The organism is Vibrio sp. Vb0937 (genome assembly GCF_033338855.1).
In genome coordinates this window covers 1-57,671 of record NZ_JAWOTK010000012.1, presented here as the reverse complement: position 1 = coordinate 57,671, position 57,671 = coordinate 1, and the positions used below count along the sequence as shown (strand labels likewise).

Below are 57,671 nucleotides of genomic sequence, written 5' to 3'. Positions count from 1 at the left end.
CTGTATGTAGAGTCTGAGGAAATTACTTAATTAGACCCATTTCTTTGTAGTATTTTTCTGCACCTGGGTGAAGAGGAATAGAAAGACCAGCTTTCACCATGTCTTCTTTCTTCAAGTTTGCGAATGCAGGGTGTAGACGCTTGAAGGTATCAAAGTTTTCAAACACAGCTTTTGCCACGTTGTAAGCGACATCGTCTGAAACATCAGAGGTCGTTACCATTGTTGCTGCAACACCAAAGCTGTTTACGTCTTTGTCTGTACCGCGGTACATACCAGCCGGTACTGAGCTAAAGGCGTAGTATGGGTTGTCGGCAACAATTTTATCGATTTTAGGGCCTGTTGCTGAAACTAGCTTCGCATCACATGATGTGGTTGCTTCTTTGATTGAACCGTTCGGGTGGCCGACCATGTAAATGAAGGCGTCAATTTTGTTATCACAAAGTGCCTGAGAGCGTTCAGAGCCTTTTAGCTCAGACGCCAATTTGAAGCTGTCGTTTGTCCAACCCATCGCTTCCATGACAACGCCCATCGTTGCACGGTCACCAGAGCCTGGATTACCGATGTTTACGCGCTTACCTTTCAGGTCTTCAACGTTTTCAATACCTGAATCTGCACGCGCAATGATGTTGAAAGGTTCTGTATGAAGAGAGAACATTGCGCGTAGCTTCTTGTACGGGCCTTGTTCTTCAAACTTGCTCGTACCGTTGTAGCCGTGGTACTGCCAATCCGATTGCACGATACCAAAATCTAATTCGCCTGCACGGATAGTGTTAACGTTGTAAATTGAGCCACCAGTCGATTCTACTGAACAACGGATGTTGTGGTCTTTACGACCTTTATTTACCAACTTACAGATAGCACCACCAGTTGGGTAGTAAACACCTGTCACAGAGCCAGTACCGATGGTAATAAACTCTTGAGCGTTAACTGCGCCTGCGCCCATTACGGCTGCAGCGATAGCGCCTACTTTGAGAAGTTTGTTAAATGCCATGAATTTCCCTTCCTTATATTCATTATTTACCCGGAAATAACCATAAATCACTTCTGGAGTTTCCTATTTGGAAACGGCACCTTTTTCAATCCAATCGTTTGAAAAAGCGAGCGAATCATAACAAAAAATTGGCAGAAAATTATCCAATTGTTAAATGTTATAGTTGATAAGTCTGAATTTTGTATCAGGGGATAGGATTCAATTTGTGATTTAATTCTTTTTATAACAATTACTTAATTAACGTTTAGTGACTGAAATGAAAAAGATCAATTGCGTGATGTTAATCACAAAACGGATGGTTAAAGAATGAGCGGAGTAAGCAAAAAATTTACATAAATTATGGGCTACAAAATGAGACTTCTTTTATAACCCACAATGAGTTAGCTGATTGAAGCTTTATAGAACTTAACCAGTATATTCGAACAGCTCGCACACTGATTTGAAGAGTTGCTCAGTCGTAATTGCCATGGTTGGCGTAATGAAAATGGTATCGTCACCCGCGACAACACCAAGAATACCTTCGGATTTACCGAGTGAATCAAGCAAGCGAGCAATCAACTGCGCTGCACCTGGGCCGGTGTGAATTACTACTAACGCTGCGTTACGATCGATGTCTAGTACCAGTTCACGCAGAGAGCTGCTGACTGTTGGGACACCTAGCTCAGCAGGAAGACAGTAAACCATTTCCATTTTTGCATTGCGCGTACGGACGGCGCCAAATTTAGTCAGCATACGTGAGACTTTAGATTGGTTGATACTCTCAAACCCTTGCTGTTTGAGTGCGTCAACAATCTCGCCCTGTGAGCCAAAGCTTTCTTCTTTTAACAGGGCTTTAAAGGCGCGAACTAAGTTGTCTTGTTTTTCTGAATTGCGCATAGTCATTACAAATCTCTTATTACGGGTAAGCAATTTTGCATATTCTCGCATATATATTCAGGCGGTGCCAAAGAGTCCCAGGATTATGTTAGATGCGTCACTGTAAACTATATACCACATAGAATTCTTTAGCGCGCTGAAGTAGGGCTGTATCTGTTTTCTTGAATTCCTTGTCATTTCAACAGAATAAAAGAATAATCCAAGCCCCATTTGTAGCACGGTAACAGCGAGTTGCGCGAGGTCGCAAAGCTAGCGTTAATTGATTGTAATCAAGTTGTGATTCCGATAGCTTTATTTAAGTTGGTTACAAACTACCCTACGAATACGTTTATAAGAGAAATACTCTCAAGGAGAACTACATGAAAGTAGCCGTTATTGGTGCCGCTGGTGGCATCGGTCAAGCCCTGGCCCTTCTACTTAAGAACCGTCTTCCTGCTGGTTCTGATCTAGCCCTATATGATATTGCTCCAGTAACTCCTGGTGTGGCCGCTGATCTTAGCCACATCCCTACGCCAGTTTCTATCAAAGGTTACGCTGGTGAAGATCCTACTCCAGCACTAGAAGGCGCGGATGTTGTGCTAATTTCTGCTGGTGTTGCGCGTAAGCCAGGTATGGATCGTGCGGATCTATTTAATGTAAACGCTGGTATCGTTAAATCGCTAGCGGAGAAGATTGCGGTTGTTTGTCCGAAAGCTTGTGTTGGTATCATCACAAACCCTGTAAATACAACAGTGCCAATTGCTGCTGAAGTTCTTAAAAAAGCGGGTGTTTATGATAAGCGTCGTCTATTTGGTGTAACAACGTTGGATGTTATCCGTTCAGAAACGTTTGTTGCTGAGCTAAAAGACAAAGATCCAGGTGACGTTCGCGTGCCAGTAATTGGTGGTCACTCTGGCGTAACGATCTTACCTCTACTGTCTCAAGTAGAAGGTGTTGAGTTTACAGCTGAAGAAGTAGAAGCATTAACGAAACGTATTCAAAATGCAGGTACTGAAGTTGTAGAAGCGAAAGCGGGTGGTGGTAGTGCAACACTATCAATGGGCCAAGCTGCATGTCGCTTTGGTCTGTCTCTGGTTCGTGCTCTTCAAGGTGAAGAAGGCGTAGTTGAGTGCGCTTACGTTGAAGGCGACGGCGAACACGCGACTTACTTCGCGCAACCTGTGAAACTGGGTAAAGAAGGCGTTGAAGAAGTACTAAGCTACGGCAAACTCAGCGATTACGAAAAGTCTGCATTAGACGGTATGCTAGAAACACTAAATGGCGACATCAACATTGGTGTTGAATTCGCAAAGTAATCTAGAAAGCCTATATAAGAAGAAAGCCGATCATTTTGATCGGCTTTTTTGATCCTTGATTTCTCAACTTCGTAAAAATGGTCGAATAAAACCACGTAGTGAAGGAGAAGATGATGGAAGCGAGTCGAATCCGTAAAGGCATGGTTGTTGAGTGCCAACAAGGCGTCGGTACGATATTAGTGGTCGACCATGAAGCAGAGACGGTATTGTTGTCCAAACAAGGGACTGAACAGCAACTCGCCGTTAGCTTTGATGAAATAGAAGATGATCCACAACTGCATGGCGGTAGTGACAGATATTACTAGCGCCTCGGGCGTCGTCATTAGGTATCAAACGTAAAAAAGGAAGAGTATGCTCTTCCTTTTTGCTATAAGTCTTGCGTTATGGGTAGCTATTGATTACTTCGTGCGTTGTACTGCGACATGAGCCAGAGTAACAAGCGCTTGTTTGTATTCAGACTCTGGCAACACTGATAGTTCTGCGATTGCTTTGTCTGCTTCTTCTAGAGCTTTTTGCGTTGTGTATTCCAGAGAGCCTGCTTCTTTCATGACCGCAAGAATTTCTTCTAAGCGATCCATGCCATTCGCTTTCTCAATCGCTTCACGAATCATGATGGCGTTTTCTGGTGTGGTATTACGCATAGCATGGAGTAGAGGTAAAGTTGGCTTGCCTTCGGCCAAGTCATCACCCACATTTTTACCCATGTCTTCGCCATCAGAAGTGTAATCCATGACGTCATCAATGAGCTGAAACGCAGTGCCTAGATACTTACCGTAATTTTGCATTGCGATTTCCACATGCTCAGGAGCATCATTTAAGATTGCACCGATTTGAGTTGCGGATTCAAATAAGCGCGCAGTCTTAGAGTAGATGACTTGCATGTAGCTTTCTTCTGTCGTGTCAGGGTCGTTACAGTTCATCAACTGCTGTACTTCACCTTCGGCGATCACGTTTACGGCATTGCTCATTAGTTTAAGGATCTTCATGGATCCTAGTTCCGTCATCATCTGAAATGAGCGTGTATAGATAAAGTCCCCAACTAATACGCTAGCCGCATTGCCAAATGCTGCATTCGCAGTGGCTTTACCACGGCGCATGTCTGATTCATCTACCACGTCATCATGCAGCAAAGTCGCTGTATGGATGAACTCAATAAACGCAGCTGCCATTGTATGACCATTGCCTTGGTAACCAAGTGCACGGGCTGACAGTATCGCTAAAAGCGGTCTTAGACGTTTGCCTCCACCACTCACGATATAAAAACCGAGCTGGTTGATTAAAGAGACATCAGAATTAAGTTGGGCTTGAATTGTTTCATTCACTTTTGCCATGTCATCGGCAGTAAGCGCTTGGATAGTTTTAAAATCCATCGTATATCCGGCTGAAGTTAGACCCTGCAAGGCTTATTCGATTTATATAATTGTCGAATAATACACTAAAAAACGTTGATTAATACATTACTAAAGGGCATGATTGCCGCACTTTTCTTTGGCGATTAGCTTTTCGCCAATTTTTTCAAAATATGGCTTGTCATAGGAGCATCTATTCTGTAGAATCTGCGCCCTATTGATGATTAGTTTAGCGCACACCCTCAAGAAAGGCTGTGCGGAAAAAGCGGAGTAAAATATGTACGCTGTTTTCCAATCTGGTGGTAAACAACACCGTGTAAGCGAAGGTCAAACTCTTCGTTTAGAGAAATTAGACGTTGAAACTGGTGCAACTGTAGAATTTGATAAAGTTCTTCTTGTTGCTAACGGCGAAGACATCAAAGTTGGTGCTCCTCTTGTAGAGGGCGGCAAAATTGTTGCTGAAGTTGTACAACACGGTCGTGGCGATAAAGTTAAAATCGTTAAGTTCCGTCGTCGTAAGCACTCTCGTAAGCAACAGGGTCACCGTCAGTGGTTCACTGAAGTGAAGATCACTGGTATCAACGCTTAATCTATTAGGAGAGTTTAACAATGGCACACAAAAAAGCTGGTGGTTCTACTCGTAACGGCCGCGATTCAGAAAGCAAACGTCTAGGTGTTAAGCGTTTCGGTGGTGAATCTGTACTTGCAGGTAACATCATCGTTCGTCAACGTGGTACTAAGTTCCACGCTGGTAACAACGTAGGTATCGGTAAAGACCACACTCTATTCGCTCTTACTGAAGGTAAAGTGAAGTTCGAAGTGAAAGGTCCTAAGAACCGTAAGTTTGTAAGCATCGAAGCTGAGTAATTAGGTTTTTAACCAAGTTACTTAATAGCTTTAAGCTGAATTCAAAAGCCCTGCCGAATCGGCGGGGTTTTTTATTTGTGGCAGTCGACATATCGAAGTTTCTCGCTAAGATCCTAAGCGATTTGAATCTGGGAGCTTAGATCTGTCATCTGCTAAAATTGTCGGATGACATAGTAAGATTTAATCCACGCACGAAGTAGTCGGAGTAAAAGATGAAGTTCGTAGATGAAGCGGTAGTAAAAGTTCAGGCTGGTGATGGCGGTAGTGGCGTTGTCAGTTTCTGGCGTGAAAAATTCATCACTAAAGGTGGCCCTGATGGCGGTGATGGCGGTGACGGTGGTGATGTTTATATCCAAGCTGATGAAAACCTAAATACCCTGATTGATTACCGTTTCCAGCGCTTCTACGAAGCTGAGCGTGGTGAAAACGGTCGCGGTGGTAACTGTACAGGTAAGCGTGGTAAAGACATCGTTCTTCGTGTACCTGTGGGTACGCGCGCTGTGGATATCCACACAAATGAAATCGTGGCGGAAGTTGCTGAACACGGTAAGAAAGTGATGATCGCAAAAGGCGGTTGGCACGGTCTAGGTAACACGCGTTTCAAATCTTCAGTAAACCGCGCGCCTCGTCAGAGAACATTGGGTACAAAAGGTGAAGTACGCGAAATTCGCCTTGAGCTATTGCTTCTTGCTGATGTGGGTATGCTTGGTCTACCTAATGCTGGTAAATCAACCTTTATCCGCGCAGTATCAGCAGCAAAACCGAAAGTCGCTGATTACCCATTCACGACTTTGATCCCAAGCTTGGGTGTCGTAAGTGTCGTACCAGAGAAAAGTTTTGTTGTTGCAGACATCCCTGGTTTGATCGAGGGTGCAGCAGATGGCGCTGGCCTTGGTATTCGATTCTTGAAGCACTTAGAGCGTTGTCGAGTGTTGCTGCACATGATCGATATTATGCCAATTGATCAGTCCGATCCGGTGCAAAATGCATTGACGATCATTGATGAACTAGAACAATACAGCGAAAAACTGGCAAGTAAGCCGCGCTGGTTAGTGTTCAACAAAGTTGATCTAATGCCTGAAGAAGAAGCGAATGAGAAGATCCAAGAAATCTTAGACGCACTAGGTTGGGAAGACGAGTACTTTAAGATCTCGGCGATCAATCGTAACGGTACTAAAGAGCTTTGTTACAAACTGGCTGACTTTATGGATAACCTACCTCGCGAAGAGGAAGAAGTGGCTGAAGAAGATAAAGTTAACTTCATGTGGGATGATTACCATAAAGATGCGATGGCGGGTAAAGACGTTATCACTGAAGATGACGACGACGATTGGGATGACTGGGACGATGAAGAAGATGACGGTCACGTTGTCTACGTTCGTGACTAATCAGAACGGTCAAACAATGCCTGTTTGCCTATAATTCATTAAGCCGCAATTATTTATTGCGGCTTTTTTTGTATCTAAATCATATTTAGGTGATGTGATTTACGGCACAATAACCGATACGTCGTGTTTTTTGAGGGTTAGTTTGGCCCTCGCGCGTATGAATGAGTAACACCCTAAAAGGAATTAGACTTATTTATGACTCTAGAAACCATACCGCCTAGAGAGTTGGCGGTATCTACTCAACGATCGATTTCTCGTCTTGTCGCCCAAGCCGGACAAATGCTACTTGCTCATGGTGCTGAAAGTACTCTTGTGAGCGATATTATGCGTCGTATTGGCCTAGCTTGTGGGGTGAATGAAGTTGCGGTAGCACTATCAGCTAATGCATTGGTTGTGACGACGATAATGGATGGGCATTGCATCACCACCACCCGAAGCTGCGCTGATCGTGGCATCAATATGCGCGTTATTACGCAAATTCAACGAATCTGTATCATGATGGAGCGTGGTTTGCTCGATGCAACCATGGCGCAGAAAAAGCTGAACGCTATCAGTCCAGAGCGTTATAACCGCTGGTTGGTGGTGTTTATGATTGGCTTGTCTTGTGCGGCATTCAGTCATCTAGCTGGTGGTGATTGGGGAGTCTTCATCATGACCTTTTTAGCTTCAGCTGGTGGCATGATAGTTCGCCAAGAAATTGGTCATCGTCATTTCAACCCTCTATTGAACTTTGCTGCGACCGCTTTTGTGACTACCTTAATTTCAGCACAGGCGGAAATTTACCAAATCGGTAATCTACCTACCGTAGCAATGGCATCGTCAGTATTAATGCTTGTACCTGGTTTCCCACTCATTAACTCTGTCGCAGATATGTTGAAAGGCCACATTAATATGGGCATTGCTCGATTTGTGATGGCTAGTTTACTAACGTTGGCGACATGTTTGGGGATCGTTGCTGCGATGAGTGTAACTGGAATTTGGGGGTGGGCAATCTAATGAGTTTATTTGAATTGATGTTTGGCCTGTTGAATGACATGTTTTTTGCGGCGATTCCCGCCGTAGGATTTGCATTGGTTTTTAACGTGCCACAAAGAGCTTTAGTGTATTGCGCTGTTGGTGGTGCGATTGGTCATGGTAGCCGCTACTTGATGATGCAGTTTGGCATTCCTATTGAGTGGGCAACCTTTTTTGCCGCGACGTTAGTTGGGATGATTGGTGTGTACTGGTCTCACCGTTTTCTCGCGCATCCAAAAGTGTTTACTGTGGCTGCTTTGATCCCGATGGTGCCGGGTGTGTTTGCGTACAAAGCAATGATCGCTATGGTAGAAATCAATCATGTTGGCTACTCACCCGAGCTTGTCGCAACCTGTATGGAAAACTTTCTTAAGGCCATGTTTATTATTGCAGGTTTAGCTGTTGGTCTTGCGGTTCCAGGGCTGTTATTCTATCGCCGCAGACCAATTGTATAAGGACCTAACATGATCATTAGTATGATTGCCGCGATGGCCGACAATCGCATCATTGGCAAAGACAATCAAATGCCTTGGCATCTTCCCGCCGATTTCGCTTGGTTTAAGCGTTGTACCATGGGAAAACCGGTTGTGATGGGACGCAAAACCTATGAGTCTATTGGTCGCCCTTTACCTGGTCGCTTGAATATTGTTATCAGCCGTGATGAGACACTAAAGATCGAAGGCGTCACTACCGTAACATCGATTGAGCAAGCTTTGGACGTGGCTGGTGACGTGGAAGAAGTGATGATCATTGGTGGTGGTGCGATTTACGCATCTTGTCTGCCTATGGCCAATAAACTGTATGTAACACACATTGAAGCGGCCATTGATGGTGATACTCAGTTCCCAGATTGGGGAGACGAGTTTAAGGAAACTTACTCAGAAATATATCAAGCCGATGAGAAGAACGCCTACAACATGCGTTTTACGGTGTTAGAGAAGTAATTCGAGATTAAAACGGGGTAATGCCGTTCGTATAGCAGCGAGCGGTCATCCCAACCTACCGTCATCCTGAAAAGCGACGAACGAGCGAGGTTCAGGAGCCTCTATACGAGTACTTTGTTGTCAAAGGTATTTCTATCTGTTCGCAGCGCGAGGATATTAGATTCCTAGTCTCGTTAAGGCTCGTTGGAATGACCCTACAGGAGGTGTTAAGTGACAGGTATTCCTCCTACTATGGATTATCGACTGTTATTCAGTGTTTAACTTAACGCATCCTGAGTAAAAATTTTCTTATCTTCCCAACGGATCATGGTTAGGCTTCCGCCCCAAACACAGCCAGTATCTAGCCCGATGACTTCGTTGTTCATATAACCTTGCAGTGCAGCCCAGTGCCCAAAGAGCACCGCTTTGTTTAAGTGGATACGTTTAGGCACCTCAAACCATGGAATAAGTTCGTTACCGGAAACTTGTTGCGGTGGCAATTTACAATCCATATCCAAACGACCATCAGGGAAACAAAAGCGCATCCGCGTAAAAGCATTGATAATATAACGGTATCGGTCCAAACCCTGTAGAGAGTCATCCCAGGAATCAGGTTGATTGCTGTACATGTTTTTTAATAGCCAAGGCAGCTCTTCACTTTGGATGATGCGCTCAACTTCACGGGCACACTTTCTCGCTGTTTTTAGATTCCACTGCGGTGATATGCCAGCGTGACACATCACGAACTCGTCATGCTCGGCCAATAGAGGTTGCTGAGCTAGCCATGTCAGTAGTTCCTCTTTGTCAGGGGCCGTGAAAATAGGTGCGGTTCTATCTTTGTCTTTGACCTTTTTTATCCCGTGAGCCACTGCGAGAAGGTGAAGGTCGTGATTACCAAGCACCACGATTGCGCTTGCGCCAAGTGACTTCACAAAGCGTAACGTTTCTAGTGATTTAGGCCCTCTGGCGACCAAATCACCAGCAAGCCAAAGTTGGTCTTTTTTCGCAGAGAAAGATACTTTTTCTAGTAATCGCTGCAATTCATCAAAACAGCCTTGGATGTCACCAACAATATAGGTAGCCACTGAATCTCCAATTTACTAATTTAAAACATTTGGAACAGCCAAGCGAAATGGTTCGATTTCGGTGATGAACTCTTGCCCTTTCTCATCCAGCATTTTGTAGTGTCCTTGCATAACGCCGACAGGGGTTTCTAACGCGGTTCCGCTACTGTACGTGTATTCATCATTGCTTGGAATAAAGGGCTGCTGGCCTACCACTCCGTCACCTTCAACCGTCATTTGCTTGCCATTCGAGTCTGTGATTAGCCAGCGGCGGCTCACTAACTGTACGGTTTGTTGGCTAAGGTTTTTGATGGTGATGATATAAGCGAAAACGTAGCGTTGTAGCTCTGGGTTGGACTGTTCTTCGATGTATTTGGTGTGAACTTGAATTTTGATGCAAGGTTGAATGACGTCCATGTGCACTCCTCAGAAACGTAATATCCCAATAATAATAAGCCAAACCTACAAGGGTTTGGCTTATTGTTTGAGTTCTTAGTGCTGCGGGTTATCCGCAAGCCAGTTCGCCATTGCGACGAATTGTTCTAGCGTCAGGTTCTCTGGACGCATGCTTGGATTAACACCTAGCTCTTCTAGTACTTCTGTGCTTAACAACGATTTGTAGCAGTTACGAACTGTTTTACGACGTTGGTTAAAGCCTTCACGACAAACGCGATCGAGCAAACGCAGATCTTTCGCCGGGCATGGCAGCTCTTCGTAAGGCACTAAACGAACAACGGCAGAATCCACTTTCGGTGGTGGAACGAATGCCGTTGGCGGTACTTCCAGTACCGGTACTACTTTACAGTAGTACTGAGCCATTACCGTTAAACGGCCGTAAGCTTTGCTGCCAGGGCCGGCGGCTAAGCGGTTTACCACTTCTTTTTGCAGCATAAAGTGCATGTCTTGAATGTCTTTATGGAACTCAAAAAGGTGGAACATCAATGGTGTAGAGATGTTGTATGGCAAGTTACCAAAAATGCGCAGCTTGTTGTTTGGCTTCACTAATTGAGTGAAGTCAAAACGCATAGCGTCACCCTCATGGATGGTCAACTTATCCGCCAGTTCAGGGTGAGTACGTAGGCGTTCTGCCAGATCGCGGTCTAATTCGATAACTGTGAACTTATCCACTTCACGACCTACCGGCTCAGTGATTGCACCAAGACCAGGACCGATTTCAACCAGGTTTTGACCTGGTTTTGGGTTAATCGCTGATACGATTCCATCAATAATGTATGGATCGTTCAGGAAGTTTTGACCAAAACGTTTACGCGCTTTGTGTCCTAAATGGACATCATTTCTCATTGTTTCTTCTCTACCAAATCTATCGCATGCGTGAGCGCTGTTCGGAAACTCCCTGTATCCGCTTGACCTGTCCCTGCCAGATCTAATGCAGTACCGTGGTCCACCGATGTTCTAATAAAAGGTAGACCAAGAGTAATATTTACTGAACGACCAAAGCCTTTGTATTTTAATACTGGCAATACTTGATCATGGTACATGCCTAAAACAGCATCAGCATCATTTAAATATTTTTCATTGAAAATGGTATCAGCCGGCAGAGGGCCGATCAGGTTGATACCTTTTTCTTGTCGAATTTTTTCCAGTGTCGGAGTGATGGTTTCGATCTCTTCACGACCTAAGCAGCCATCTTCGCCAGCATGAGGGTTAAGCCCGCAAACGTAGATGTTTGGTTGTGCGATAGCAAACTTTTCTACAAGGTCTTTATGAAGAATATCTATGATTTTTTCTAATCGCTCTTCGGTGACTGCTTTGGACACATAAGCTAAAGGAATATGTGTTGTAACCAGAGCCACGCGTAGTCCTTCCGTTGCTAGCATCATTACGACTAGCGGCGTTTGTGACTTCTCGGCGAAAAATTCAGTATGACCACTGAATGCAACACCTGCGCGATTAATCACCCCCTTATGAACAGGGCCGGTGACAATAGCATCAAATTCATCATTCATACAGCCTAAAGCCGCTCTTTCTAGCGTTTTTAATACATAGTGGCCATTCGCTTCATTGAGCTCGCCTGCGACCGCAGGTTCCGATATTTGGATATGGTCAACGATAAGCGTGCCCGATTTTTGTGCTTTAGGTGTTTCTTCTGGATTGTAATCAGACAGTTGGACTTCGATGCCAAGCTGCTTGGCTCGCTCCGTCAGCATATTCTTATCGGCACAGACGACAATTTGGTGCGCCCAATCTTCTTTCGATAGGGCAAGCACTAAGTCTGGGCCGATACCCGCAGGTTCCCCTGCGGTTACGACAATTCTACGAATTGTATTAGTTGTCATTGTTGTCATCCACGATTTCAACAAACGCACTTGCGCGTAGCTCTTGCATCCATGCGCCCGCTTCTTCATTAAATTTACGGTTAAATAGAATACGGTAAGCTTTGTTCTTCATCGCTGAGTCAGTACGGTCAACTTGGCGACGATCCAACACTTCAACGATATGCCAGCCGTGAACGGTTTTGAACGGTTCGCTGATTGAGCCAACTGGCAGAGTTTCTACTTGGTGCTTGAATTCTGGCACGTAAAGATCTGGCGTTTGATAACCTAGTTCACCGTCTTGTGCTGCCGAGCCAGGATCTTGACTGTATTGTGTTGCCAATTGAGCGAACGTTGCTTCACCGGCTTTGATGCGGCGTACAAATTCATTCAGTTGCTTCTTCGCCCCTTCGTCGCTCAGAATCACGGTTGGTTTAATCAAAATATGACGCGCATTTACTTCCGTTACCGCAACCGTTTCTAGGCCTTTTACATCCTCTATTTTTAGGATGTGGAAACCAACGCCACTACGGAATGGACCAATAATGCTGCCTTTGTTTTGCATCTTGATCTGATCAGCAAAGATGGTCGGCATCTCTTCTTTACGCATCCAGCCCCAGTCACCACCTTGTAAAGCTTTAGGACCTTTTGAGTAGGTGTAGGCCATCTCCGTAAAGTCTGCACCTTCGTTTAGCTTTTTCGCGAGCGCTTTAGCTTCTGCTTCTACAGCAGATTTTTCTTTATCGTCAGAGAAGCGCAGTTGAATGTGTCCAATTTTGTATTGAACAGTCGCATTGGTTTCTTGTGATAGTTGCTCAGCAAGGCTATCGACCTCTGCTGGAAGGATATTAATACGGCGACGAACCAGTGCATTGCGGGCTTCTGATGCGGCGATTTCCTTACGAATTTGTTCGCGGAATTCTGGGTAACTTAAACCTTCACTTTCTACAGAAGCGGCGAGTTGTTCTACCGATTGCTCATTATTACGTGCGATCTCTGCAATCGCTTGGTTTAAACGGTTGTCGTCAATACGCACACCAATACGGTCTGCTTCTTGGCCTTGCAACGTGTCAATGATAAGTTTTTCAACGACTTGTTCTTTTAACACGCTTGTAGAAGGTAAGCTCTTTCCACTTTGACGAGCGTTGGCTTGCAGCGTTTTCATCGCTGTTTCGATGTCGCTTTGTAGAACTACACCGTCGTTCACGATGACCGCAACCTTATCGATCTCTACTGGTGCTGCAACCGCTCCGCAAGAGAGTAGGGTCGTGAATAAGATTGATTTCCAAATTTTCATTTAAAATTCCGTCAGTATTTTTGAATAGGCGTCTTATTCATTTAAGACGCCTATTTTGATTAATTGTTCAGATAGAATGGGCGGCCGTACTTAATCGCGTTGTCAGAACCATCCAGTTCTTTGACAGCAGTGTCTTCACGCTGGTTGGTCGCAAAGCCTTGAATACCGAAGTTAACGCTGAAGTTATTTTCGTATTCAGGTGATGCCCCGGTGCTGCCGATAGCTTGGTCTTCCCAACCAAGCAATTGGTTTGAGTAAGTGACGCCAATGTACCAACAGTCAGATTGGTAACGTAGGCTCGCTAACCATTCTAGGTCCGCATTTTCATTGAGGTCGTAGTAGTATTGACCACTCGCAGACCAGTTCGGGTTGAACTCGTAGGCCGCTACAATACCTGCTTGAGAAATACCTTTACGAGTAATTGTGTCTAGGTTTTCGAGAATGATCGTATCTTCGATGTATTCACGCGTAACGTAGCGATAGTTACCCTGAATAAAGCCGCCGTTGAATTGGTATTCCAAGGTACTGTTTGCCAACTGCATGGAGCTCAAATCAATATCGTATTGAATTCCACCGTGATAGAACAAGTAATCGTTGTAGTTGAAATCAGCTTCAATCGCCCATGATGAGTAATTGGTTGTCTCATCCGGAAGATTTGGGCTGTTGCTCAGTTTGGTCTTTTTATCGAAGTAGTAAATCTGACCAAATGAAACGTTAAGACGCTCTTTATAGTCATCATCAAAGAAGCGAGTACTCGCACCGTAGCTTAACTGGTTCGCCGAGGCGATTTTATCAATGCCACTGTACTTACGACTGCGGAATAGCCCGTAGTAGTCGGTTTGTAGCAAGGTGGTATCGTAGTTGTAGATGTTGGTTTGATCTTCTTCAGGTACGTACAAGTACTGCAGCTGAGGCTCCAGTGTTTGTGTGTAGCCCTTGATCCAGCTTGTATCTCGCTCTAAGTAAAGTTGCGCATGCGTACGGAACTCAGGAATAACACGAGAAACTTCATCATCCAACTGGTTTTGCAAGTTTACATCTGTCAAACCCGTTAAGTCTTGAGAGTAATACGTAGAGAGCACACGCGCTTCTGTTGTCCACGTTGCCCATGAGTTTGAGAGTGGTAATGTAAGCCCTGGTTCAATGTGAACACGGGTCGCATTTGGTCGCGCAGCATCGCTCGTATCGAAGCGGCTGACTTGGCTCTTCACGTCAAAGTTAAGGTAATCTCCCCACAACGGCGTGTAGTAGTTCAAGTCTAACTGAGGAAGCAGGCGATAAGGGCGGTTCTCTTCTTTCAATAAGATTTGGAAGTCACGAACGGTTAACGAGGCATCCCAGAAGTCAGAACGATATTGTACTTGTCCTTCTTGAACCAGTTGACCATCTTCACGGTTACCAATGTCGGAGTCGAGATCGAGGAAGTAATCAATATCACTCACTTTTGAGTAATCGACTTTGACTATCCACTGTTTATTGATGATACCGTCGTGTTTAACTTGGTAGCCCCAACGAGACTCGTCCTGGTATTTGCGATCACTATTGAGGTATTCGCCTTTGATTTCCCCATTTCCCCAACCATCTGTTAGGTAGCGGAAGTCAGTATCGAGTTTTGTACCACGTTGCTGCATATAGAGCGTGGTGAGTGTCATGTCATATTGAGGCGCGATGTTCCAATAGAATGGCACCTCGACTTCCATACCATCACTAGAACCGTACGATAAAGAAGGGAAGAGGAAACCCGTTTTACGCGTATCTCCAATTGGCATGGTTAGATACGGCACATAGAAAACAGGCACATCTAACACTTCAAATCGAGGATGGTGCAGCGTCGCTGTCTCTTCATCTTGGTCAACATCGATGCCTGACGCAACCAATCGCCATGAATTATCGCCTTGAGGGCACGATGTGATAGAGCCGTCTTCGAGTTCATAAACCGACTGACCTGTGCGAGCGATATAGGCTGCAGTGCCTCGGCCTTGTTGGCAAAGGAACTGATAATCAGTGTTCTCAAGTGAAAACGTATCTTGATTAATGTCGTTAGTAACACGATCAGATCGAGCTTTGACTTGGCCGTCATTGAAAGTCACGTTGCCTTCGGCAACCACGACGTTGTCTTGTTGGTGCAGCGTTACGCTATCTGCGGTAATTTTCTTCTGGCCTTGGGTGACTTGTACATTACCTGAGTACTGAGCTTTGTCACCATTGATGGCTTGCAGGGTGTCAGCTTCTACCACTACTGGGGTATTAAGAGCGTCCTCCTCGCCACTTGTATCGACCAAACATTGATCTGTGGCGGGCATTTCCTGCACACTATCATGGATATTCGCTTCAGCTTGAGTGGTGGGTACAAACAAGGCGGTGCTGATAGAGGCCGCTAAAAATGTGCGGGAGAAATGTTGCATTGAATTGAACTTTCCTGTGTCACTACTACTCGATGGCTATAGGGCTTGTTGTACCCTAGCGTAATAGCCAAATGAATCAACTATAGTCGCATTTATCCCAGCGTATTGATTCACTGTGGCATAATGACGACAAAATAGCTGCAAAGATAAGCAGGCGAAATGGCCTAGCCGAAATAAAACTAATTCCATTATCATAAAGGAAATCGTTGCATCCGGCACTATAAGACCGCCGTCGTCGATAAAAATTCATTGATAGAGAACACATAATGCATATTTTTGGCAAAATTCTGGGTGCCTTTTTTGGCTTGTTACTTGGCGGGCCGCTAGGTTTACTCTTTGGCTTATTTATTGGCCATCAATTCGATAAAGCACGTCGCTTGAGTCAAGCCGGGTTCTCTACTGGCGGCTTTGGAAAAGGGCCAAGTCAAGCTCAACGCCAAGAAGAGTTTTTTAAAGCGGCGTTTGCGGTAATGGGACATGTGGCAAAAGCGAAAGGCCAAGTCACCAAAGAGGAAATCCAACTGGCTTCTGCCATGATGGACCGCATGAATTTGCATGGCGAACAGCGTCGCGCAGCGCAAGACGCGTTTCGTGAAGGTAAAGACAGCGACTTTCCGTTAGAAGATGTTCTTGTTCGTGTGAAAATTTCGACAGCTGGTCGCTTTGACTTGTTGCAATTTTTCTTAGAGCTGCAAATCTCGGCGGCCTTTGCAGATGGCTCAATCCACCCGAGTGAACGAAATGTACTACACAAAATTGCACGTGGTTTGGGTTTCTCTTCTGAGCAATTAGAGCGTCGTTTGCAAATGCAAGAAGCCGCATTTCGTTTCCAAAGCCAGGGCGGTTTTCATGGTCAGCATCAAGGCCAATCTTCAGGTGGTAGCTGGCAACAAGCTTCACAAGCGGATCAGTTGGCCGACGCGTACAAAATTCTGGATGTGTCTTCAGATGCAGACAGTAAAACCGTTAAGCGTGCTTATCGTAAACTGATGAACGAGCATCACCCGGACAAATTGATGGCTAAAGGTTTACCACCAGAGATGATGAACGTCGCGAAAGAGAAATCTCAAGAGATTCAAAACGCTTACGATCTTATTAAGAAGGTTAAAGGCTTTAAGTAGCCGGACGTTTTCTATCAAACATTTGGATGTAAAAAAGGGCACTCAGTGCCCTTTTTTTCATGTCTTAGTCTTTGAGTTGCCGGTGTCTTTAGCTTTTGGCCTATTATGTCCCTAATGCTAATTGACCTCACATCCCCCCAGTTTAGTTGGCTTGATTCAAGTCCCAATCGTATTCGTATTTCACTTTGCCAGAGAAGTTTTTGTATTGCGGTGCGTACTTTGCGATGTGTTTGAAGATTTGTTTTTCTCCACCAAAGTCCGTTGCAAACCAATCATAAATAGAAGACAGCTGTGCCGTGTTACCTTGGATAGATACGCCTTTGCTGCTGTTGATAAATGTTTTGGCGGCACTATCCAGTAGAGCTTGCGTGTTGTCAGCAGTGAATGCTTGAGCTTGTAGGTTAGGGCATCCCAAACTTGCACAATTTACGGCGTAATGCGTTCTTGGGTCATTCCAAATTGGACGCAAAATTCGATGTTCAATATCGTTTAAAGTTAGATCCTTCCCATTGACCACGACCACATCGTCTCCCCAAGGACCAAAGCTAAATAAACCACCTAGCTTGGTGATTGATTCGACTGGATAGTTATCCAAAATAAGATCTACCGTGATGGCGTTGTAAAGGTTTACCCAATAGGCATATTGCTCTGCTTGGTTGTATTGTAGAGGGTCTAGTTTTGCCAAACGCTGGATGTATTGTTTCAGCTTAGTTTTATCGACAGAGGAGACTTGGCTATAACGAAACAAGGTATTCTCACCTTGTTCAACCAAATAAGCATCGAGCAATTGCTGCCAATCTTGATGAGAGATTTGACTTTGATTAGCCTGATTCGATTGTTTCCAATACGGCCATAAGTCGGATTTAGGTGCGGCAAATGTTGATAAAGAAACCAGAGCACACAACAGCAATAACAGATGCTTCATAGAGATACCTTTGAATGAGATATTGTTGATAGTGTAGACCAGTTTAGTGCTTGTTTTCTTTCAGTAATCAGTGGCCTTTATTCGCCGTCATTCTGAGGAGCATAAGCGATATCAGGAATCTAATACCCACAAACTCTTGAGTAAAGACAGTATGAATCTGCACAGTGCGCTCTGGCAGTAGATCCTGAATTACACTCCTTCGTCGCTGTTCAGGATGACGAATTTCAACAGAGGCGTTCGGTATTCTGTAAGCAAAGCGATATGAGAATGGTTACCCAAAACATTAAAAGGGCCGACAATTGCCAGCCCTTGATTTGTGTATTTACTAACGCGTCTTAACGCAAGAAGCTTGGAATATTCGCTTCGTACTCGGCAATCTTATCTTCGTGCTGAAGGGTTAGACCAATGTTGTCCAAACCGTTTAGCAAGCAATGACGACGGAACGAATCGATTTCAAAGCTGTACTCTTTGCCGTTGGCACGAACCACATTCGCTTCTAGGTCGACCTCGACTTCTGCACCTTCATTCGCCTCAACAAAATGGAAGATTTCATCCACTTCTTGCTCAGTCAAGCGAACTGGTACCATTTGGTTGTTGATCGAGTTGCCGTAAAAGATATCGGCAAAGCTTGGTGCGATCATCGCTTTTATGCCGTAATCCGCTAGTGCCCACGGTGCGTGCTCACGAGATGAGCCACAGCCGAAGTTTTCACGAGCCAGCAAGATAGAAGCGCCTTGGTAGCGAGGTGCGTTCATCACGAACTCTGGGTTCGGTTGTTCGCCAGCATCGTCTAGGAAGCGCCAGTCATGGAATAGGTGCTTACCGAAGCCTAGGCGAGAGACCTTTTGTAGGAACTGCTTTGGAATGATGGCATCAGTATCAACGTTCGCTGCATCTAGAGGAACAACTAAGCCTGTGTGTTGTTTAAAGCCTGACATTGGTTTGCTCCTTAGTCTAGTTCACGAATATCTACAAAGTGACCAGCAATTGCTGCTGCCGCTGCCATCGCAGGGCTCACTAGGTGGGTACGGCCATCACGACCTTGGCGGCCTTCAAAGTTACGGTTTGAAGTAGACGCACAACGTTCATGTGGACCCAAACGGTCATTGTTCATTGCTAGACACATCGAGCAACCTGGTAGGCGCCACTCAAAGCCCGCTTCTTTAAAGATAACGTCCAAGCCTTCCGCTTCTGCTTGCGCTTTTACTTGCTCAGAGCCAGGAACGATTAGCGCTTGAACGTGAGGCGCGACTTTGCGACCTTTCGCTACTTCAGCGGCTGCGCGCATGTCTTCGATACGTGAGTTAGTACAAGAACCAACGAAGACTTTATCGACGTTGTAGTCAGATAATGACTTGCCTGCCTCTAGGCCCATGTAAGCCAATGCTTTTTCTGCCGATGCTTTTTCTACTGGGTCGGCAAAGCTTTCTGGTGCTGGGATAGGTTGATCTACCGCGATCACTTGGCCTGGGTTAGTGCCCCAAGTGACTTGTGGTTTAATGTCTGCTGCGTTGAGTGTCACGACTGCATCAAACTGAGCATCATCGTCAGTTTTTAATGTCTTCCAGTACTCTACTGCTGCATCAAAATCTGCACCTTGAGGTGAGAATTTACGGCCTTTGATGTATTCGAACGTGGTTTCATCTGGTGCAATCAAACCGGCTTTCGCTCCTAGCTCAATCGCCATGTTACATACGGTCATGCGGCCTTCCATTGAAAGGTCTGTGATCGCTTCACCACAGAATTCAACCACGTAACCTGTACCGCCAGCAGCTGTGGTTTCACCGATGATGGCTAGCACGATATCTTTAGCCGTGATACCCGGAGCCACTTTGCCTTTTACTTCGATCCTCATCGTTTTAGCGCGCGCTTGTTTTAGCGTTTGAGTTGCTAATACGTGCTCAACTTCAGATGTTCCAATACCAAAAGCGAGAGAGCCGAACGCACCGTGTGTAGCAGTGTGCGAGTCACCACAAACAATGGTCATGCCTGGTAGGGTAATACCAAGCTCTGGGCCCATCACGTGCACAATACCTTGGTATTTATGGTTGATGTCGTAAAGCGTAACGCCAAATTCTTCACAGTTTTTCGATAGCGTTTCCATCTGGATACGTGCCATCTCACCGGATGCGTTGATGTCTTTGGTTGTTGTGGAGACGTTGTGGTCCATGGTGGCAAAAGTTTTGCTGACCTGACGCACTTTGCGACCTTTTTCACGCAAGCCGTCAAATGCTTGCGGAGACGTCACTTCATGTACCAAGTGACGGTCGATGTACAAGATTGGGTTTTCCCCTTCTGCTGCGACGGCAACGTGTGCGTCGTAGACTTTTTCGTATAATGTTTTGCCCATTGTTTGCTTCCTTTCCTCGTTATCCTTGTTGCTTTGTTTTAGCACCAATGACTTAGAGGTAAGTCATTGGTGGATAGAGGATTTAGTATTTATTATGAATCTGTTCTGTATTAAGAGTTTAAGATGTACTCAGCGATCTTATCGCCCATCTCAGACGTCGAAAGTGCTGGGTTGTCACCAGCAAGGTCACCCGTAAGCTCACCCGCTGATAGTGCTTTTGAAACTGCCGCTTCAATGTCTTGTGCCGCCGTTTCCTCACCCAGGCTATAACGTAGCATCAGTGCCGCAGACAGGATTTGTGCCACAGGGTTAGCGATGTTCTTACCTGCGATATCTGGTGCACTGCCACCTGCTGGCTCGTACAGGCCGAATTTGCTTTCGTTTAGACTTGCTGATGGCAACATACCCATAGAGCCTGTGATCATCGCGCATTCATCAGAAATGATGTCGCCGAAGATGTTTGAACACAGCATTACGTCGAACTGAGCAGGGTCTTTGATAAGCTGCATAGTCGCGTTATCAATGTACATATGTGACAACTCGACATCTGGGTAGTCTTTTGCGATTTCTTCGACTACTTCACGCCATAAGATAGAGCTTTGTAGAACGTTCGCTTTGTCGATAGAGCACACTTTCTTGCGACGTAGACGAGCAGATTCAAAAGCGATTTTTGCAATACGTTCGATCTCAAAGCGGTGGTACACCTCAGTATCAAATGCTTTTTCTGTTGCGCCTTCACCTTCACGACCTTTCGGTTGGCCGAAGTAGATACCACCCGTCAGTTCACGGACTACCACGATGTCAAAGCCGCGACCCGAGATGTCTGCACGTAGCGGTGAGAAAGCTTCAAGACCTGAGTGAATTTGCGCTGGACGTAAGTTACAGAACAGTTGGAAGTGTTTGCGTAGTGGCAGTAGGGCACCGCGTTCAGGTTGGTCATTTGGTGGTAAGTGCTCCCACTTAGGGCCGCCAACCGAGCCGAATAGGACTGCATCAGACTCTTCACATGCTTTTATTGTGCTCTCTGGAAGTGGGCAACCGTGATTGTCGATCGCGATACCACCGACATCATGCTCGTCACGCTCAAACGCAATACCATGTTTCTTTTCGATTGCATCCAATACTTTATGTGCCTGCGCCATTACTTCCGGGCCAATGCCGTCACCGGGTAGGACGGCAATTTTGTACGATTTGTCTGTCATGTTAATCCTTTAAGTTTTCTAATTTTGAGCTTAATTATTTCAACGAGCGTGTTCTTTCCTGAGCCGTGTAGCCCTGTTGTTATTACACAGTCGCAATCTTTTTCTGCTTCATTTCTTCGATTTTATCTGCACGATGAATGCTGTTAATAACGTGCAATAATGCTTGGCCGGAAGCCTCAACGATGTCGGTGGAAACACCCGTACCGTGGTATTTGCGACCTTTGTAGTTGGCAATGATGTCTGCTTGACCCAAACCATCTTCACCTTCACCTTTCGCGGTTAGGTCGAATTTATCCAGAACGATGTCGTAGCCTGTCACGCGGTAGATACATTGGTACAGCGCATCAACTGGGCCATTACCGACCGCTGCTTCACACATTTCTTCATCACCGCATTGCATTTTGATGCTGGTGGTAGCCATTACGCTGCCAGACTGCACGCTTAGGTAGCTCAATTTGTAGAAGTCATCTTCTTCACGCAAGTTCGAGAAGTGCATTAGGGCTTCTAGGTCGTAATCGAACACTTGGCCTTTGCGGTCAGCAAGTTTCAAGAAATCCGCATACAGTGCGTCTAGGTTGTACTCGTCTTCGTTGTAACCCATGGTGTCCATATGGCTCTTCACGGCAGCGCGACCGCTGCGGCTGGTTAGGTTCAGAGCTTGGTTTTTTAGGCCAATAGACTCAGGGGTCATGATTTCGTAGGTATTCTTATTCTTCAACATGCCATCTTGGTGGATGCCTGAAGAGTGGCTAAATGCATTTGCACCCACAATTGCTTTGTTGCTTTGAATCGGCATATTGCATAGCTGGCTAACCAACTTACTGGTGCGGTGAATTTCATCATGCTTAATGCCAGTGTGAACGCCCAAAAACTCTTGACGCGTCTTGATGATCATTGCGATCTCTTCAAGTGAACAGTTACCCGCTCGCTCTCCAATGCCATTGATCGTGCCTTCTATCTGACGTGCGCCAGCTTGAACGGCGGCAATAGAGTTGGCAACTGACATCCCCAAATCGTCGTGACAGTGAACGGAGATGATCGCTTTATCAATGTTCGGAACGCGGTTAAATAGGGTTTCAATAATCCCACCAAACTCACTTGGTACGGTGTAGCCAACGGTATCTGGAATGTTGATTGTACTCGCACCTGCATTGATGGCGGCTTCTACCATGCGACATAGGTTGTCGATTGGAGTACGACCTGCATCTTCACAAGAAAACTCGACATCATCAGTGTAGTTACGTGCATGTTTAACGGCGTTGACTGCCATTTCTAGTACATCGTCGTAGCTGCGGCGTAGTTTGTCTTCTACGTGAATGGTGGAAGTGGCTAAAAACGTGTGAATACGGAATTGGTCAGCCACTTTTAATGCTTCAGCGGCAGCATCAATGTCTTTCGCAACGGCACGCGAAAGGGCACAAACTCGACTGTTTTTTATGTTTTTTGCGATGGTTTGTACAGACTCGAAATCACCTGGTGAAGAGATTGGGAAGCCAGCTTCGATAACATCAACGCCGAGTCTTTCCAGCGCATAGGCAATCTGCAGTTTTTCTTTAACCGTCAAGCTTGCTGACAACGCTTGCTCGCCATCACGCAATGTGGTGTCGAATATAATGACCTGATCGTTCATGTTTGCTTCCTTCCTGATTTCTGCACTTTCGCGCAAGTGAATCGTTTACTTCCAGTATTTAGATATAAAAAAACCCGCATTCTCATGCGGGTTCTTAGAAATTGGTGTGGTTATTTTTCTTCCACAGCCTACCCGCGCGAACTGGTCACGATCAGGAGGAGGCTAAGCAGGATAGAAAAATGAGCTGACATAGTTGTTAAGCTTTCCACATAATTAAGTTAACAAATTAGTACCGCACTCCATGAAGCGCGTCAACCCTAAAGTCGATTTTTTATTCATATCGGATGAGTCTTTTCGTTTGCTTGAAAAAAATGATGCACTAAGTGAAACGACATGATGCGATAGAAACGTGCTAGAAGAAGTAAGTTCTCATCAAGTTTGCGACGTTTCATTACCAAAACAAGCATCGGGATTGCGACTTGTCACACAAAGGTCCGAATTGTTTGGCAAAAGTTTTGAATGACCATTTATAGTAGTGCAGTTGCACTAGGTAAAAGAAATAAGGGTTAGGGAAAGAATGAGGTTAACAAAACAATTTGGACGTTCAGCCATAGTATTTACTCTGGTCAGCTTGTCGGGTTGTCAGCTGTTTCAATCGCAGACCTATGTGGAAGTGGCTTCCCCCGTTGTTATGAATGATCACTCACAGAGCGTCATGGTCATCAATGATCAAATGGATCGATTTTTGAGTTATGAGGGACGCGAATCGTTCTTGAATCAGATGCTTGTTGCCCTTGAGTCTGACAGCCGAAATAAGTTTAAAGGTAAAGATCCGGAAACGTATTCTTGGTGGAAGATCCGTGTTCAACCTAGTGAGAAACAGCAAGCGGAAGTTTTCCGACCAACCACTGAAGGTGTCGATACTTCAAACCCAGTAGAGTTTATGGATGTCTCTTACCGCTCTAAGACCACATTAAACCTACGCTCCAAACCGAGTCTTGAAGGGGCAAAGCTTGGCGTATTATCGAAAGGGGAAGTCTTTAATGTGCTAGCAAAAGTGGTTGATCAACCTTGGTTTCTCGTTGAACAGAAAGGAGTGATAAAGGGTTATGTCCATAAGGATTATGCGCGCAGCAATGTGATAAATCGTGACATTTTATCTACTCAGCCTAACCCTCTACTAGAGCCTAAATCGAGTAAAACGGAGCAAACGAGTATAGAGCATGAACTGTCGGGAAACTATACTTGCCGCTCACTGAGCTATGAGCTTACAAAAGATGGCGACATGACGACGGGCTCTTTGCGCGCCTGCCGCAAGAAGAGAAAAGTCTGGTATATAGACACCCCTCAACCGCAACCAGCAAACCCTTCTTAATGTTCTATTTTTATGGTTATGCCCAATAGATAAATTGTTGGGCACACCTTAATTTGGCCTTTGTCATTAATTGTCCAAATTCCCGTCATGCTGTTGTCACCTAAACCTCCTACTTTTCACACAAAGGCGTTGTCAAAGTAAGGAAAGGTCACATGCGAACCATAGAGACAATTACACAGCCAATTGCAACCATTGCTAAGTTTGATTTAGCGCTCTCTAGTGTTTGTCTTAAGCACCGTTTTAATCAACAAGTCGCCAATATCAGTAAAGGAGTTTCCCACAGTGGTGACGGGCATCTTTACTTGGTGTTGGGGTTATTAGCTTGGTATTTAGATAAGGAGCAAGGAGTCTGGTTTTTACTGGCGGGTTTACTTGCTTTTGCTATCGAGCTACCAATTTATTGGACGCTGAAAAATAGTTTTAAGCGTCGTCGCCCTGAAGAGCTTAATGCACTCCTTCCTGCTTTTATTACCCCCTCTGATCGCTACAGTCTTCCTTCAGGACACACTGCCGCTGCGTTTGTCATGGCGACGCTGATTGACCATTTCTATCCGAGCCTAGGCGTTGCTGCATTCTTTTGGGCAAGTTTAATTGGAACCGCGCGAATCTTATTGGGTGTGCACTTTTTTACCGATGTCATCATTGGTGCACTGCTTGGCAGTCTTTGTGGTGGATTAGCGATTGCGATGTTAGGAGGCTAATTGATGAAAATCTTGTACGGTGTTCAAGGGACAGGAAACGGACATATTGCACGCGCAAGGGCGATGAGTCATGCGTTTAAAGAGCACGATGTTGAGGTCGACTTTTTGTTTTCTGGGCGAGCGCCGGAAAAATACTTTTCAATGGAAGCATTTGGCGATTACCAGACTCGCCGAGGCTTCACCTTTATTACCGAAAAAGGCTCTGTAAACTACGCGAAAACAGCATTGAATAACAATTTGGTGCAGTTTTTCAAAGAAGTTAAGCAACTCGATCTGTCGTCCTACGATCTTATCATTAATGATTTCGAACCTGTGACTGCGTGGGCAGCGAGACAACAAAATAAGCCTTCTATTGGTATCAGCCACCAAAATGCTTTCCGTTATCCGGTGCCACTAAAGGGAGCAAGTTGGTTAGATAAATCCGTCATTGAATACTTTGCGCCTTCTCAACATCACCTTGGTTTGCATTGGCATCATTTTGATCAACCTTTGTTACCACCAATAGTGCATACCGTCGATAGCCAAGCAGAAAACGACGACTTCGTGTTGGTGTATCTACCGTTCGAATCGATTGAAGATATCTCAGACTTATTGTTCCACTTTAATCAACAAGCGTTTATCTGTTATCACCCGGATGTGATCGAATGTGAGCAGGTAGAAAACATAGAACTGCGCCCTTTATGCCACAGCAACTTCCAGCATCATTTGCATCGCTGTAGTGGTGTCATTGCTAATGGTGGGTTTGAGCTTCCTTCAGAAGCCTTGTCTTTGGGGAAAAAATTGTTACTAAAGCCACTCGCGGGTCAATTCGAGCAGCAGAGCAATGTTGCGACCTTAGAAGATTTAGGGCTTGCGATGTCGATGGAGAGCTTAGACATTTCCGCAGTACGCCAGTGGCTAAAGGAGCAACAAGCCGAAAGTGTGAAATACCCAGATGTTGCTCAGGCTATTGTTCATTGGGTACTGCAAGGTGCATGGGATTCAAAAGCAGAGTTATCCAGACAACTGTGGGAGCAGGTTGATTTTCCAAGTTACGTGTCGAACATTTAAGTACGTTGTTCAGTACACTGTTCCTTCCATTTTTGACACGATTTTGTTGCAGCCTTTCTGTTTAGAAGGCTGCATTTTTATTCTTCCTCTCTCATTTCTATTCAGTGTGTATTTGCTGATAATTTGACTGATAAGTGCAAAATTCAATCAGAGATATAGCTGTCATCTGTTGTTCTTATTCCAACTAATAACTGAGCTAAATGCATGCTTGTGTTGACCGCCTGTCCTATCAATTTGCTAAATACGTCCTCAAAGAATGCATTTTTACGTGTTTTATAGTTTTTTATGTTTTTATCAAGTCTTTGTTATTTAATAAATAAATACCTAATTGGCTAAAATTTACTGATTAAATATCAATCTAGTTGCGAAACCGCAATCGATTAGTTGATAGTACAGTTCGAGCCGGAAGTATCCGGACGATAAATATAATAAAAAGTTAGGTTATCTATTCGTAAAATGATTCGAATCCAGCCGCCGTCTTTTGTGCGAGATGGGATTCTATTCGTTATGAATTTAATGAACAAAGTTGACGATTACAAAAGAGGCGCACTCAATGTTAGAGAAGAAAGACGCGATGAGCGCAATTGCTAGCTACCGTATGGAAAGCACTTTGCGTGGTGTAGATTTAAACCTACTGACTGTATTTGATGCTGTAATGCAAGAGCAAAATATTACTCGTGCAGCACATAACCTAGGCATGTCTCAACCGGCGGTAAGTAACGCCGTGGCACGCTTAAAAGTGATGTTTAACGACGAGCTATTCATGCGCCAAGGCCGTGGTATTCAGCCTACGCAACGAGCACGTCAACTGTTTGGTCCTATTCGCCAAGCACTGCAGCTGATTCGCAATGAACTTCCTAGCTCCGTATTCCAGCCAGAATCTTCGACTCGCTTATTCAAGCTTGCGATTTGCAGCCCTTGCGACATGCGTTTTGCTCCGAAGATCATGGCAAAAGTGAATCAACAAGCACCAAACGTTCAGCTTCACCTAGATGCAGAATTTGACCGTTTGTTGTCTGAGCGTATGCGCTACCAAGAAATTGATTTCGTGATCGACTACGCTCGTTTTGATGAGCAAGGTTTCTCAAGTACTGAAATCTTCAAAGATGAATTAGTGGTTATCGCATCAAAAACACACCCACGCATTCAAGGTGGTGTGACGGCTGAGCAACTGCTTAACGAAAAGCATGCGAAGTTATCGAAAGTGCATGGCCAACGTAGTTTCTCAGAGCAAGCGTACCGTGAACTGGATTGCCAAGCGGCGTATGAAGGTTCTAGTTTAAGCAACCTACTATACGTGGTGGGTCAATCTGAGCTTGTGACTATTGCACCACGTTGGATGGCGGAAAATGCGGTAAACAGCGATCAACTGCAAATTCTTGATTTCCCATTTGCGAACAAAGAAATCAGCGGCTTCTTAAGCTGGCATGAATCAAGCGAAAAAGATAAAGGCCACATTTGGCTGCGCGATCAACTGATGATCACTTGTGGTGAAGTCGTTGCCGCAAAATAAGATGACGTTTGGTCTTCTCGATTAGACCATATTGGTAATCATCAATTTTTACAATTCATTGGTCCCCGAGCGATTTTTGTCTCTCGGGGCTTTTTGTTTTCGTAATCAACAATCGAAACAGTAAGTTAAATAGAGTAATCATTCAGCAATTTGAGTTACGTTACGCGACGTATAAGTGATAGTTGTCTCTTATTAGTGATAAGTTTGATACTGGTCAGTTGCGTTTTAGCAAGCCGTGAGTACACTTGTTCGCTCAATTAGCTTACGCCTGTAAGCCAAAAGGTAAGTAAAAGAATGGCCAAGTTAGATTTTCATATCGTTAAACGTATTCGTGAACAAATTGCGAACGGTGGTACACGCGTTGCACTCAAGCATAAAGTGGGTGAGGAGTGGCAAGGTATTACGTGGACGCAATTTGGTCAGCAAGTTGATGCTTTATCACTTGCACTTTTGGCTCAGGGATTAGGAGTCCAAGATAAGATCGGCATTTTCTCGAACAACATGCCGCAATGGACGATCGCTGATATCGCAGCACTGCAATTACGCAGCGTGACAGTACCTATTTACCCAACCAATACTGCCGCTCAGTCGGCGTACATCATTAACAATGCAGACGTCAAAGTTCTGTTTGTTGGTGAACAGCCTCAATTTGATGCAGCCGTGAGCATTTTCGACCAGTGTGAACAGTTAGAGCTCATTGTTGCTATGTCTGATGATATAGAACTTGGCGATCATGATTTCGTTATCTCTTGGCAAGCATTTGTTGCCAAAGGCGACACTACATATCAAGTTGAATTGGATGCGCGTTTAGATCAGGCAAAAGAAGATGATCTACTCACGCTGATCTACACCTCGGGTACAACAGGCCAGCCAAAAGGCGTTATGTTGGACTACGCAAACATTGCGGCGCAATTGGAAGGGCACGATCAGCGCTTGAGCCTTTCTCAAAGTGACGTGTCATTATGTTTCCTTCCGTTGTCACACGTATTTGAGCGCGCTTGGACCTTTTATGTATTGTACAAAGGGGCGACCAACTGCTATTTGCAAGACACCATGCAAGTACGTGATGCACTGAGCCAGGTGCGACCTACCGTGATGTGTGCCGTACCGCGTTTCTATGAGAAGATCTTCTCTGCGATTCACGAGAAAGTGTCTCGCGCGCCGATTCACCGTAAGATTATGTTTACTTGGGCAGTCAACATGGGCGCAAAAATGGCCGCTTGTCATCAAGAAAAGCGTCAGCCATCGCTCTTGCTGCGTAAGTCATACGCTTTGGCGGATAAGTTGGTTCTGAGCAAACTGCGTGCGCTACTTGGCGGGCAAATCAACTTTATGCCTTGTGGTGGTGCAAAGCTGGATGAAACCATCGGTCGATTCTTCCATGCGATTGGTATCAACGTTAAGTTGGGCTATGGCATGACTGAAACCACGGCGACAGTATCGTGTTGGGATGATAAATGTTTTAACCCCGACTCTATTGGTATGTCGATGCCTGGCGCACAGGTTAAGATCGGCGAAAACAACGAGATTCTGGTTCGTGGTCCAATGGTGATGCGTGGCTATTACAAAATGCCAGAAGAGACGGAAAAGACCTTTGATGAGCACGGTTTCCTAAAAACGGGCGACGCTGGTTACATTGATGAAAATGGCAACTTGTTCATCACCGATCGTATCAAAGAGTTGATGAAAACTTCAGGTGGTAAATACATCGCTCCACAAATGATTGAAGGTGCGATTGGTAAAGACCACTTCATCGAGCAAATCGCAGTCATTGCGGATACTCGTAAGTTTGTTTCTGCGCTTATCGTGCCTTGTTATGACTCGCTAGAAGAGTACGCGAAAGAGCTGAATATCAAATATCACGATCGCGTTGAGTTGATTAAGCACCACCAGGTGGTCGAAATGCTTGAGAAGCGTGTGAACGATCTTCAAAAAGAGTTGGCAAAGTTTGAACAAGTGAAGAAGTTTAAATTGTTACCAAGAGCTTTCTCTATGGATGATGGTGAGTTAACGCCAACTCAAAAACTTCGTCGTAAAGTCATCAGTGACAAATACCAAGATGAAATTGAAGAAATGTATAAGGAAAAGTCGGATAAAAAGTAACTTAAGCTGACTTAGATTTTATATTGATGAAAAAATCCTCAGTGATGTGATCGCGCATTGCTGGGGATTTTTGTTTGTATTGATTTTTTCTGTTCTGCTCGTCAAATAACGCTATTTCGCACCCTGTAGCTAAAAGCTTATGAAATAATGTTCTTTTTTTAAGCGTTAATTTTTTAGGTTGTACTGTGAAATAGGAGATGTGTGGCTGCTATTCCTACTAACATTCTAATTACTAGTATCTTGTTTAAAAAGTAGACCAATCTCTCATTAGACCCTTTGATAATAAAACGTTACATTTGTTGGGTAACCTTGCGGGATGTTATGACGAACGCAAGACATAGCCGAAAACGTGGAAGTATTTCGATTAGGCTACGAATAAGACCTAGACTATGTAAAACCAGACCAATCCGTTGACCTTACGGTGAGGAAACTGGCTAAGGAGAGCAATTATGACAGCAATGTTGTCAGGCGCAGAGATGGTGGTTCAATCTCTGATAGAAGAGCACGTAGAGCAGATCTTTGGCTACCCAGGTGGCTCTGTTTTGGATATCTACGATGCACTGCATGCCAAAACCGATCAAATCAAACACGTACTTGTAAGGCATGAGCAAGCCGCCACTCATATGGCAGATGGTTACGCTCGAGCTACCGGTAAACCGGGTGTCGTACTTGTGTGCTCGGGGCCGGGCGCGACCAATACCATTACGGGTATTGCGACAGCGTATATGGACTCTATCCCAATGATCGTTATCTCGGGTAACGTACCGAATAGCCTAATTGGTAATGATGCTTTCCAAGAGTGTGACATCGTCGGTGTCTCCCGCCCAGTGGTCAAACACAGCTTTTTAGTAAAAAAAGCGGAAGATATTCCTGAAACAATCAAAAAAGCGTTTTATATCGCGACTACAGGTCGACCTGGTCCAGTTGTGATTGATTTGCCAAAAGATGTAATGAACCCGCAAATCAAACTGCCTTATCAATATCCAGAAACGCTTTCAATGCGCTCTTACAAGCCGACAACTTCGGGCCATAAAGGCCAGATTAAAAAAGCGCTTAAATCGCTATTAGAAGCGAAAAAACCAGTGCTTTATATCGGTGGTGGTGCGGTGATTTCTGGCGCCCATGAACATATTTTAGAGCTTTCCGACAAACTGAACCTACCCGTTGTGAGTACTTTGATGGGCTTGGGGGCATTCCCGGGTACACATAAAAACTCACTGGGCATGTTGGGTATGCACGGCACTTACGAAGCTAATATGGCAATGCATGAAGCGGATCTTATTTTTGGTATCGGTGTGCGTTTTGATGACCGTACAACCAACAACCTTGAAAAGTACTGCCCAAACGCAAAAGTGATGCATATTGATATCGATCCGTCATCGATCTCGAAAAACGTGAAAGTGGATTTGCCGATCGTAGGTTCTGCGGAAAAAGTGCTGACAACCATGCTCGGGCTGCTTGCAGAGCAAGGTAGTGGAAATGATCAAGATGCTATCACCGCATGGTGGGATGACATTCAAGTATGGCGTGACCGTAACTGCTTGTCTTATGAAACGTCTCCAGAACGAATCAAGCCACAGCAAGTAATTGAAACGCTGCACAAGCTAACTAATGGTGACGCATATGTGGCGTCTGATGTGGGCCAGCATCAGATGTTTGCGGCGTTGTACTACCCATTCAATAAGCCGCGCCGTTGGATAAACTCTGGTGGTCTTGGCACCATGGGATTTGGTCTTCCGGCTGGCATGGGCGTGAAGTTTGCCATGCCACAAGAAGAGGTCGTGGTTGTGACTGGTGACGGCAGTATTCAGATGAATATTCAAGAATTGTCGACAGCCATGCAATACGACATTCCGGTGAAGATCATCAACCTGAACAACCGATTCTTAGGCATGGTAAAACAGTGGCAAGACATTATTTATCAAGGTCGTCACTCTAATTCTTACATGAGTTCTGTTCCTGACTTTGCAGCGATTGCAGAAGCTTATGGTCACGTCGGTATTCGTATCGAAACGCCTGATCAGCTCGAAGAAGGGCTACAAAAAGCGTTGGATATGAAAGATCGTCTGGTGTTTGTGGACATCAACGTAGACGAAACCGAACACGTATACCCGATGCAAATCAAAGGTGAGGGTATGGATAAAATGTGGCTAAGCAAAACGGAGAGAACTTAATATGAGACACATTATTTCATTGCTATTGGAAAACCAACCGGGTGCGTTGTCTCGTGTTGTTGGTTTGTTCTCTCAACGTGGTTACAACATTGAATCTTTGACGGTATCACCGACTGATGATGAAACCCTGTCGCGAATGAACATTACCACGACATCTGATGAGATGCAGTTGGAACAAATTCAGAAGCAGTTACACAAATTGATCGATGTGCTGAAAGTACAAGAAGTCACCGAGTATGAGCACATTGAACGTGAACTGATGATGGTGAAAGTGAAAGCCAGTGGTTTTGCGCGAGCAGAAGTGAAGCGGACGGCAGACATCTTTCGTGGCCAGATCGTGGATGTCACGGCTTCTCAATACACCGTACAACTTGCGGGTACGAGTGAAAAGCTAGATGCCTTCATTCAAGCGATATCCGAAGTGACCGAGGTTGTCGAAGTTGCTCGTAGTGGTGTCGTTGGCATTGCGCGAGGAGAGCGAGCCCTCAAACCTTAACTCTCTGATTGCATATAGAAAAGCCACTTAATCTAAGTGGCTTTTTTGTTTAGAAAATAACAATTAATGATATAATTGTCGTTTTAGTAAGCATGATAGGCATTAGACGTGTGAAAGTACCTAAGCGAGTCGGCACCTTATTGGCGACAGCACTATTTTTTAGTGCACTCACTGCCGCTTACTACTATCAGAAATATCTGACGTTGTTAGAAAACAATGTTGAGAACACCGCTCAAGAAGCGTTACATCAATTGGCCTATACTGGCCGTGAATACAGCAATATTCAGGATCAAATCGAAACGATCAGTGACCTACTTGGTCACAGCCAAAGTCTGTATGAATATCTGCGCCAACCTAACCGGGTGAACCGTTCCATCTTAGAAGACATGTGGATCTCGGTCGCAATCAATCAAAAGTTGTATAAGCAAATTCGCTTTCTTGATGTTTCTGGTCGAGAAAAAGTGAGGATTAATTATGATATTGAAACAGGCGCTGCGTTGCCCGCGATCAAATTGCAAAATAAGTCAGAGCGAGATTACTTTCAATTCGCTAAGAACTTAGACGATGGCGAAATCGCTTCGTGGGGGATAGGTTTAGAACGAGAGTATGGCGAGTTAGTCTATCCCTATAGTCCGTCACTGCGTATTTTGATGCCTATTTCGCTTAACGGAAAGCGCGAAGGGTATCTTGTGCTTAATGTTGATATTGACTATTTATCCTCTCGACTCAACTATTCGTCAGTGCTTGATTTCCATATTGAGCTGATTAAGAGTGACGGATTTTACATTGATAGCCCTAAATCAGCTCGTTTGTATGGCCATATAATTCCCGCTCGCTCTCAATTTAATTTTGGCCGGATGTACCCAAACATTTGGCGTAGTTTAAACTCAAAAGATTCGGGCTATGCTTACAATGGTTCGAATTTGGTCGTGTATCGCACCATCCAGTTTGTTTCTAGCGAACCTCTTCATCTGGTTATTGATCTTACCAATGAGCAGTTATTATCCCGAGCTCAGAGGGATATTGATGACTTAATCCAAGAAGCGTTTTTTGTTCTAAGTTTGGTGCTCGGCTTCACTTTGCCGACGGCAGCCCTTGCTCTGCATTATCGGCGTCATAGTATGGAATCGAAGTTGGCTCGAGCTGCTCTTGATGGTATGACTGCGGTGATGATCTCGGATGCTTCGCATAGAATCATCATGGTTAATCAAGAGTTTGAAAACATGATGGGTTACTCAACCAAGCATGCCCAAGGTTGGAGTGCACATCATTTAATTCTCTTACCTGAAGATCTCGAAGCAAACCTGAGTATCTGGAAAACACTGAAGAGTGAACACGTATGGGAAGGGGAGATTCGTTGTCGAACTAAGTTTAATCAAGTCTTTACCGCAATAATGCGTATTCAGGCGAATTTAACCAAATCAGGTAAAGTGAGTTATTACATTACGTCGCTGGTGGATATCTCTGGGCAAAAAGAGTTAGAAGAAAAATTACGAAACCTAAGCGAAAAAGATGGCTTGACGGGGTTGTGGAACCGCCGAAAATTTGAAGAGCAATTGGCGCAATATGCGGGGATTATTGAACGCTATCCTGATAGCCCTCCTGCTTGTTTGGCGTTGTTTGATATTGACCATTTTAAACGTATTAATGACGAGCTTGGCCACGACGAAGGAGACAAAGTGATTTGTAGTGTCGCAGAAACCCTCCTAGAAGAAGTCCGCAGCACAGACTTTGTATCTCGTGTCGGTGGTGAGGAATTTGCAGTGATTATGCCGCATACAACACTAGAAGAGGCTGAAATTGTATTGAACAGGCTACGTGTCGCGGTTCAAATGCGTAGTGATAGAGGCATTACTGTCAGTGCTGGGTATAGTGATTTAACCTCTGATCGTACAAGAACGTATAAATGTGCTGATATTGCTTTGTATGAGTCAAAAAGTGCAGGGCGTAACTGCGTATCGCTATGTCATAGTTATGATGATATTGCTTAGTGCTTTTACAAAAACGAAAAAACGGGGATAGACCCCCGCTTTTTAGTCTCAGCGTTATTCGCTAGCCAGTATGCGACATTGGTTGTCGATGGCGGCTTCGATACACTGTATTGACTGTCTCAAATAACGCTCTAGATAACCTAAAGCATCCTGACTCTTTTTGTCTAGCGATGCCTTCATCAGTATTTCTTGCTCATCGAGATTACAGTGCCCAGGGTTCCCTGTGCCTAAAATCTGCATCGCGAAGTATTGGTAGCGTTTAATTTGCGTGAGTAGATCGTGGAAAAACCCAAACATATTGACAGAGCCAGCACCTTCAAACAGCGCAGTAAGAAACTGATTTTGGCGCTCTTCCCATTCCCTCCAACAAAAGCTTTCGCCAGGTTTTACTCGGGATAACTTGTGATAAGCAGTTAGTACATCCAGTTCCCATTTTTCATCGCCAATCATAATTGCCTTACTGAGTAAGCATGCGGAGACCATTTGCAGGCTTTCGTACAAGTCATGTAACTCATCTTTACATACAGGTGCAACCCAGCAGCCTTTTTGCGGCTCGAGTTTGACGTATTTGCTCCAAGATAATTGCACCAATGCTTCTCGAATGGGTGACGCTCCTACGTTGTACTTCTCTTTGAGTTCGGCAACCACGAGTTTTTGACCTGGTTTAAGCTCGCCATCGAGAATATCCTGACGGATCATTCTTAATACTTTGTCGGTAAGAGTGGGACTAGACACATACACCTCATAGAAACTTTAATCGTGACGATAAAATTAAACAGTACGAAATTCTGATAGAGGTAAATAATACAATTAGCCTATTATGAGAGCAAGAAAGCCATATAAAAAAGGAGGGCATAAGCCCTCCTTCTCAAGAAACTGAAGTGTTAAAAGTTCAGTCTTATAGCACGTGTACAGAAGCTGTGTTCGTAGTACCTGAAGCAACTAGAGCGCCAGAAACCATAACAACGATATCGCCTTTGTTACCTAGACCTGATTCTAGAGCAAGTTCTTTACCCGCTACGTAGAATGCGTCAGTGCTTTCGATTGAATCAACAACTACAGGAGTAACACCTTTAGTTAGAACTAGCTGTGCAGCAGTTTTCTTGTTAGTTGTTAGCGCTAGAATGTTTGCAGTTGGGAAGTACTTACGTACTGAACGTGCAGACTTACCGCCTTCAGTTGCAACAACGATAAGTGGAGCAGCTAGTTTCTCAGCTGTGTCTACAGCGCCTTTACATACTGCTTCAGTGATGCGAAGACGTGGGCTGTCTAGACGAGAACCTAGTTCAGCTTTTAGCGCTGAGTCAGTACGGTTCGCGATTTGAGCCATGATAGTTACCGCTTCAACAGGGTATTTACCTTTCGCCGTTTCACCAGAAAGCATTACTGCGTCAGTACCGTCCATTACTGCGTTAGCAACGTCGCCTGCTTCCGCACGAGTAGGACGTGGGTTGTTGATCATAGAATCAAGCATTTGAGTTGCAGTGATAACCATCTTACGTGCACGGTTACACTTCTCGATCATCATTTTCTGAGCGAAGATTACTTCTTCAGCTGGGATTTCAACACCTAGGTCACCACGAGCAACCATGATGCCGTCAGAAAGCTCTAGGATCTCGTCGAAGTTATCAACACCTTCTTGGTTTTCGATCTTAGAGATGATGTGGATGTTCTCGCCGCCGTTTGCAGCAAGTACTTCACGGATTTCTTGAACGTCAGACGCTTTACGGATGAAAGAAGCTGCTACGAAGTCAACGCCTTGCTCACAACCAAACTTAAGGTCGTTCTTATCTTTTTCAGATAGTGCAGGTAGGTTTACAGAAACGCCAGGAAGGTTAACACCTTTGTTTTCGCCTAGTGCACCGTTGTTAAGAACTTTACATTTAACTTCAGTTTCAGTCTTAGAGATAACTTCCATCTCGATTAGACCGTCGTCTACTAGGATAGTGTTACCTACGTTTAGGTCTGCTGCGAAACCAGCGTAAGTTACTGCAACTTTATCTTTGTTACCTACAACTGAAGTGTCAGTTGTGAAAGTGAATTCTTGACCTGCTACTAGATCAACATCGTCACCGCCTTCTAGCTTGATAGTGCGGATTTCTGGACCTTTAGTATCTAGAAGAATTGCTAGTGGTTTGCCAGTAGCTTCCATTACTTTACGGAAGTTCGCGATACGAGTGCCGTGTTCTTCGTAGTCACCGTGAGAGAAGTTAAGGCGCATTACGTTCATGCCTGCGTTAACTAGTTCAGTTAGCTTCTCTACAGATTCTGTTTTAGGGCCAATCGTACATACGATTTTGGTCTTTTTCATGGAAGATACTCTCCGGTAAGTATAGTTACAATTTGAAAGTCGGTTATTTACTCTGAAGTCAGGACGTTTTTGATGACATTTAGTACCTGTCACCCACCGATTTTTCGTCTCATTATTAGAACTTCAGATTCTGAAAGTCTTTCACCAAGTTTAGTCATTTTATGACTAAAAGATCGGCGATTTTGGTTACCTTTTTGTGACTAATCCCACTTTATATGCAGAAAGTTGCAAAAAAATAGCCTTCAATTCTGTAATTTTTTTTCTTTTCGGTGGCGAATTCTACCACTGAATGAATCCAATATCACTGTTTAAGAATTGTCTTAGGACAAGGTTTTATCGAGAAATATTAATTTTTTGGATCGAAATAAATGGACTTAAAAGTTTCGGTTTGACTATAATAAGTTTCACATCGAAACTTAAAATCAAAACTTAAATGTCGAAACGAAATACTCAATTAAGAAGACACGCCATTTCTAACTTGGTTTCTGAACTAGGAGAAGTCAGCGTTGATGAACTTGCTCAGAAATTCGAAACCTCAGAGGTCACGATTAGAAAGGATTTAGCTTCTTTAGAGAAAAACGGCCAACTTCTACGCCGCTATGGCGGTGCGATTGCTATCCCAAAGGAAGTCATTCACGAAGAATTGGGCGCTAATGTTTCGACTCGAAAGTTAAGCTTAGCAAAAGCAGCAGCATCATTGATTCGCGATCATAATCGCATCGTGATCGACAGTGGCAGCACGACTGCCGCGCTGATTCAACAGTTGAATGATAAACGTGGCTTAGTGGTCATGACCAACTCGTTGCATGTTGCTAACGCTCTTAATGAATTAGAGAGCGAACCGACACTGCTGATGACTGGCGGTACTTGGGATACGCACTCAGAGTCCTTTCAAGGCAAAGTAGCCGAATCTGTATTACGAGCTTACGACTTTGACCAACTATTCATCGGTGCGGATGGCATCGATCTCGAGCGTGGAACCACGACATTTAATGAATTGGTTGGCTTAAGTAAGGTAATGGCAGAAGCGTCACGTGAAGTGATCGTAATGATCGAGTCCGAAAAAATCGGCCGTAAGATCCCAAACTTAGAGCTCGCTTGGCATCAAGTTGATGTGTTGGTGACCGATGCAGATATCCAAGCAGAGCATAAAGTACAGATTGAACAACATGGCGTGAAAGTCATTTGCGCCTAATAATGTAATCAGTTTCATATTTCACTTCCCTCTGGATAAAGGCCTTTGCTTGCTGCCTCTATTTGAAATCATGGCTAGGGAAGGACAAAACTACAAACGGAGATAAACACATGTGTGGAATCGTAGGTGCAGTAGCACAACGAGATGTTGCAGAAATTTTGGTTGAAGGTCTACGCCGCTTAGAGTACCGCGGTTACGACTCTGCTGGCGTTGCGGTTGTTGATGGCGAATCAAACCTAACGCGCGTTCGTCGCTTGGGTAAAGTACAAGAATTGGCTGATGCGGTAGAAGAAGCAAAAGTGATCGGCGGAACTGGTATTGCGCACACTCGTTGGGCGACGCACGGTGAACCTTCTGAAATCAACGCTCACCCACACATGTCTGGTGATATCGCAGTGGTCCATAACGGCATCATCGAAAACCATGAAGAGCTGCGTGAGCTGCTTCAATCTCGTGGCTACGTGTTTGAATCGCAAACGGATACAGAAGTTATCGCACATATGGTTGAGTGGGAACTTCGTACTTCAGAAACGCTATTAGAAGCGGTACAAAAAACAGCAAAACAACTTGAAGGCGCATACGGCACGGTAGCGTTGGATCGCAAAGATCCTTCACGCATCGTAGTAGCGCGTTCAGGCAGCCCGATCGTGATCGGTTTTGGTGTAGGTGAAAACTTCCTAGCGTCTGACCAACTTGCATTACTTAACGTTACGCGCCGTTTCATGTACCTAGAAGAAGGTGACGTAGCAGAAATTACTCGCCGTGAAGTCACTGTGTTTGATGCAACGGGTGAGCCAGTTGAGCGTGAAATTGTTGAATCTAACGCAGAGCATGATGCAGGTGATAAAGGCCAATACCGTCACTTCATGCAAAAAGAAATCTATGAGCAACCTAAAGCGTTGATCAACACAATGGAAGGTCGTATCACGGCAGACTCTGTTGTGACAGACGCGATCGGTGTGCACGCGGCAGACATTCTAAGCAAAGTAGAACACGTACAAATCGTGGCGTGTGGTACGTCTTACAACGCAGGTATGACGGCACGTTACTGGTTTGAAGACATTGCAGGCGTTAGCTGTGATGTAGAAATTGCGTCTGAATTCCGTTACCGCAAGTTTGTGACTCGTCCAAACAGCCTATTGATCACGTTGTCTCAGTCTGGTGAAACCGCTGATACGCTAGCAGCACTTCGCCTAGCAAAAGAGAAAGGTTACATGGCGGCGATGACCATTTGTAACGTAGCAGGCTCTTCTCTGGTTCGTGAATCAGATTTTGCGTTCATGACTCGCGCTGGTGTTGAAATCGGTGTGGCTTCAACCAAAGCGTTCACGACTCAACTTTCTGCACTACTTATGTTGGTAACGGCACTGGGTAAAGAGCAAGGCCGCATCAGCAAAGAGAAAGAAAAAGAGATTGTTGAAGCGCTACACGCACTTCCTAAGCAAATCAACGCGGCACTTTCTTTCGAGAAAGAAATTGAAGCACTAGCAACGGATTTTGCAGACAAGCACCACACATTGTTCCTAGGCCGTGGCGAGTTCTACCCAATCGCGATGGAAGCGTCTCTAAAACTGAAAGAGATCTCGTACATCCACGCAGAAGCGTACGCGGCGGGTGAACTAAAACACGGTCCTCTTGCGCTGATTGATGCTGACATGCCTGTTGTTGTGGTTGCACCAAGCAACGACCTACTTGAAAAGCTAAAATCAAACGTTGAAGAAGTGCGTGCGCGTGGCGGCCTTCTATACGTATTCGCAGATGCAGACGCAGGCTTCGAAGGCGATGAAACAATGAAGATCATCACGATGCCTCACGTTAGTGAAATCACGGCGGCGATCTACTACACCATCCCTATGCAGTTGCTGTCTTACTACGTAGCACTGATCAAAGGTACGGACGTAGACCAACCACGTAACCTGGCGAAAGCGGTAACGGTTGAGTAATTACGCTTAACAGCAAAAATCCAAGCGGCACATGCGAGAGTATGTGCCGCTTTTTTATTTAAGCCCACTTTAAGGGGGTGAGTTATTGACCCAACTGGTGAGCGGTTAGAATTGCAGAGTAGACATTTTCTGCCGTCACTGGGAATGGCATATTGTGGATGGTTTCTCCCTCGGCCGTTGAGGCTTCGGCGACCTCGCGCAACTTAGCGTGGTTAAGCTCTTTAACGCCCATATCAAATAAGTTGGTTGGTAGACCTACAGAGCGGCAGAATGCAAGAACCGTATTAATCTCTTCCATCGCTGCGTTTTCTAGTACCAGCTGAACTAGTGTGCCGAACGCGACTTTCTCACCATGATAGAGATGATGACACTCTTCAAGCTTAGTTAGGCCGTTATGAATAGCGTGAGCACCCGCTAGACCACTGCTTTCAAAACCGATACCGCTTAGGTATGTATTGGCTTCAATAATGTTTTCTACCGCTTTGGTGCTCACACCATTTTCTACCGCAGCTTTTGCTTTTACACCATCTTCAAGCAAGGTTTCATAGCAAAGTTTCGCAAGCGCTTGTGCTGAACGCGTCGCTAACCCACCAGCCATTGTTGCCTTACCAGAAGTCATGTTGGCACGAGCTTCAAAGTAGGTGGAAAGCGCGTCGCCCATCCCCGATACAAGTAAGCGAACAGGGGCTTTGGCGATGACTGACGTATCCATGATGACCATGTCTGGGTTTTTAGGGATCATCAAATATTCTGCAAATTCACCTTCAGGTGTGTATATCACCGCAAGCGCTGAGGTTGGCGCATCAGTCGAGGCAATCGTAGGAACCACCACGACAGGAATTTTGGTGTAAAACGCAACAGCCTTTGCTGTATCTAACGTTTTACCACCACCAATACCGACAATGACATCGTGTTTCTGAGTGGCACAAATGTCCGTGATGCGTTCAATCTCAACGCGCGAACATTCGCCACCAAAAATGTTCATAGTGAGTGGAAGCTTTTCGTCAGCAAAACTTTGCTTGACGTCATCACCAACCAGGTTAGTCACGAACTCATCGGCAATTACTAACGGACGTTCACCCAATGTTTTCACATAGTGAGCGATAGATGTAAGTACTTGTTCACCTTGGACGTATTTGCTTGGGCTGATAATAATTTTGTCCATAATTCAAACCTTTAACCTTTTTTATGTGTGTTTTGGACTGCAATGAATATCCATTGTAGGGATAAGGTTTATATTAGGTTTGGTGTGGTAAGTGGTGAAGGATATCTCTGGTTTTGTTCCATGCTTTTATGACCTCTGTGTCAAACCGACTGTCAGAAGTAATAAGCATCAGCATGCTTTATGGCGACGATCACTATTCAGGAAAATTTGTCGTTTTACGTTTCATATTGAAACAAAAATGCCGAAGATTTCGTTTCAATATGAAACGGATTGATTTTTGTTGAGCACGCTTTTTCTCTGTTTAAGATGAATTCATACCCTACATAAAAATATAAATGGAATGAGATAGAACGATGAAAAAATTAATTAACCAAGTTGATGATGTTGTATTGCAGCAAATGGAAGGCCTGGCATTGTCCCGCTCTGAGCTAAAAGCGAACTACGAACCTCGTTACATGTGGCACGAGGAAACACCGGGGCAAGTGGCACTGGTTTCTGGTGGTGGCTGTGGTCATGAACCTTTGCACGCTGGTTTTATTGGTAAAGGCATGCTGACAGGCGCCTGCCCAGGAGAGGTATTTACTTCACCTACGCCTGATCAAATGTACGAATGTGGCAACCAAGTGAATACCGGTGAGGGCGTGCTGTTTATCATTAAAAACTACACTGGTGATGTGTTGAACTTTGAAACGGCCGTGGAGCTGCTTCATACCGATGGTATCAAAGTTGGGTCGGTGTTGGTGGATGACGATGTTGCAGTTAAAGACAGCCTGTATACCGCTGGTCGCCGTGGCGTCGCTGGAACGGTATTGGTTGAAAAGTTAGTTGGGGCTGCCGCGAGCAAAGGTTATTCGTTGGAGCAATGTGAAGCACTGGCTCGTCGCGTTAATAACCACTGTCGTTCATTTGGCGTGGCGCTTAATGCTTGTGTTGTACCCGCAGCAGGTAAACCATCTTTTGTTCTGGAAGATGATGAAGTGGAGTTTGGTGTTGGTATCCATGGTGAACCAGGTATCAAGCGAGTGAAATACACCGACGCCGATACGTTAGTGGATGAGATGTTTGCTGAAGTTGCTGAAAACACGCCTTATCAGCGCACATTGCGTATTTGGAATCGTGACGAAGGTGAATGGGATGAAGTGGAATCCAGCATTGAGCCTTTCGCCGCTGAACACGACTATATTGTGATGGTGAATGGTATGGGCGGAACGCCAATTTCTGAGCTTTACGGAGTGTACCGCCGTCTTGCCCATAACTGCGAGCAAGCGGGGTTCCGTATCGTGCGTAATATGGTCGGTAACTTTTGTACGTCACTTGATATGGAAGGCGTTTCAATTACGTTGCTGAAAGCAGATAAAGAGATGTTGGAGCTGTTTGATGCTCCTGTCGATACGGCTGCGATCAAGTGGTAACAGGGGGGAGCAAACATGCAAATTGAAAAACAACATATCGTTCACTGGTTAGAGTTATGTGCAAAAACGTATCAAGAGAATCAAGATTTTCTGACCGACCTTGATCGTGATATTGGTGACGCAGACCATGGTCTCAATATGAACCGAGGCTTTAAAAAAGTTGCTGAAAAACTGCCGCAATTTGCGGACCAAAATATCGGCAGCATTCTCAAGAATACGGGTATGACCTTGCTTTCTAGTGTCGGTGGGGCAAGTGGCCCGCTGTATGGCACGCTGTTTATTCGTACGGCTGCCGCTGTCGGAACTCGAGAGCAATTAACGTTTGAAGAGTTGGTCGATGCACTAAAAAGCGGTGTGGATGGCGTGGTGTCTCGTGGTAAAGCAGAGCTGGGTGATAAAACCATGTGTGATGTTTGGTTACCCGTTTTAGTTAGCGTGAAGGCGTCGTTAGAAAATGGCATGAGCGCCGATCACTTACTTAATGAAATGGTTGAGCTAGCAGAAACGAACGCGGTTGCCACGATTGAAATGTTGGCGAAAAAAGGGCGAGCAAGCTATTTAGGTGAACGCAGTATTGGTCACCAAGATCCCGGTGCAACCTCTTCTTTGTTAATGATTAAAGCACTACAGCAGGCAATAGCAGGTAATTAAGATGGTGGGAATTGTAGTTGTATCTCATAGTCGTCGACTTGCCGAAGGGGTGGCAGAACTTGCCACCCAAATGACGCAAGGCAAAGCCAAGCTTGCGATTGCTGCTGGGATTGATGATCCAGAGAACCCGATCGGAACCGATGCCATTGCCGTGATGGAAGCGATTGAGCAGGTACAAGATCAACAAGGGGTTGTTGTGTTGATGGATCTTGGCAGCGCGTTGCTTAGCACGGAAATGGCTCTGGATCTGATTGATGATCATGTGAGGGAAAATGTCACCCTTATCTCGGCACCTATTGTTGAAGGAACCATGGCGGCGTCGGTGGCTGCCGCCGCCGGACTGCCTTTATCGACGGTAGTCGAAGAGGCACAGAATGCGTTAAGCGTAAAACAAGAGCACCTTGGTGATCAGCCACTAACATCCGCTGAGATAGCGCCAGTATCAGAGAGCTTTGAGCAAGAATGGACATTTGATTGGGTAGTGCAAAATCCGCATGGATTACATGCTCGTCCCGCTGCGGCCATTGTTGGTGCACTCGCGCCTTTTGACTGCCAATTATGGTTGAAAAAAGGCGAGCGCCGTGTGAACGCGAAAAGCTTAAACAGCATTGCGAAACTTGGCGTTCGTAGCCAAGAGACGATCACGCTGTGCGCACTCGGCTCTCAATCCAGTGAAGCAATCAAGGCATTTGAAGCCTTAGCTTATGAGCACTTCGGAGAAAAAGAGGCGGTTGAGCAAGGCATTATCGAACCTGAAGAAAGTTCAGATACTCTGCTCGATGGCATGGCCTCAAATCAGATTGAAGGTGCTGTTGTTGGTATTCGAGTCAATGACGGTATCGCTACTGCTCCTGCTGTCCTTTTTACTCATGAAATGCCAGCAGTGCCTGAACGTGATTTCCAAAGTGAACAAGATGAAATTGAACGGGTTAAGCGTGCGATAGGCGTGGTTGTTCAACATTTGCAGGAGCAAGCGAAGCAGCCGAAAGGGGAAATATTTGCTGCTCATAGCATGATGCTCAGTGACCCAGAATTATGGGCATCGGTCGAGTCGCGAATTCAAACGGGCATGATAGGCGAGCAAGCTTGGGTAGAATCACTGCAAACGTTGGCCGAAGAGTTTCGCCAGGCAGAAAGTCAGTACATGCGGGAACGCGAAGCAGATGTACATGATATCGCACGCCAAGTTATGGTCGAAATGACAGGCGTAACGCCTAATGCCATCGACATTCAGGAACCGAGTATTTTGTTGGCCCGCGACCTGATGCCTTCTGATGTGGCCGGGCTTGATAAATCGAAAGTGCTTGGTATCTGTTTGAGTGAGGGAGGGAAAACCTCTCACAGTACGATTCTTGCTCGTGCGATGGGGATTCCTGCCATCGTTAAAGCTCAGGGCTGCCTTGATGCTGTGCGTGCTGGTCAAGTGGTGACTATTGATGGCTTCCGAGGGCATTTATGGTTCTCTCCTTCAGATGCCGTACAGCAGGAATTAGAAGCTCAGCAAATTGAGTGGCAAAGCATCCGACAACGTGCATTAGCGAGTGCTCAGCAAGCCGCAGTCACCTGTGATGGTGTCCATATTCAAGTATTCGCCAATATTGGTGGACCGAAAGATATTGATGATGCACTAACATCGGGGGCTGAGGGCGTTGGTCTATTTCGGACTGAGTTTCTATTTCAAAACAGTGATGAGTTGCCGACTGAGGAAGCGCAATATCAAGTGTATCGTGATATTGCTGCCGCACTTGGTGATAAGCCACTTACGATTCGTAGTCTAGATGTTGGCGGTGACAAGCCTTTAGCCGCTTATCCTATGCCAGCAGAAGATAATCCATTTTTAGGTTTGAGAGGGGTGCGGTTGTGTCTTCAACATGAGTCATTGTTTACCGCTCAACTTCGAGCCATTCTGAGAGCCTTTCACGAGCAACCGAATATTCAATTGATGATACCGATGGTGGCTCAGGTTGAAGAAGTGAGAAAAGTAAAAGCGCTGTTGGCGCATCAAGCAAACCAACTCGGCTTGGATGCGACTCATTTGCCCGTTGGTATTATGATTGAGGTGCCAGCCGCAGTATTAAATGCTGATGCGTTAGCCCAAGAAGTCGACTTTTTCTCTATCGGCACCAATGATTTGACTCAATATGTTATGGCCGCCGATCGAGGTAACGCCGCTGTTGCTGAATTGGTGAACTACTTTGAACCATCGGTACTAAAAGCCATTGAGCTCACGTGTGCAGCAGGCGATCGCGCGGGTATACCGGTTAGTATGTGTGGTGAGATGGCTGGCGATCCAAATGCCACAGAAACATTGCTTCGCGTGGGGTTGCGAAAATTCAGCGCCAGTGCGAGTCTGCTACCGGGACTAAAAGCGCAGATTCGTCAGTTGTCTGTCGATGTTTAGTCGATATCTTATCGTTAGTACATCTGTACCGGCGTGCTTACGCCGGTTTTACTTTTTGTAGGAACGCCACTTCTTGGCTTAATACAGCTTCATTTGCTCCTGCAGCCCAAACTTATTAATTTTTCTCCATAAGGTAGTGCGGCCAATTTGCAATGCTTTCGCCATATCATGCATTTTGCCATCACACTGATTCCAAGCCTGAACGATAGCTCTTCTCTCGGCTTCTTCTAACGTGATTACTGGCGTATTTTCTGCGGTATGGCAAGAATTCAGTTTAATGTCTTCAGGAATATCGTTCAGCTTGATTAAGTTGGAACTGCGGTTAAGCAAAATTCGCTCAGTTCGATTTCTTAATTCAGAGTTGTTGCCTGACCAACGAAAATTCATCAACGCTTCCAGTGCGACTGGCTCTATCGAGATCGTCACATTGTGGCGGCGTTCATAATGGCTGATAAGCTGCTGGACGAGAAATTCAATGTCTTCTTTACGCTTTCGTAGTGGCGGAATATGCAGCTCGTTCGAGGAGATTTCATAATAAAGTTGCCGACCAAATGAGCGTTGAGTGACATACTCGCTGATCTCTGAAGCGGTGCTCGTGATAAGTTGAAAGTCTACGGGGATCAATCGCAAACTGTCGCTGCGGCTGACGAGCCCAGTTTTTAACAACTTAAGTAGCACTGCTTGTAAATCGGGCGACAGATATTCCACCTTTTCTAAAAAGAGCGTACCGCCATGGGCGAGCTCAAACTTTGAAGGCATGCCTTGTCCTTCGTCGTAGCCTAGGGTTTCTTTGACCAGTTGCTCTGTATTGATAGAGCGACAGTTGAGCGTAATGAATGGCCCTTCTTTGTAGGTGCTTTCGTTATGAATCGCCATGGCGAGAGTGGCTTTTCCTACACCTTCTTCACCCGTAATTAGAATCGGTGATTTGGACTTTATGGCCCGTTTTGCCACGGTAATGACATGCTTCATTTTTCGTGAAATGACGGGCAAAGTGCTGAACGTATAGCGCGCACTGCCACCTATTTGTTGTTGAGCAAGTTCGCGAATTTTATCGATAGGGTGCAAGAACAATAAGTGTGTGCCGTCATTGAGTGGACGCAAGGTGATGATCGCCTCAACAAACTCGCCACGAACCTCTACCGTTGTGAGTTTTCGGTTGATGCTTGCACCCGACTCAATACTATTGAGGACATTTGGCGGGAAGCGTAAAACAGCAAAGACTTCTTTATCCAAGACCTGACTGGCTTCAATGTTTAACAAACGCTCGGACTGGTGATTTACCATGGTTATACGGCTTTCTTCATCCCAGGCCAGAAGGCCGTCATCCATGCATTCTAACGTTGCGTTGTGCGCACAAGTAAGGCGGTTCATGTTTTCTTGTTCCGACTGAATGTGGATTTGCAAGCTGACTTCTTTCGCGCTCGACGCGATGATGACTAAGTCTTCTTTCTTATAGCTTTCCGCTTTTCTGAAAAGGCATGTTGTACCGCGTAATTTGCCAAATTGGTCGAAAACAGGCGCCGCTACAGAGGCATAAGAGTGCAAGTGGCGATTGAAATGTTCGGCAGCAAAAACTTCACACGGGATATGAGTGTTGATACAGAGATTGACTGCATTTGTGCCTATCTTTCCTTCGGAGAGAAAACAGCCTTGTTTTATGCCGAGCGTTTGCATCTCTTGTCGCATAGAGTCGTGCCCGACGGTGGAGAGAATACAGCCGTTGCCATCGGTTACCATCAATACCAGGTCTTCGTCACCAAGCATATCGTACGTATCTTCAAGTACGGTCGTGGCGCATTCGATGAGATGTTCGTTGCGCTTCATTAGAGATGAGAAGGTAAAACCAGAGGCAATATGTGGTTTTGACCAGGTATAAGGGCTGCATTGCTTTATGCAACGCTCCCACGACTCGAGGACGGGAGTGCGGGAAAATTCTGGAGATACCCAGTGGTGTTTCTGGAAAAACTCCCACTTAGTTTTAGTGTCTTCGATTGAAAGCATGCGATCCCGTTTCAATACTAGCGATAGATTGGTCTGATGTTACAGAGACATCGGAATATGGACTGTGATGGCTTTCACGCACGTTGTATAGAAGAATGTGCAAAAAGAGGGGCGAGTTGAGGAGGCTTCCGTGCCAGTTTTTCGATTAAAAAGGGCTGTCTTTGCCGAGCTCATTGCAAATCTCGACAATGGCAAGTGAGAGCCCTGACTTAATGATTTGTTGTTGACGTTGCAGTTGTAGCTGATAAAACTCAAGGTCGATGTCGTCATCTGGTTCGCTGACTTCCAGTTGTACCATGCCCATTTTCTTCACCAAGTGCAGTTTCTTAATTGGTTCTAGAATATTCGGGTCAGTGAATTCGTAATCTGAAGCGTCACTATTGAGTTGGTTTTTGAGTTTGATGATGTCTTCGATGTCGTGGTAGATGTCATCGGGAAGCACACCCAAGCCAAACAATAACTTCAAACGAACAGACAGATCGCCCAGCGGTCCAGAGTCTTGTAGCAGCGGACCGACAACCGATTGAACAGCGAAGTTATCTTTACGAAAGATTCTTTGCACCAACCCGTCGATCGAATCGTTAAAAACGTCGACTGCTGCAATGAAAAAGCCTCGTACCGATGGTGCGCTGTTTAATCGCTCAATGATCTCGGTTTCGTTGATGTTATCTGCCATATACTGAATACATTTCTAATTATTAGCTATCCCAACTCTTCAAGCAGAGAAGGACATAGAAGGGGAGCCGAGCTCCCCTAGGTAAATCAAAGTTGGTTGTAAAGTGTCTCGATTTGAGCCACTTCAGCACTGTCTTCTGCAAGACCTGTGTATGTCGCTAGCGTCTTCTTCACACCCACTTCTTTTAATGAGTTTTGTAGCTCTACGGCTTGTGGGTCAGTGTCGTTAGTGTACTTCAACGCAGCGGCAATGCCTTTCAAAAGTGTTTGATTTTCAGTGCCATACTCAATTGTACCGAGTAAAGGCTTCACTAATCTATCGTTTGCACCCAATTTTCGAATTGGTTGACGACCTACGCGATCCACCTCATCCACTAAGTATGGGTTGGCAAAGCGTCCTAAAATCTTCTCGATGTAGGCGTTGTGCATGTCACGGTCGAAGCCGTAACGTTTGATCAGCACTTCACCACTCTCTTGCATCGCCTGTTTTACTTCAGCGTGAATGCTTGGGTCTTCAATTGCTTCACGAATGGTACGATGGCCTTTCAAGCAACCTAGGTAAGCGGTAATGCAATGGCCTGTATTGAGAGTGAATAGCTTGCGTTCTACGAATGCCATTAGGTTGTTGGTTCTTTCCATGCCAGCTATGTCAGGGATTTCGCCCTTGAATTGCTGCTCATCCACAATCCATTCGCTAAAACTCTCTACAGTGACTTCTAGTGGGTCATCGTTCGCCGCTTCTGCTGGTGGTACGATACGGTCTACCGCTGAATCGACAAAGCCAACCAACTCGTCTGCTTTCGCGTGCAATGATTCATCCAAGTGTTTGTACACTTCACCTTTTAGGTGTGTGGTGCCACGAACCATGTTTTCACACGCTATGATGTTCAATGGTTTATCGTTACCTGCTGCAAAGCGTTTAGCAATGCCGGTAGCGATGGTTTTTGCAATGATGTCCAGTACGTTAGGGCCAACCGCTGTTGTTACCAAGTCGGTTTTTACAATGCGGTCGATGACATCTTCACTGGCTGAGTTAACCGCGGTGACGTGAGTTACTGTGTCGATTTGGCACTCAGTACCGACCACTTTTACTTTGTATTCTTGCTTGTGACTCAGTTGGTCGACGAGTGGAGCGTCAACGTCTGCGAATGTCACCTCGACTTCTGCGTCTGCTAATAGTTTACCGATGAAGCCACGACCAATGTTACCTGCGCCAAAATGAACTGCGTTTTTCATAATTCTTACCTACCAATGTCTAAAATGTTGACTTACGAAACTAGGGGGAGGCCAACCGCATAGGGGGTGACAGCTGACCTCATTTGCCTCAGGAGCAAATTAAAGGGGTAATTAAGCCGCTTGTTGACCGCCGAGGATGTTTAGAATCTCTTCCACATCGTTGGTGCTGGTTAGCTTCTCAATTGCCTCCGGCTCATCGAGCGCGTTCGTAATGGTGGTAATCACCTGGATGTGCTCATCGTTCTTAGCGGCAATGCCGATAACCAGTTTCGCAACATCGTCGTCGTCGTCAGTAAATTGGATACCCGATGGGTATTGGCAGATTACAATGCCGGTTTTCTTCACGCGGTCTTTCGCTTCCACCGTACCGTGAGGCACTGCGATAGATTCGCCTAGGTAAGTTGGAACCAATGCTTCACGCTCAAACATCGCGTCTACGTATTCTGGTTCTGCGTAGCCAAGTTCGACCAACTTGTTGCCCGCGAAGCGAATCGCTTCTTCTTTGTTGGCAGCTTTCAAACCTAGGTGAATGTTTTCACGCTGGATTTGGAACACCGACGTTTGCTGTGGCTCGAAGTTGTCGTCGTTTGCTGCCACGAGCGAAACTTTTACCATTTGGTCGTCATTGGCTGCGGATTGGTTTTGCGCTGCTAGTAGTTTGGTGACTAGCTGGTTGTACATCTCGCTGTCTAGGAAGTTAGTCAATGAAATGTGGTGTGCGTTTGGAGCATGCTTACGTGCACGATCCGTTAAGTCTTTATGAGTAATCACGATATCTGCACTCTCTGGTAAGCTGTTAATGGCAAGGTTGGTTACGTGGATGTTCAGACCTGCGTCTTGAACCTTTTTGCGTAGCATGCTCGCGCCCATTGCACTCGAGCCCATGCCCGCATCACAAGCGACAATGATGCTTTGTACTGTCGCTAGGTCTACGTCACCTTTGCTTTGGCTGTTTACCACCGCATCGTTTTTAGATGCAGATTTCATGTCTTTCATTTGTGATGTTGCTTTCTCTAGTGCTGCTTCATCACCGTCTTCTTCTGTTGACGTTTGCGTCTTCATTAGCAGTGCTGCTACCGCGAATGACACACCTGTTGCTGCTGCGATAGACGCTAGAACACCAACGATTGAGCCTTTCTGAGTCATCAACAAGATTGCAAAGATTGAACCTGGTGATGCTGGAGAAACAATACCTGCGTTAAAGATAGTTAGAACGAATACGCCAGTCATACCACCTGCGATAGCCGCAAGGATTAGGCGAGGGTTCATTAGAATGTATGGGAAGTAAATCTCGTGGATACCGCCGAAGAAGTGGATGATTGATGCACCACCTGCCGTTTGACGAGCCGTACCTTTACCAAACACCATGTAAGCTAGCAGGATACCTAGACCAGGACCTGGGTTTGCTTCGATTAGGAAGAAGATCGACTGACCTGTTTCAGACGCTTGTTGGATACCCAGTGGAGAGAAAATACCGTGGTTGATCGCATTGTTTAGGAACAGGATCTTCGCAGGTTCAACGAAGATTGAAGTCAGTGGTAGTAGGTGAGCAGAAACTAGGAAGTTAACGCCAGCCGCCAAGCCACCAGAAAGAATTTTTACGAATGGACCGATAAAGATGAAAGCAAGGATCGCACATAGCATGCCGATGATGCCCGCAGAGAAGTTGTTAACCAACATCTCGAAGCCACTTTTTACTTTACCATCGATGTAGTTATCGAATTTCTTGATAGCCCAGCCGCCCATTGGGCCGACCATCATTGCACCCATAAACATTGGGATGTCTGTGCCGACAATCACACCCATTGTTGTGATTGCACCGACTACCGCACCACGATCGCCACCAACTAATTTACCACCGGTGTAACCGATAAGTAGTGGCAGCAAGTAGGTAATCATTGGGCCAACCATAGAGGCTAACGTTTCGTTTGGTAGCCATCCAGTTGGGATAAATAGAGCAGTGATAAAGCCCCACGCGATAAACGCGCCGATGTTTGGCATTACCATGTTTGACAGAAAACGACCAAAATTTTGTATCTTGATCTTGGCATCTGGTGATATCATAACAATTCCCCGTTCGATGTTCTGATGAATCTTGTTGTAGTAAACGGTTCGCCAAAACCGTTTGTTTGATTGCTTAGTACCCAATCAATTTACCACACATTTTCCAATTGGAACTGACAACGGGTTTTTCGTGATCTACGCCCGCATTTCTTAGGCTGAGAAACGGTTTTTAAGTGACCAAGTTCAACTTATTAACTTGTAACTTAATAACAAAAAGCCACTTTTAAATCTGTCAATAAAAATCTTAGTGATCAATCCGATCTTCTGACAAATTTAAAATCAAAATACTTTGTGACTTTGATCACTTTTGATTTTTTTTGAAATTCGAATTAAATACTTGCGATGATCAATATCACATTTTGTGTTGAGTTGTGGTGGATTTAAAGTGTGACTTGGGTCTGCTTTTGTTTTTTGTGAAAGTTTGTGACGGAATTGGTGAGATAAATGCTATCTAGATCTTTCGATAGATTGTATCTATAAGAGTCTTTTCGGCGCACTTCACGGAGCACGCCTAATTAGTTAATGAAAGGGTAAATAAAGAGAGTCGCCACACGGTTCTTCTTGTGATTCCCAACTCTCTACTTAATCACTGTTCTTAATCATCGTTGCTATTAGTATGATAGACGAGGTAGTCATGAGCTTGCTCGCGTCCCATATACCTTGCCAACGTCTTTTCTTGAACATCGCGCAAATCCACCATAATCAATCCATCTAGAGCGTTATTGAATGCAGGGTCGACGTTGAAGCATACCAGCTTGCCATTGAGGCTTAAGTACTGACGCAGCAAAACGGGCACTCCTTTCCCTTCATCGATTCTGGCAATGACACGTGACAATAGCTGTAAATCACCCAGAGCAGTGAGCATGCTGGTGTTCCAGTCACGGTGGTGCTCAGGAAGTGGGTTAGAAGGTGTGACGTACTCTGCGCAATTGTTGTCGTAGTGGTGCAGTGTCATTGATTGAGCCAGTAATTGACGTGCAGTATCGCTATAATCGTTGCTAATGCTTACCGGACCAAATAGGTGAGTGTAATCTGGGTTTTGATGAACGAACGTTGCGATGCCTTTCCACAGTAGCAGTAGCGCGCTCATGCTCTTTTGATATTGTTGTGCAATCACAGAGCGCCCCATCTCAATGGATTTACCCATTTGGTCGATAAAGCGTTGGTCATAGTTAAACAACGTTCGTGAATACAGACCTGCTACGCCGCGCTTTTCAATCAGTTGATCAACCAGACCTAAACGATACGCGCCCACCAAGCATTGGTTCTCTCTGTCCCACACAAACAGATGCAGGTAATCATGATCGAAATGGTCAATGTCTATTGCTAGTCCAGTCCCTTCGCCAACTTGTCGGAAATTGAGCTCACGTAGGCGACCAATTTCATGCAGTAGGGAAGGGATATTCTGCGACTCCGTGCAGTAGACATCGAACTCACCACTTGTTAGCAGCTTGGACTCTTTTGGTAAGTTGTTCAGTTCTTCAAGCAATTCGCCTACGGGTAACCCTGCCGCTATTGGTGAGAGCCGTTCTGATGAGGAAGAGGGCTTCACCGATTGGATTTCACGATTGAGTAAGTAAGTGTTGAGCCGCAAATAGTTCACTACTTGATCATCGTTAAGCGTGTTGATCTCTTTAAATTTTATCGCTTGGCCAAAGGATAAGTTGATGGTTTGCGCCTGTTTGTTCAGCAGTTCTCGCCCAAGCAGTAGGGTGCGCAAAAGTGGATGGATTTTCCCTGCCATATAGAAGCGTTTCGAGTTCTGACCACTGATGAATACTGGAACTGTCGTTGCTTTGTTTTTGCGGATCAGGCTACTTACGCTTCGACTCCACGCTTTGTCTTCCAAGCGTTGCTGTTTGGCATCGACTAACTGGGAAACCTCACCGGCAGGAAAGACAAGCAATAAGCCGCCACTTGCGAGGTGTTTATTAGCCGCTCTGAGGGCCTTCATATTCGATTTGATGGCGTCTCTGCCTTCAAACACATCGACACCAATGAAGAGCTGATCTAACTCTGGTACGGTTTTCAGGTATTGATTGGCTAGAATTTGGATATCGTCTCGTACCATCAACAAGAGTTCGGCCAAGATGACGCCTTCCACACAACCAAGCGGGTGGTTCGCCACAATGACGGTAGCACCTTGCTTAGGAACTGAGTCGAGTGAACCATGAGCAATGCGATAATCGATACCTAAGATATCCAGCGTGAAGCGGAGAAAAGTTTTGGTATCGGCATTAACGGGGCGTTGGGCGTAGAACTTATCAAGTTGGTTTAAACCGGTTGCCCATTCAGCAACGTTTTCACCAATGCCAAACGGCGTTTTACGAGGGAGACGAAAAGGGGTTGAACTATCCATATTTACCTCAGCGTACAAGTTGCTGATTGGATAGTAGAAATTACAGATGACAGTTAAGAGGCAAAAGCATGAGCCTTTGGTGACAAACCAATGAAGCTTTATTGACTAAAGAAAACGGTATATCACTGTGCTATGAATCAAAACTCGCGTTATGTCTCCCTCTTAAAACAATAGATAGGCTATCTTATCTAGAACAAAGATTAAGCTAAGTTGATATTTATCAGGGGGAAATAATGGAACGAGTTTCCAATAAAGCAGCACTTTGGATTGGGCTAAGTTTGATACTTGGTCTTGGCATCCTTGGCTATTTTATGCAGCAGACGGCGGTGAAATACCGAGCCTATGAAAGAGTCGTTACAGTAAAAGGTTTGTCGGAGCGTGAGTATCCTGCTGATACGGTGATTTGGCCGATTCAATTTACTCTAGCGAGTAATGATATGGGAGCCATGTTTGATGAAATTGACCAGCAAACCCGTTTGATTTTGGACTTTCTAAGTGCCAAAGGGCTTCCTGAAACCAGCGTTTCCCTTTCTTCCCCAGCGGTCATTGACAGAAAAGCACAGCAATATGGGAGCGAGCAAGACATTGAGTATCGTTATTTGGCCTCGCGAACCGTTACGGTTTACAGCCAGAGTGTTGATGTTGTTCGAGCGGCAATCAATGAAATAGGTGAGCTAGGAAAACAAGGCGTTTTGCTTAACCAAGATCCTTATGCAAATCGTGTTGAGTACAGCTTTACTAAGCTGAATGATGTGAAGCCAGACATGATCGAAGAAGCGACTAAGAATGCGCGTGAAGTGGCTGAGAAATTTGCGAAAGACTCACAGAGTTCACTGGGTAAGATCAAACGTGCAACTCAAGGGCAGTTCTCGATTTATGACCGAGACAGCAACACGCCTTACATTAAGAAAGTACGAGTGGTATCGACGGTTCAATATTACCTTTCTGACTAAGTAAAAAGCCGCTCAGTACGAGCGGCTTTTTTAATATGGTGACTTAAAGAATTGGATTAATGTCCTGAGTTGTCAGTTCTGCCTCGACAACATCAACTGGCGTGTAGTGCTGGTAAATCAAGAAACCGTCTTCTGAAGTTTCATGAGCGTCTGGCGTATCAATATACGCAGTACATGTGTAGCCAATGCTGTAAGTACCCGGGCCGATGTAACCAAACTCGTAGCTGTAGGTTGTATTATCTTCTTCGTCTTGCGATTCATTCACGTTAGCTACCGCAACTGGCGCGTTGAGTGGATCTGTCGCACCCATATCGCCCATGGTTGAGCGATCCATTGAACCTGTATACAGATAAACAGAGTGAACGGCAGGAACGTCATTTATTGCATTTGATGCGGCACTGTCTGCTTCACATGCTTGATACTGAATTTCACTGACTTCACCACTAATATGACCTGATTCTGATGCGTTTACTAAGCTTACCGCATTAGAGTTCATGTTCATGTAATCTTTACCTGTTGGATCCGCCAGACCTTTGCGTAAGTCAAACTCGACAACATAGCTATTATGACCAGTATGAACTTTTACATACTGACCTTTTTGCGAAAACTTTAAGCGACCTTGATCGCTCGTATCTGGTTTAAAACCAAAACAGCTGCCTCGGCTAGGTACAACTAAGCCTTTGATGTTGCCGTCTGTCTTCTCTACGTATGACAGTGTTGTATCGTTTAATTGTTTGCCGTCTTTAGCGTACACACACATAGCATAATCACCAGGAGCGATGTCCTGTTTGTGAATGATCGTTTTAGCGTTGCTTCCCTGATATTCCATTAGATCAACTTGGTGTAGTGCTCCATTGTCACTAGCATCTAACAGAATGTGTTCTCCAGTTTGCTCGCCAGTTTCAGGGTCAAATGGTACAAGGACAACATCTTGAAACGCTAAAACGACTTTGTTGGCATCGTCGACAGGAGCATCGGAAACGCTGAGAGAAAAAGTGGCTGCTTCTGTATCGGATGAAGAGTCGTCGCTACCGCAGCCCGTCAATAAAAGACCACCTGAGATAGCAAGTAAAGGATAGGTATATTTTTTCATTATGACCTCTTGTTTACACTGCTGATAAATGTAAAAGGCTAGTCTCAAAGTCGAGAAATGATGTCATTGTATTGTGATAGACAGGTCAATCTTCAATGGTGCTATATACAAGTCCTTTTTTATAAAACTAAGTTCTTAACTGTGATGAGGGGAGTTTGATGATAGTCAAGCTGGCTTCTTTCTTATGAGCGTAAGTTAGTATGACTTATTGCTAGAAGGAATTAGTATCATGGCATACAAGCACTTTATTAGAGAACTACTGGGTTTAGCGATTGTTGTCTCTGTCGTCTTTGGCGTATTAGGCGTGATGTTAGAGCTCTTCGCACTGACGGCACTTTGGGAGCATCAGCAAACGATAGCCGATGTTTTCTTCCATGAATCACTCTACTTCATCGTATTTTTAATCCCACCATACTTCCTCTGGAAGTTGATTAACCGTCCTGAATTGGTTTCTGCTGACCAAGCTTATTTGGCAATGAAGTTAGAGGCTGAAAGTCGACAATGAGTCGATTTAGTGAGTAATGAAAAGAAGAGGCTATGAGAAAACATTAGCCTCTTTTCTATCTGATTCGTGGGCAAAGTATTCGCTGCTTTATTGATTAAAAAGCTGCTTCGATTGTGCCTTTGAAAGTGCGATCAAGATAATCACGAATCGCTTGAGATTGATAAATAGAAACGAACTTTTTATACGCTTCATTATTTTTGTCTGCGTCACGAGTGGCGATGACCATGACTGCTAATGGGGCGTCTTTTGCTTCAAGATAGATACTTTGTTTCTTCGGATCTAAACCAGAAGACATTACGTAGTTCATTGTAATCGCAGCCGCGTCCACATCATCTAATGTTCTTGGTAGCTGAGCGGCATCTACCTCGACAAATTCAAATGATTTTGCGTTTTTTGTGATATCAGTTAGGGCGGCTTTATGGCCAACACCCTGTTTCAGCTCAATTAAACCTGCATCGGCGAGTAGCAACAGACCACGACCACCGTTGGTAGGGTCATTTGGAAGCGCTATACGTGCATTGTTTGGAAGCTCTTGCAGTGAGCGATACTTATTGGAATAAAGCCCCATACGCATAAGAATGGACTGACCAATTGATACTAATTGGGCGTTATGGCTACTGTTGAAGTTGTCTAAAAATGGCTGGTGCTGATAGCTATTAATATCGATGCTACCATCGCTAAGAGCGGCATTAGGTGTCACGTAGTCAGAAAACTCAATGACTTCGACATTCAAACCTTGCTTTGCTGCCTCCTTCGCTACCGCCTCGACTACTTGTGCATGTGGTCCAACTGTCGCGCCCACTTTAATGACAGAGTCATCTTTTTCTCCACAAGCGCTTAAGCCGACTACTGCCGTGAGAATCAAAGCTAGTTTCTTTAAGTGACCAATACTTTTCATTGTAGCTCCATTTTTTGTTTTAGACGTCCATACGTTTGTATGTCCATCCTATCAGAAGTTGTCTGAGGGTCAATGGTTTAAATCACGAGCAGACATTTTGTTTCTATTGCTCGTATAGAGAGCCAGATAATAGTTAAAGAAGAGGGGAAGAGGAAAAGCTATTACGAGGTTAGTGACGAGTTACCGCAACTGTACCCAAAGATATAAGATACAAAAAAAGCGTAGTAGGTATTAACCTGCTACGCCTTTCGGAATATGGTGGCCCCTCGCAGACTTGAACTGCGGACCAATCGATTATGAGCGAAGGTTTGACGCAATCTCGCCGCACTATCAACATAGTAACCCTGCCCCGAATCACGCCTAAATCCACCAGCAAAATCACATCACCTGATTACCCGCATGACTTTACTGACGTCGACGACGGGAATTGTAGAGTGTGATTAGTACGACGACGCCGACGAGAAAATGGGGTTAAGTTTGGGTGGAAAGACAG

General features: G+C 45.1%; 48 protein-coding genes. 24 read left to right on the top strand and 24 right to left on the bottom strand.

Features of this window, described 5'->3' with window-relative positions; genetic code table 11:
- Nucleotides 1-22 precede the first annotated feature (22 nt).
- Both R7P67_RS15580 and argR read right to left on the bottom strand, forming a co-directional pair.
- On the bottom strand, nucleotides 23-991 hold the full coding sequence (locus tag R7P67_RS15580) for a TAXI family TRAP transporter solute-binding subunit (protein ID WP_005379657.1): 969 nt from the start codon (nucleotides 989-991) through the stop codon (nucleotides 23-25).
- Nucleotides 992-1,396: 405 nt separating this feature from the next.
- Entirely contained in the window at nucleotides 1,397-1,867 is a 471-nt protein-coding gene (gene argR / locus R7P67_RS15575; protein WP_005379659.1) for a transcriptional regulator ArgR, read from the bottom strand.
- A gap of 359 nt (nucleotides 1,868-2,226) precedes the next feature.
- Here argR and mdh point away from each other — a divergent pair, with 359 nt between their 5' ends.
- Nucleotides 2,227-3,162 (top strand): malate dehydrogenase, encoded by a 936-nt coding sequence (gene mdh / locus R7P67_RS15570; RefSeq protein ID WP_005379660.1) that lies wholly within the window; start codon nucleotides 2,227-2,229, stop codon nucleotides 3,160-3,162.
- 113 nt (nucleotides 3,163-3,275) lie between these two features.
- Complete coding sequence (locus R7P67_RS15565) at nucleotides 3,276-3,467, top strand: hypothetical protein (protein WP_005379661.1); 192 nt, start codon at nucleotides 3,276-3,278, stop codon at nucleotides 3,465-3,467.
- Nucleotides 3,468-3,560: 93 nt separating this feature from the next.
- Here R7P67_RS15565 and ispB read toward each other — a convergent pair whose 3' ends face one another.
- Nucleotides 3,561-4,532 (bottom strand): octaprenyl diphosphate synthase, encoded by a 972-nt coding sequence (gene ispB / locus R7P67_RS15560; RefSeq protein WP_005383097.1) that lies wholly within the window; start codon nucleotides 4,530-4,532, stop codon nucleotides 3,561-3,563.
- A 256-nt stretch (nucleotides 4,533-4,788) separates the two neighbouring features.
- On the opposite strand from ispB, the gene rplU reads away from it, so the two are divergent.
- From rplU to folA, 6 genes are all read left to right on the top strand, one after another.
- The gene (gene rplU, locus R7P67_RS15555; protein ID WP_005383096.1) at nucleotides 4,789-5,100 is read left to right on the top strand and encodes a 50S ribosomal protein L21; all 312 of its coding nucleotides are present in this window, start codon (nucleotides 4,789-4,791) and stop codon (nucleotides 5,098-5,100) included.
- Between the two features lie 20 nt (nucleotides 5,101-5,120).
- A complete protein-coding gene (rpmA, locus tag R7P67_RS15550) occupies nucleotides 5,121-5,378 on the top strand; it encodes a 50S ribosomal protein L27 (RefSeq protein WP_005383095.1) in 258 nt (85 codons plus the stop codon).
- Nucleotides 5,379-5,590: 212 nt separating this feature from the next.
- Complete coding sequence (gene cgtA, locus R7P67_RS15545; RefSeq protein ID WP_005383091.1) at nucleotides 5,591-6,766, top strand: Obg family GTPase CgtA; 1,176 nt, start codon at nucleotides 5,591-5,593, stop codon at nucleotides 6,764-6,766.
- Nucleotides 6,767-6,961: 195 nt separating this feature from the next.
- Nucleotides 6,962-7,762, top strand: coding sequence for a threonine/serine exporter family protein (locus R7P67_RS15540; RefSeq protein WP_318086023.1), 801 nt, complete (start codon nucleotides 6,962-6,964; stop codon nucleotides 7,760-7,762).
- Nucleotides 7,762-8,235, top strand: coding sequence for a threonine/serine exporter family protein (locus R7P67_RS15535; RefSeq protein ID WP_053306852.1), 474 nt, complete (start codon nucleotides 7,762-7,764; stop codon nucleotides 8,233-8,235). The genes R7P67_RS15540 and R7P67_RS15535 overlap by 1 nt, the downstream gene beginning before the upstream one ends.
- 9 nt (nucleotides 8,236-8,244) lie before the next feature.
- Nucleotides 8,245-8,724 (top strand): type 3 dihydrofolate reductase, encoded by a 480-nt coding sequence (gene folA / locus R7P67_RS15530; protein ID WP_262652830.1) that lies wholly within the window; start codon nucleotides 8,245-8,247, stop codon nucleotides 8,722-8,724.
- 257 nt (nucleotides 8,725-8,981) lie between these two features.
- On the opposite strand, the gene apaH is transcribed toward folA, so the two are convergent.
- The 6 genes from apaH to lptD all read right to left on the bottom strand — a co-directional run bounded on the left by apaH (nucleotide 8,982) and on the right by lptD (nucleotide 15,742).
- Nucleotides 8,982-9,788, bottom strand: a complete 807-nt coding sequence (gene apaH / locus R7P67_RS15525; RefSeq protein WP_053306853.1) for a bis(5'-nucleosyl)-tetraphosphatase (symmetrical) ApaH — start codon at nucleotides 9,786-9,788, stop codon at nucleotides 8,982-8,984.
- 15 nt (nucleotides 9,789-9,803) lie between these two features.
- On the bottom strand, nucleotides 9,804-10,184 hold the full coding sequence (gene apaG, locus R7P67_RS15520; RefSeq protein ID WP_005379668.1) for a Co2+/Mg2+ efflux protein ApaG: 381 nt from the start codon (nucleotides 10,182-10,184) through the stop codon (nucleotides 9,804-9,806).
- A 75-nt stretch (nucleotides 10,185-10,259) separates the two neighbouring features.
- Nucleotides 10,260-11,069 carry a 16S rRNA (adenine(1518)-N(6)/adenine(1519)-N(6))-dimethyltransferase RsmA gene (gene rsmA, locus R7P67_RS15515; RefSeq protein WP_005379669.1) on the bottom strand — a complete coding sequence of 270 codons (810 nt, stop codon included), beginning with the start codon at nucleotides 11,067-11,069 and terminating at the stop codon, nucleotides 10,260-10,262.
- Entirely contained in the window at nucleotides 11,066-12,064 is a 999-nt protein-coding gene (pdxA, locus tag R7P67_RS15510) for a 4-hydroxythreonine-4-phosphate dehydrogenase PdxA (protein ID WP_053306854.1), read from the bottom strand. Before pdxA ends, rsmA begins: the two co-directional genes overlap by 4 nt.
- Nucleotides 12,054-13,337, bottom strand: coding sequence for a peptidylprolyl isomerase SurA (gene surA / locus R7P67_RS15505; protein WP_005379672.1), 1,284 nt, complete (start codon nucleotides 13,335-13,337; stop codon nucleotides 12,054-12,056). The genes pdxA and surA overlap by 11 nt, the downstream gene beginning before the upstream one ends.
- Nucleotides 13,338-13,396: 59 nt before the next feature.
- On the bottom strand, nucleotides 13,397-15,742 hold the full coding sequence (lptD, locus tag R7P67_RS15500; RefSeq protein WP_005379673.1) for an LPS assembly protein LptD: 2,346 nt from the start codon (nucleotides 15,740-15,742) through the stop codon (nucleotides 13,397-13,399).
- Nucleotides 15,743-16,008: 266 nt separating this feature from the next.
- On the opposite strand from lptD, the gene djlA reads away from it, so the two are divergent.
- The gene (gene djlA, locus R7P67_RS15495) at nucleotides 16,009-16,863 is read left to right on the top strand and encodes a co-chaperone DjlA (protein WP_005383076.1); all 855 of its coding nucleotides are present in this window, start codon (nucleotides 16,009-16,011) and stop codon (nucleotides 16,861-16,863) included.
- Between the two features lie 142 nt (nucleotides 16,864-17,005).
- On the opposite strand, the gene R7P67_RS15490 is transcribed toward djlA, so the two are convergent.
- The 5 genes from R7P67_RS15490 to leuA all read right to left on the bottom strand — a co-directional run bounded on the left by R7P67_RS15490 (nucleotide 17,006) and on the right by leuA (nucleotide 22,970).
- Nucleotides 17,006-17,788: a DUF547 domain-containing protein gene (locus R7P67_RS15490; protein ID WP_262652829.1), complete on the bottom strand. Its 783-nt coding sequence runs from the start codon at nucleotides 17,786-17,788 to the stop codon at nucleotides 17,006-17,008.
- A gap of 335 nt (nucleotides 17,789-18,123) precedes the next feature.
- Nucleotides 18,124-18,726 carry a 3-isopropylmalate dehydratase small subunit gene (leuD, locus tag R7P67_RS15485; protein ID WP_042522424.1) on the bottom strand — a complete coding sequence of 201 codons (603 nt, stop codon included), beginning with the start codon at nucleotides 18,724-18,726 and terminating at the stop codon, nucleotides 18,124-18,126.
- Nucleotides 18,727-18,737: 11 nt separating this feature from the next.
- Nucleotides 18,738-20,138: a 3-isopropylmalate dehydratase large subunit gene (gene leuC / locus R7P67_RS15480; protein ID WP_213969670.1), complete on the bottom strand. Its 1,401-nt coding sequence runs from the start codon at nucleotides 20,136-20,138 to the stop codon at nucleotides 18,738-18,740.
- A 110-nt stretch (nucleotides 20,139-20,248) separates the two neighbouring features.
- Entirely contained in the window at nucleotides 20,249-21,340 is a 1,092-nt protein-coding gene (gene leuB / locus R7P67_RS15475; RefSeq protein WP_005379683.1) for a 3-isopropylmalate dehydrogenase, read from the bottom strand.
- Nucleotides 21,341-21,422: 82 nt separating this feature from the next.
- Nucleotides 21,423-22,970, bottom strand: coding sequence for a 2-isopropylmalate synthase (leuA, locus tag R7P67_RS15470; protein WP_005379685.1), 1,548 nt, complete (start codon nucleotides 22,968-22,970; stop codon nucleotides 21,423-21,425).
- Between the two features lie 517 nt (nucleotides 22,971-23,487).
- Here leuA and R7P67_RS15465 point away from each other — a divergent pair.
- The 8 genes from R7P67_RS15465 to R7P67_RS15430 all read left to right on the top strand — a co-directional run bounded on the left by R7P67_RS15465 (nucleotide 23,488) and on the right by R7P67_RS15430 (nucleotide 34,313).
- Complete coding sequence (locus R7P67_RS15465; protein WP_047101941.1) at nucleotides 23,488-24,285, top strand: SH3 domain-containing protein; 798 nt, start codon at nucleotides 23,488-23,490, stop codon at nucleotides 24,283-24,285.
- Nucleotides 24,286-24,437: 152 nt separating this feature from the next.
- On the top strand, nucleotides 24,438-24,986 hold the full coding sequence (locus R7P67_RS15460; RefSeq protein ID WP_033906038.1) for a phosphatase PAP2 family protein: 549 nt from the start codon (nucleotides 24,438-24,440) through the stop codon (nucleotides 24,984-24,986).
- 3 nt (nucleotides 24,987-24,989) lie between these two features.
- Nucleotides 24,990-26,036: an MJ1255/VC2487 family glycosyltransferase gene (locus R7P67_RS15455; protein ID WP_005379691.1), complete on the top strand. Its 1,047-nt coding sequence runs from the start codon at nucleotides 24,990-24,992 to the stop codon at nucleotides 26,034-26,036.
- A 553-nt stretch (nucleotides 26,037-26,589) separates the two neighbouring features.
- Complete coding sequence (gene calR / locus R7P67_RS15450; protein WP_005379693.1) at nucleotides 26,590-27,549, top strand: LysR family transcriptional regulator CalR; 960 nt, start codon at nucleotides 26,590-26,592, stop codon at nucleotides 27,547-27,549.
- A 294-nt stretch (nucleotides 27,550-27,843) separates the two neighbouring features.
- Entirely contained in the window at nucleotides 27,844-29,652 is a 1,809-nt protein-coding gene (locus R7P67_RS15445) for an AMP-dependent synthetase/ligase (protein WP_262652827.1), read from the top strand.
- A 449-nt stretch (nucleotides 29,653-30,101) separates the two neighbouring features.
- Nucleotides 30,102-31,826, top strand: a complete 1,725-nt coding sequence (locus R7P67_RS15440) for an acetolactate synthase 3 large subunit (protein WP_005379695.1) — start codon at nucleotides 30,102-30,104, stop codon at nucleotides 31,824-31,826.
- A gap of 1 nt (nucleotide 31,827) precedes the next feature.
- The gene (gene ilvN, locus R7P67_RS15435; RefSeq protein ID WP_005379697.1) at nucleotides 31,828-32,322 is read left to right on the top strand and encodes an acetolactate synthase small subunit; all 495 of its coding nucleotides are present in this window, start codon (nucleotides 31,828-31,830) and stop codon (nucleotides 32,320-32,322) included.
- Nucleotides 32,323-32,432: 110 nt separating this feature from the next.
- On the top strand, nucleotides 32,433-34,313 hold the full coding sequence (locus tag R7P67_RS15430; protein WP_064353597.1) for a GGDEF domain-containing protein: 1,881 nt from the start codon (nucleotides 32,433-32,435) through the stop codon (nucleotides 34,311-34,313).
- Between the two features lie 54 nt (nucleotides 34,314-34,367).
- Here R7P67_RS15430 and R7P67_RS15425 read toward each other — a convergent pair whose 3' ends face one another.
- On the bottom strand, nucleotides 34,368-35,054 hold the full coding sequence (locus R7P67_RS15425) for a GntR family transcriptional regulator (protein WP_081248147.1): 687 nt from the start codon (nucleotides 35,052-35,054) through the stop codon (nucleotides 34,368-34,370).
- Between the two features lie 157 nt (nucleotides 35,055-35,211).
- Nucleotides 35,212-36,624: a pyruvate kinase PykF gene (gene pykF / locus R7P67_RS15420; protein WP_047101948.1), complete on the bottom strand. Its 1,413-nt coding sequence runs from the start codon at nucleotides 36,622-36,624 to the stop codon at nucleotides 35,212-35,214.
- Between the two features lie 433 nt (nucleotides 36,625-37,057).
- Between pykF and R7P67_RS15415 the strand changes: the two genes are divergently transcribed.
- Both R7P67_RS15415 and glmS read left to right on the top strand, forming a co-directional pair.
- Nucleotides 37,058-37,819, top strand: coding sequence for a DeoR/GlpR family DNA-binding transcription regulator (locus R7P67_RS15415; RefSeq protein WP_005379701.1), 762 nt, complete (start codon nucleotides 37,058-37,060; stop codon nucleotides 37,817-37,819).
- Between the two features lie 110 nt (nucleotides 37,820-37,929).
- The gene (glmS, locus tag R7P67_RS15410; RefSeq protein ID WP_033906046.1) at nucleotides 37,930-39,762 is read left to right on the top strand and encodes a glutamine--fructose-6-phosphate transaminase (isomerizing); all 1,833 of its coding nucleotides are present in this window, start codon (nucleotides 37,930-37,932) and stop codon (nucleotides 39,760-39,762) included.
- Nucleotides 39,763-39,844: 82 nt separating this feature from the next.
- Here glmS and R7P67_RS15405 read toward each other — a convergent pair whose 3' ends face one another.
- On the bottom strand, nucleotides 39,845-40,927 hold the full coding sequence (locus tag R7P67_RS15405; protein ID WP_005379703.1) for a glycerol dehydrogenase: 1,083 nt from the start codon (nucleotides 40,925-40,927) through the stop codon (nucleotides 39,845-39,847).
- Between the two features lie 353 nt (nucleotides 40,928-41,280).
- On the opposite strand from R7P67_RS15405, the gene dhaK reads away from it, so the two are divergent.
- The 3 genes from dhaK to ptsP are packed head-to-tail and all read left to right on the top strand — an operon-like array spanning nucleotide 41,281 to nucleotide 45,391.
- The gene (gene dhaK / locus R7P67_RS15400) at nucleotides 41,281-42,339 is read left to right on the top strand and encodes a dihydroxyacetone kinase subunit DhaK (protein WP_318086022.1); all 1,059 of its coding nucleotides are present in this window, start codon (nucleotides 41,281-41,283) and stop codon (nucleotides 42,337-42,339) included.
- 15 nt (nucleotides 42,340-42,354) lie between these two features.
- On the top strand, nucleotides 42,355-42,990 hold the full coding sequence (dhaL, locus tag R7P67_RS15395; RefSeq protein WP_005379705.1) for a dihydroxyacetone kinase subunit DhaL: 636 nt from the start codon (nucleotides 42,355-42,357) through the stop codon (nucleotides 42,988-42,990).
- A gap of 1 nt (nucleotide 42,991) precedes the next feature.
- Entirely contained in the window at nucleotides 42,992-45,391 is a 2,400-nt protein-coding gene (ptsP, locus tag R7P67_RS15390; RefSeq protein ID WP_213893933.1) for a phosphoenolpyruvate--protein phosphotransferase, read from the top strand.
- A 78-nt stretch (nucleotides 45,392-45,469) separates the two neighbouring features.
- On the opposite strand, the gene dhaR is transcribed toward ptsP, so the two are convergent.
- From dhaR to R7P67_RS15365, 5 genes are all read right to left on the bottom strand, one after another.
- Nucleotides 45,470-47,395 carry a dihydroxyacetone kinase operon transcriptional regulator DhaR gene (gene dhaR, locus R7P67_RS15385; RefSeq protein WP_318086021.1) on the bottom strand — a complete coding sequence of 642 codons (1,926 nt, stop codon included), beginning with the start codon at nucleotides 47,393-47,395 and terminating at the stop codon, nucleotides 45,470-45,472.
- A gap of 145 nt (nucleotides 47,396-47,540) precedes the next feature.
- Nucleotides 47,541-48,071: an MltR family transcriptional regulator gene (locus R7P67_RS15380; protein ID WP_005379708.1), complete on the bottom strand. Its 531-nt coding sequence runs from the start codon at nucleotides 48,069-48,071 to the stop codon at nucleotides 47,541-47,543.
- An 86-nt stretch (nucleotides 48,072-48,157) separates the two neighbouring features.
- Complete coding sequence (locus R7P67_RS15375; protein ID WP_062730758.1) at nucleotides 48,158-49,306, bottom strand: mannitol-1-phosphate 5-dehydrogenase; 1,149 nt, start codon at nucleotides 49,304-49,306, stop codon at nucleotides 48,158-48,160.
- A gap of 111 nt (nucleotides 49,307-49,417) precedes the next feature.
- A complete protein-coding gene (locus R7P67_RS15370) occupies nucleotides 49,418-51,370 on the bottom strand; it encodes a PTS mannitol transporter subunit IICBA (RefSeq protein ID WP_318086020.1) in 1,953 nt (650 codons plus the stop codon).
- Nucleotides 51,371-51,965: 595 nt separating this feature from the next.
- Nucleotides 51,966-53,729 (bottom strand): lysophospholipid acyltransferase family protein, encoded by a 1,764-nt coding sequence (locus R7P67_RS15365; RefSeq protein WP_262652821.1) that lies wholly within the window; start codon nucleotides 53,727-53,729, stop codon nucleotides 51,966-51,968.
- 233 nt (nucleotides 53,730-53,962) lie between these two features.
- Here R7P67_RS15365 and R7P67_RS15360 point away from each other — a divergent pair, with 233 nt between their 5' ends.
- Entirely contained in the window at nucleotides 53,963-54,682 is a 720-nt protein-coding gene (locus R7P67_RS15360; RefSeq protein WP_005379714.1) for an SIMPL domain-containing protein, read from the top strand.
- A 43-nt stretch (nucleotides 54,683-54,725) separates the two neighbouring features.
- Here R7P67_RS15360 and R7P67_RS15355 read toward each other — a convergent pair whose 3' ends face one another.
- Entirely contained in the window at nucleotides 54,726-55,775 is a 1,050-nt protein-coding gene (locus R7P67_RS15355) for a DUF4382 domain-containing protein (protein WP_262681328.1), read from the bottom strand.
- A 229-nt stretch (nucleotides 55,776-56,004) separates the two neighbouring features.
- On the opposite strand from R7P67_RS15355, the gene R7P67_RS15350 reads away from it, so the two are divergent.
- A complete protein-coding gene (locus R7P67_RS15350; RefSeq protein WP_005383040.1) occupies nucleotides 56,005-56,280 on the top strand; it encodes a hypothetical protein in 276 nt (91 codons plus the stop codon).
- A gap of 94 nt (nucleotides 56,281-56,374) precedes the next feature.
- Here the strand turns inward: R7P67_RS15350 and R7P67_RS15345 are convergent, their stop codons facing one another.
- The gene (locus R7P67_RS15345) at nucleotides 56,375-57,178 is read right to left on the bottom strand and encodes a MetQ/NlpA family ABC transporter substrate-binding protein (protein WP_017633488.1); all 804 of its coding nucleotides are present in this window, start codon (nucleotides 57,176-57,178) and stop codon (nucleotides 56,375-56,377) included.
- Between the last annotated feature and the right edge of the window lie 493 nt (nucleotides 57,179-57,671).

Bases quoted from the DNA above. Each gene is read 5' to 3' on its own strand.
- R7P67_RS15345 (WP_017633488.1), bottom strand. From the start codon at position 57,178: ATGAAAAGTATTGGTCACTTAAAGAAACTAGCTTTGATTCTCACGGCA.
- apaG (WP_005379668.1), bottom strand. From the start codon at position 10,184: ATGGACGTCATTCAACCTTGCATCAAAATTCAAGTTCACACCAAATAC.
- pdxA (WP_053306854.1), bottom strand. From the start codon at position 12,064: ATGACAACTAATACAATTCGTAGAATTGTCGTAACCGCAGGGGAACCT.
- rsmA (WP_005379669.1), bottom strand. From the start codon at position 11,069: ATGAGAAATGATGTCCATTTAGGACACAAAGCGCGTAAACGTTTTGGT.
- R7P67_RS15565 (WP_005379661.1), top strand. From the start codon at position 3,276: ATGGAAGCGAGTCGAATCCGTAAAGGCATGGTTGTTGAGTGCCAACAA.
- ilvN (WP_005379697.1), top strand. From the start codon at position 31,828: ATGAGACACATTATTTCATTGCTATTGGAAAACCAACCGGGTGCGTTG.
- argR (WP_005379659.1), bottom strand. From the start codon at position 1,867: ATGCGCAATTCAGAAAAACAAGACAACTTAGTTCGCGCCTTTAAAGCC.
- leuA (WP_005379685.1), bottom strand. From the start codon at position 22,970: ATGAACGATCAGGTCATTATATTCGACACCACATTGCGTGATGGCGAG.
- dhaR (WP_318086021.1), bottom strand. From the start codon at position 47,395: ATGCTTTCAATCGAAGACACTAAAACTAAGTGGGAGTTTTTCCAGAAA.
- leuB (WP_005379683.1), bottom strand. From the start codon at position 21,340: ATGACAGACAAATCGTACAAAATTGCCGTCCTACCCGGTGACGGCATT.
- R7P67_RS15540 (WP_318086023.1), top strand. From the start codon at position 6,962: ATGACTCTAGAAACCATACCGCCTAGAGAGTTGGCGGTATCTACTCAA.
- dhaL (WP_005379705.1), top strand. From the start codon at position 42,355: ATGCAAATTGAAAAACAACATATCGTTCACTGGTTAGAGTTATGTGCA.
- R7P67_RS15355 (WP_262681328.1), bottom strand. From the start codon at position 55,775: ATGAAAAAATATACCTATCCTTTACTTGCTATCTCAGGTGGTCTTTTA.
- R7P67_RS15375 (WP_062730758.1), bottom strand. From the start codon at position 49,306: ATGAAAAACGCAGTTCATTTTGGCGCAGGTAACATTGGTCGTGGCTTC.
- R7P67_RS15405 (WP_005379703.1), bottom strand. From the start codon at position 40,927: ATGGACAAAATTATTATCAGCCCAAGCAAATACGTCCAAGGTGAACAA.
- R7P67_RS15460 (WP_033906038.1), top strand. From the start codon at position 24,438: ATGCGAACCATAGAGACAATTACACAGCCAATTGCAACCATTGCTAAG.
- dhaK (WP_318086022.1), top strand. From the start codon at position 41,281: ATGAAAAAATTAATTAACCAAGTTGATGATGTTGTATTGCAGCAAATG.
- R7P67_RS15440 (WP_005379695.1), top strand. From the start codon at position 30,102: ATGACAGCAATGTTGTCAGGCGCAGAGATGGTGGTTCAATCTCTGATA.
- leuC (WP_213969670.1), bottom strand. From the start codon at position 20,138: ATGGGCAAAACATTATACGAAAAAGTCTACGACGCACACGTTGCCGTC.
- R7P67_RS15445 (WP_262652827.1), top strand. From the start codon at position 27,844: ATGGCCAAGTTAGATTTTCATATCGTTAAACGTATTCGTGAACAAATT.
- lptD (WP_005379673.1), bottom strand. From the start codon at position 15,742: ATGCAACATTTCTCCCGCACATTTTTAGCGGCCTCTATCAGCACCGCC.
- mdh (WP_005379660.1), top strand. From the start codon at position 2,227: ATGAAAGTAGCCGTTATTGGTGCCGCTGGTGGCATCGGTCAAGCCCTG.
- rplU (WP_005383096.1), top strand. From the start codon at position 4,789: ATGTACGCTGTTTTCCAATCTGGTGGTAAACAACACCGTGTAAGCGAA.
- cgtA (WP_005383091.1), top strand. From the start codon at position 5,591: ATGAAGTTCGTAGATGAAGCGGTAGTAAAAGTTCAGGCTGGTGATGGC.
- R7P67_RS15465 (WP_047101941.1), top strand. From the start codon at position 23,488: ATGAGGTTAACAAAACAATTTGGACGTTCAGCCATAGTATTTACTCTG.
- folA (WP_262652830.1), top strand. From the start codon at position 8,245: ATGATCATTAGTATGATTGCCGCGATGGCCGACAATCGCATCATTGGC.
- leuD (WP_042522424.1), bottom strand. From the start codon at position 18,726: ATGTCAGGCTTTAAACAACACACAGGCTTAGTTGTTCCTCTAGATGCA.
- R7P67_RS15365 (WP_262652821.1), bottom strand. From the start codon at position 53,729: ATGGATAGTTCAACCCCTTTTCGTCTCCCTCGTAAAACGCCGTTTGGC.
- ptsP (WP_213893933.1), top strand. From the start codon at position 42,992: ATGGTGGGAATTGTAGTTGTATCTCATAGTCGTCGACTTGCCGAAGGG.
- R7P67_RS15350 (WP_005383040.1), top strand. From the start codon at position 56,005: ATGGCATACAAGCACTTTATTAGAGAACTACTGGGTTTAGCGATTGTT.
- R7P67_RS15490 (WP_262652829.1), bottom strand. From the start codon at position 17,788: ATGAAGCATCTGTTATTGCTGTTGTGTGCTCTGGTTTCTTTATCAACA.
- R7P67_RS15535 (WP_053306852.1), top strand. From the start codon at position 7,762: ATGAGTTTATTTGAATTGATGTTTGGCCTGTTGAATGACATGTTTTTT.
- pykF (WP_047101948.1), bottom strand. From the start codon at position 36,624: ATGAAAAAGACCAAAATCGTATGTACGATTGGCCCTAAAACAGAATCT.
- R7P67_RS15415 (WP_005379701.1), top strand. From the start codon at position 37,058: ATGTCGAAACGAAATACTCAATTAAGAAGACACGCCATTTCTAACTTG.
- calR (WP_005379693.1), top strand. From the start codon at position 26,590: ATGTTAGAGAAGAAAGACGCGATGAGCGCAATTGCTAGCTACCGTATG.
- R7P67_RS15370 (WP_318086020.1), bottom strand. From the start codon at position 51,370: ATGATATCACCAGATGCCAAGATCAAGATACAAAATTTTGGTCGTTTT.
- ispB (WP_005383097.1), bottom strand. From the start codon at position 4,532: ATGGATTTTAAAACTATCCAAGCGCTTACTGCCGATGACATGGCAAAA.
- glmS (WP_033906046.1), top strand. From the start codon at position 37,930: ATGTGTGGAATCGTAGGTGCAGTAGCACAACGAGATGTTGCAGAAATT.
- R7P67_RS15360 (WP_005379714.1), top strand. From the start codon at position 53,963: ATGGAACGAGTTTCCAATAAAGCAGCACTTTGGATTGGGCTAAGTTTG.
- djlA (WP_005383076.1), top strand. From the start codon at position 16,009: ATGCATATTTTTGGCAAAATTCTGGGTGCCTTTTTTGGCTTGTTACTT.
- R7P67_RS15455 (WP_005379691.1), top strand. From the start codon at position 24,990: ATGAAAATCTTGTACGGTGTTCAAGGGACAGGAAACGGACATATTGCA.
- rpmA (WP_005383095.1), top strand. From the start codon at position 5,121: ATGGCACACAAAAAAGCTGGTGGTTCTACTCGTAACGGCCGCGATTCA.
- surA (WP_005379672.1), bottom strand. From the start codon at position 13,337: ATGAAAATTTGGAAATCAATCTTATTCACGACCCTACTCTCTTGCGGA.
- R7P67_RS15380 (WP_005379708.1), bottom strand. From the start codon at position 48,071: ATGGCAGATAACATCAACGAAACCGAGATCATTGAGCGATTAAACAGC.
- R7P67_RS15580 (WP_005379657.1), bottom strand. From the start codon at position 991: ATGGCATTTAACAAACTTCTCAAAGTAGGCGCTATCGCTGCAGCCGTA.